Origin of the sequence: Enterococcus montenegrensis, from assembly GCF_029983095.1 — a bacterium.
In the GTDB taxonomy this organism is placed as follows: Bacteria; Bacillota; Bacilli; order Lactobacillales; family Enterococcaceae; genus Enterococcus_C; species Enterococcus_C montenegrensis.
In genome coordinates, this window is the sequence record NZ_CP120467.1 from 2,622,894 (window position 1) to 2,680,564 (window position 57,671).

The 57,671-nt window shown below is 37.2% G+C and carries 41 protein-coding genes and 1 pseudogene; 9 read left to right on the forward strand and 33 right to left on the reverse strand.

The window, feature by feature from the left end; translation table 11 throughout:
- Nucleotides 1-32: 32 nt before the first annotated feature.
- Nucleotides 33-2,036: a PTS system trehalose-specific EIIBC component gene (treP, locus tag P3T75_RS12645; protein WP_282461773.1), complete on the reverse strand. Its 2,004-nt coding sequence runs from the start codon at nt 2,034-2,036 to the stop codon at nt 33-35.
- A gap of 303 nt (nt 2,037-2,339) precedes the next feature.
- Here treP and P3T75_RS12650 point away from each other — a divergent pair, with 303 nt between their 5' ends.
- From P3T75_RS12650 to treR, 3 genes are all read left to right on the forward strand, one after another.
- Entirely contained in the window at nt 2,340-4,967 is a 2,628-nt protein-coding gene (locus P3T75_RS12650; protein WP_282461774.1) for a glycoside hydrolase family 65 protein, read from the forward strand.
- An 87-nt stretch (nt 4,968-5,054) separates the two neighbouring features.
- On the forward strand, nt 5,055-5,705 hold the full coding sequence (gene pgmB, locus P3T75_RS12655) for a beta-phosphoglucomutase (protein ID WP_230709608.1): 651 nt from the start codon (nt 5,055-5,057) through the stop codon (nt 5,703-5,705).
- A 126-nt stretch (nt 5,706-5,831) separates the two neighbouring features.
- Complete coding sequence (gene treR, locus P3T75_RS12660) at nt 5,832-6,548, forward strand: trehalose operon repressor (protein WP_206902632.1); 717 nt, start codon at nt 5,832-5,834, stop codon at nt 6,546-6,548.
- A gap of 96 nt (nt 6,549-6,644) precedes the next feature.
- On the opposite strand, the gene P3T75_RS12665 is transcribed toward treR, so the two are convergent.
- The 5 genes from P3T75_RS12665 to mprF form a co-directional block, all read right to left on the reverse strand.
- Nucleotides 6,645-7,592: a nucleoside hydrolase gene (locus tag P3T75_RS12665; RefSeq protein WP_282461775.1), complete on the reverse strand. Its 948-nt coding sequence runs from the start codon at nt 7,590-7,592 to the stop codon at nt 6,645-6,647.
- Between the two features lie 10 nt (nt 7,593-7,602).
- Nucleotides 7,603-8,085 (reverse strand): hypothetical protein, encoded by a 483-nt coding sequence (locus P3T75_RS12670; protein ID WP_282461776.1) that lies wholly within the window; start codon nt 8,083-8,085, stop codon nt 7,603-7,605.
- Complete coding sequence (locus P3T75_RS12675; RefSeq protein ID WP_282461777.1) at nt 8,078-8,896, reverse strand: DUF3100 domain-containing protein; 819 nt, start codon at nt 8,894-8,896, stop codon at nt 8,078-8,080. Before P3T75_RS12675 ends, P3T75_RS12670 begins: the two co-directional genes overlap by 8 nt.
- Before the next feature lie 15 nt (nt 8,897-8,911).
- The gene (locus P3T75_RS12680; RefSeq protein WP_282461778.1) at nt 8,912-9,331 is read right to left on the reverse strand and encodes a GNAT family N-acetyltransferase; all 420 of its coding nucleotides are present in this window, start codon (nt 9,329-9,331) and stop codon (nt 8,912-8,914) included.
- A gap of 232 nt (nt 9,332-9,563) precedes the next feature.
- Nucleotides 9,564-12,134 carry a bifunctional lysylphosphatidylglycerol flippase/synthetase MprF gene (mprF, locus tag P3T75_RS12685; RefSeq protein ID WP_282461779.1) on the reverse strand — a complete coding sequence of 857 codons (2,571 nt, stop codon included), beginning with the start codon at nt 12,132-12,134 and terminating at the stop codon, nt 9,564-9,566.
- A 296-nt stretch (nt 12,135-12,430) separates the two neighbouring features.
- Between mprF and P3T75_RS12690 the strand changes: the two genes are divergently transcribed.
- Nucleotides 12,431-13,720, forward strand: coding sequence for a CapA family protein (locus P3T75_RS12690; RefSeq protein WP_282461780.1), 1,290 nt, complete (start codon nt 12,431-12,433; stop codon nt 13,718-13,720).
- A gap of 601 nt (nt 13,721-14,321) precedes the next feature.
- On the opposite strand, the gene P3T75_RS12695 is transcribed toward P3T75_RS12690, so the two are convergent.
- The 6 genes from P3T75_RS12695 to P3T75_RS12720 all read right to left on the reverse strand — a co-directional run bounded on the left by P3T75_RS12695 (nt 14,322) and on the right by P3T75_RS12720 (nt 21,878).
- On the reverse strand, nt 14,322-16,583 hold the full coding sequence (locus P3T75_RS12695) for an L-type lectin-domain containing protein (protein ID WP_282461781.1): 2,262 nt from the start codon (nt 16,581-16,583) through the stop codon (nt 14,322-14,324).
- Nucleotides 16,584-16,679: 96 nt separating this feature from the next.
- On the reverse strand, nt 16,680-18,686 hold the full coding sequence (locus P3T75_RS12700) for a collagen-binding domain-containing protein (protein WP_282461782.1): 2,007 nt from the start codon (nt 18,684-18,686) through the stop codon (nt 16,680-16,682).
- A gap of 17 nt (nt 18,687-18,703) precedes the next feature.
- Nucleotides 18,704-19,003 (reverse strand): hypothetical protein, encoded by a 300-nt coding sequence (locus P3T75_RS12705; protein WP_282461783.1) that lies wholly within the window; start codon nt 19,001-19,003, stop codon nt 18,704-18,706.
- 46 nt (nt 19,004-19,049) lie between these two features.
- Entirely contained in the window at nt 19,050-20,084 is a 1,035-nt protein-coding gene (locus P3T75_RS12710; RefSeq protein ID WP_282461784.1) for a DUF916 and DUF3324 domain-containing protein, read from the reverse strand.
- 132 nt (nt 20,085-20,216) lie between these two features.
- Nucleotides 20,217-20,978, reverse strand: a complete 762-nt coding sequence (locus P3T75_RS12715) for a WxL domain-containing protein (protein WP_282461785.1) — start codon at nt 20,976-20,978, stop codon at nt 20,217-20,219.
- A 51-nt stretch (nt 20,979-21,029) separates the two neighbouring features.
- Nucleotides 21,030-21,878: a WxL protein host-binding domain-containing protein gene (locus tag P3T75_RS12720; RefSeq protein WP_282461786.1), complete on the reverse strand. Its 849-nt coding sequence runs from the start codon at nt 21,876-21,878 to the stop codon at nt 21,030-21,032.
- A 435-nt stretch (nt 21,879-22,313) separates the two neighbouring features.
- Here P3T75_RS12720 and P3T75_RS12725 point away from each other — a divergent pair, with 435 nt between their 5' ends.
- Both P3T75_RS12725 and P3T75_RS12730 read left to right on the forward strand, forming a co-directional pair.
- Nucleotides 22,314-23,222 (forward strand): DUF916 domain-containing protein, encoded by a 909-nt coding sequence (locus P3T75_RS12725; protein WP_282461787.1) that lies wholly within the window; start codon nt 22,314-22,316, stop codon nt 23,220-23,222.
- Nucleotides 23,215-24,681, forward strand: a complete 1,467-nt coding sequence (locus tag P3T75_RS12730) for a helix-turn-helix domain-containing protein (protein WP_282461788.1) — start codon at nt 23,215-23,217, stop codon at nt 24,679-24,681. The genes P3T75_RS12725 and P3T75_RS12730 overlap by 8 nt, the downstream gene beginning before the upstream one ends.
- A gap of 63 nt (nt 24,682-24,744) precedes the next feature.
- On the opposite strand, the gene P3T75_RS12735 is transcribed toward P3T75_RS12730, so the two are convergent.
- From P3T75_RS12735 to P3T75_RS12790, 13 genes and pseudogenes are all read right to left on the reverse strand, one after another.
- Nucleotides 24,745-25,761, reverse strand: coding sequence for a DUF916 and DUF3324 domain-containing protein (locus tag P3T75_RS12735; RefSeq protein WP_282461789.1), 1,017 nt, complete (start codon nt 25,759-25,761; stop codon nt 24,745-24,747).
- Between the two features lie 35 nt (nt 25,762-25,796).
- Nucleotides 25,797-26,426, reverse strand: coding sequence for a hypothetical protein (locus tag P3T75_RS12740; RefSeq protein ID WP_282461790.1), 630 nt, complete (start codon nt 26,424-26,426; stop codon nt 25,797-25,799).
- A gap of 20 nt (nt 26,427-26,446) precedes the next feature.
- Nucleotides 26,447-26,980 carry a WxL domain-containing protein gene (locus P3T75_RS12745; RefSeq protein ID WP_282461791.1) on the reverse strand — a complete coding sequence of 178 codons (534 nt, stop codon included), beginning with the start codon at nt 26,978-26,980 and terminating at the stop codon, nt 26,447-26,449.
- Between the two features lie 28 nt (nt 26,981-27,008).
- Nucleotides 27,009-27,398 (reverse strand): LPXTG cell wall anchor domain-containing protein, encoded by a 390-nt coding sequence (locus P3T75_RS12750; protein WP_282461792.1) that lies wholly within the window; start codon nt 27,396-27,398, stop codon nt 27,009-27,011.
- An 11-nt stretch (nt 27,399-27,409) separates the two neighbouring features.
- Complete coding sequence (locus P3T75_RS12755; protein ID WP_282461793.1) at nt 27,410-31,432, reverse strand: hypothetical protein; 4,023 nt, start codon at nt 31,430-31,432, stop codon at nt 27,410-27,412.
- Between the two features lie 187 nt (nt 31,433-31,619).
- Nucleotides 31,620-32,960, reverse strand: coding sequence for an FAD-dependent oxidoreductase (locus tag P3T75_RS12760; protein WP_282461794.1), 1,341 nt, complete (start codon nt 32,958-32,960; stop codon nt 31,620-31,622).
- Complete coding sequence (locus P3T75_RS12765) at nt 32,960-33,988, reverse strand: PRD domain-containing protein (RefSeq protein ID WP_282461795.1); 1,029 nt, start codon at nt 33,986-33,988, stop codon at nt 32,960-32,962. Before P3T75_RS12765 ends, P3T75_RS12760 begins: the two co-directional genes overlap by 1 nt.
- A 69-nt stretch (nt 33,989-34,057) precedes the next feature.
- Nucleotides 34,058-34,222: pseudogene (locus tag P3T75_RS13575) on the reverse strand (helix-turn-helix domain-containing protein); the annotation flags it as partial.
- Entirely contained in the window at nt 34,147-34,482 is a 336-nt protein-coding gene (locus P3T75_RS12770; protein ID WP_282461796.1) for a hypothetical protein, read from the reverse strand. The pseudogene P3T75_RS13575 and the gene P3T75_RS12770, both read right to left, overlap by 76 nt.
- A gap of 262 nt (nt 34,483-34,744) precedes the next feature.
- Complete coding sequence (rny, locus tag P3T75_RS12775; RefSeq protein WP_206902669.1) at nt 34,745-36,295, reverse strand: ribonuclease Y; 1,551 nt, start codon at nt 36,293-36,295, stop codon at nt 34,745-34,747.
- 481 nt (nt 36,296-36,776) lie between these two features.
- Entirely contained in the window at nt 36,777-38,111 is a 1,335-nt protein-coding gene (locus P3T75_RS12780) for a family 20 glycosylhydrolase (protein ID WP_282461797.1), read from the reverse strand.
- A 135-nt stretch (nt 38,112-38,246) separates the two neighbouring features.
- Nucleotides 38,247-40,916, reverse strand: a complete 2,670-nt coding sequence (locus P3T75_RS12785; protein WP_282461798.1) for an alpha-mannosidase — start codon at nt 40,914-40,916, stop codon at nt 38,247-38,249.
- Nucleotides 40,917-40,979: 63 nt separating this feature from the next.
- The gene (locus P3T75_RS12790) at nt 40,980-42,269 is read right to left on the reverse strand and encodes a glycoside hydrolase family 125 protein (protein WP_230709618.1); all 1,290 of its coding nucleotides are present in this window, start codon (nt 42,267-42,269) and stop codon (nt 40,980-40,982) included.
- Nucleotides 42,270-42,432: 163 nt separating this feature from the next.
- On the opposite strand from P3T75_RS12790, the gene P3T75_RS12795 reads away from it, so the two are divergent.
- The 3 genes from P3T75_RS12795 to P3T75_RS12805 all read left to right on the forward strand — a co-directional run bounded on the left by P3T75_RS12795 (nt 42,433) and on the right by P3T75_RS12805 (nt 47,089).
- Entirely contained in the window at nt 42,433-43,467 is a 1,035-nt protein-coding gene (locus P3T75_RS12795) for a GntR family transcriptional regulator (RefSeq protein ID WP_206902638.1), read from the forward strand.
- On the forward strand, nt 43,464-45,608 hold the full coding sequence (locus tag P3T75_RS12800) for a GH92 family glycosyl hydrolase (protein ID WP_407649808.1): 2,145 nt from the start codon (nt 43,464-43,466) through the stop codon (nt 45,606-45,608). Before P3T75_RS12795 ends, P3T75_RS12800 begins: the two co-directional genes overlap by 4 nt.
- A 599-nt stretch (nt 45,609-46,207) precedes the next feature.
- Nucleotides 46,208-47,089, forward strand: a complete 882-nt coding sequence (locus P3T75_RS12805; protein ID WP_282461799.1) for a helix-turn-helix domain-containing protein — start codon at nt 46,208-46,210, stop codon at nt 47,087-47,089.
- Between the two features lie 43 nt (nt 47,090-47,132).
- On the opposite strand, the gene P3T75_RS12810 is transcribed toward P3T75_RS12805, so the two are convergent.
- The 8 genes from P3T75_RS12810 to P3T75_RS12845 form a co-directional block, all read right to left on the reverse strand.
- A complete protein-coding gene (locus P3T75_RS12810) occupies nt 47,133-47,990 on the reverse strand; it encodes an ROK family protein (RefSeq protein WP_282461800.1) in 858 nt (285 codons plus the stop codon).
- 476 nt (nt 47,991-48,466) lie between these two features.
- Nucleotides 48,467-49,861, reverse strand: coding sequence for a glycoside hydrolase family 1 protein (locus P3T75_RS12815; RefSeq protein ID WP_282461801.1), 1,395 nt, complete (start codon nt 49,859-49,861; stop codon nt 48,467-48,469).
- 72 nt (nt 49,862-49,933) lie between these two features.
- Nucleotides 49,934-51,418, reverse strand: a complete 1,485-nt coding sequence (locus P3T75_RS12820; RefSeq protein WP_282461802.1) for a response regulator transcription factor — start codon at nt 51,416-51,418, stop codon at nt 49,934-49,936.
- Nucleotides 51,411-53,138 carry a sensor histidine kinase gene (locus P3T75_RS12825; RefSeq protein WP_282461803.1) on the reverse strand — a complete coding sequence of 576 codons (1,728 nt, stop codon included), beginning with the start codon at nt 53,136-53,138 and terminating at the stop codon, nt 51,411-51,413. The genes P3T75_RS12820 and P3T75_RS12825 overlap by 8 nt, the downstream gene beginning before the upstream one ends.
- Complete coding sequence (locus tag P3T75_RS12830; RefSeq protein WP_206902644.1) at nt 53,131-53,745, reverse strand: YesL family protein; 615 nt, start codon at nt 53,743-53,745, stop codon at nt 53,131-53,133. Before P3T75_RS12830 ends, P3T75_RS12825 begins: the two co-directional genes overlap by 8 nt.
- 203 nt (nt 53,746-53,948) lie before the next feature.
- Nucleotides 53,949-55,418, reverse strand: coding sequence for an ABC transporter substrate-binding protein (locus tag P3T75_RS12835; protein WP_206902645.1), 1,470 nt, complete (start codon nt 55,416-55,418; stop codon nt 53,949-53,951).
- Between the two features lie 18 nt (nt 55,419-55,436).
- Nucleotides 55,437-56,363 carry a carbohydrate ABC transporter permease gene (locus P3T75_RS12840; RefSeq protein ID WP_206902646.1) on the reverse strand — a complete coding sequence of 309 codons (927 nt, stop codon included), beginning with the start codon at nt 56,361-56,363 and terminating at the stop codon, nt 55,437-55,439.
- Between the two features lie 13 nt (nt 56,364-56,376).
- The gene (locus tag P3T75_RS12845; RefSeq protein WP_206902647.1) at nt 56,377-57,321 is read right to left on the reverse strand and encodes an ABC transporter permease; all 945 of its coding nucleotides are present in this window, start codon (nt 57,319-57,321) and stop codon (nt 56,377-56,379) included.
- Between the last annotated feature and the right edge of the window lie 350 nt (nt 57,322-57,671).

Genomic DNA, 57,671 nt, shown 5'->3' on the forward strand with positions numbered 1-57,671 from the left:
ACAGTGCGGGCTTATATTATTTACTAAATATCCTACTCCATTACCTCAACTTCACCAATTTTAGTTTGTTGGGCAATCTCACCGGTTTTATTTAAGGTGAAGCCGGCGATTTTTTCAGTGTTGGTAAAGGCAACGACGACGTCTGTTTTTTTACCTGCCGCTAATACTTCCTCTAAATTCATAAGTGATAATAATGTATCCGGCGTAACGGTATCGCCAACTTTAACTAACACCTCAAATGGTGCGCCTTTCAATTCCACAGTGTCTAAGCCCATGTGAACTAAAACTTCAGCACCTCCTGGCGTTTTAATGCCAATTGCGTGTTTTGTTTCAAAAATACTCATGACTTTACCATGCACTGGCGCATAAATTTCTTGTGCCTTAGGTTTAACGGCAAAACCGTCACCCATCATTTTTTGCGAAAAGACTGGATCTGATACCTGACCGATAGCGATAACTTCCCCTTCTACCGGAGCAAAAATATCTTCTTTTGTCACAACTCCCGGAGCGTTATCTGAAACACTGGCTCCTTCAGCTGGATGAGTCACGCTAACAGCTGCTCCGCCAGCAGTTGCCATAGCAAAGCCGCTTTCGTCTAATTGTGGTTCCAATTTATTCAAAACTTTAACCTTACGGAAGACAAAGGTCATTACAAAAGTAATTACCATTGTAACCAGCATGGAAATAAATACCATTGGATAATTTTCAATCTTAAAGGACAAGAAGCCTGGTAGACCGCCGACCCCAATTCCCAAAGCACGAGTATTGGTAATGGTAATCAACATGCCTCCAATTGCAGAACCCACCATGGCAGCTACAAATGGATAGACATACTTCAAGTTAATCCCAAACATTGCCGGTTCTGTTACCCCAAGGTAAGCAGAAATAGTTGCCGGGACAGAAATTTGTTCTTCTTTTTTGTTGCCGCGATGTTGGAAGTAAACAGCTAATACTGCTGTACCTTGCGCAATATTGGATAACATAATCATTGGCCATAAGTTTGTTGATCCAAAATCAGCTACTAATTGTGAATCGATGGCTAATGTGGTGTGGTGCAGCCCGGTAATAACCAACGGCGCATACAAACCACCAAAGACTAAACTGAACAACCAGCTGAAAGATGAAGATAGACCAGCGTTTACAACGTAAGAGATTCCTGAACCAATCTGCCAGCCAATTGGGCCTAAAATCATATGTGCAGCCAAAATTGTTGGTAATAATGAAAACAGCGGTACAAAAATCATCGAAACTGCTTCTGGAATGTGTTTTCTAAAGAAGCGTTCCAAGTAAACCAACATGAAACCAGCCAACATTGCTGGAATCACTTGCGCTTGATACCCGATTTTTTCAATGGTGAAAAAACCAAAATCCCACGTCCAATTTTTAGCGATATCAGCAGCACTCGTACCATTTACAGCATAAGCATTTAATAATTGCGGAGAAACTAATGTAATCCCTAAAACAATCCCTAAAATTTGTGTTGTTCCCATTTTACGCGTAATTGACCATGTGATACCCACAGGTAAGAAGTGGAAAATTGCTTCACAAGGCAGCCACAAGAAACCATTAACACCATTCCAAAAAACAGATGATTGTGTAATCGTTTGACCACCCAGCATCTCTAGGGGCACACCTTCTAAAAAGTTACGGAAACCTAGCATCAAACCACCAACGATAATGGCCGGTAATAATGGCGTAAATATTTCTGCCAAAACGCCAATTAAGCGTTGTGCAATGTTTTGATTTTGTTTAGCCGCAGCTTTACTAGCCTCTTTTGAAACGCCTTCAATTCCTGATACTGCTGAAAAATCATTGTAAAAATCTGGCACTTCATTGCCGATGATAACTTGAAATTGTCCAGCGTTTGTAAATGTGCCTTTGACACTCGACAAATCTTCAATGGCCGGTACATTTGCTTTACTATCATCATTTAAAACAAAGCGCATCCGTGTAACACAGTGGGTAACTGCAGCGATATTTTCTTTACCGCCTAATTCTTTCAACAATTGCTCAGCATCTTGTTGGAATTTTCCCATTGTTAAAACCCCTTTCATTTTTAAAACTTGTATATATAAGTTCATCAACTAAAGCAATCATACCTTGCATACCATTTTTTTGCAAGCGTTTTATTAACAAAAAACGTAATTTTCTCATTTTAAAAAATTACTTACCTTATATAAAGCGTGAAATTATCACACTTTAAAATAGCAATTTTTTCAATTTCAAATTCCACTGTTATTATCATTATATTTTAAATTTACTTTTAACAGTTGAAATCGTTATCAACTTGTCTTATAATTAAGCTACATGTATAGACAAGTATCAGAGAGGAGCATTTTATGAAGCTGGCAGAAATAAATACACACAAAAAGAATTGGCAAGTGACTTTACCAACAGAAACACTGACTGTAACAGGAACTGTCAACGAAAAAGCGCAGCAATTAGTCGCTATCCTGACTGACACAGCAATAAATGGTGGAATGATCACAGGAGATGAGGTCATACTAGATCAACCTGATGGCATTTTCGAACTAAGTCAGTGGTTAACAGAAAAACTAAATTTACCTTTTGTTTTAGCAACAGATAATTTTACTAAAGCTGCCGAAGACTTAAAATGGCAAGTGACTTATCACGGCTATCGTCCAGGAAAAGACGAATATTCGGTTGAATCACTTTTAACGGTCGGCAATGGATTTATGGGATTGCGGGGAACCATGCCGGAAATGGAAATTAGCGATGACCACTACCCTGCTACTTATTTAGCCAGCCTATATAACACTGCAGCTTCGATCGTGGCAGATCAGACAATTTATAACGAAGATTTTGTAAATGCACCCAACTTGCAGAAAATTTACTTGATTGTTGACGATGAAAAAATTGCTTTTGAAAAAGATCAAATCAAAAAATTAACGCGAACATTGCATATGAAAACCGGTCTATTTACCGCTAATGCCATCGTGACCACAAAGTCTGGTAAAGATATTGCCATCAAAGTCAAAAAAATCGCCAACATGGAACATACAGCGCAATACAGCATCCATTATGCTTTTATGCCGCTAAACTTTTCTGGTACTGTCACGGTCGTAACAGAAGCAGATGGCGACGTCTATAACTACAATGTCGCCCGTTACCGCAGTTTAACCAAAGACCATTTGGATATTACGGGACTTCACGCAACAGGCAAAAAAGCCCTCTTAGTGGCTAAAACAAAAGCTTCTGAGATTACAGTCACCAAGTATTCTGAACTTTTCAGTGATACCCTTGATTTAACGCAATTGGAAAATACGCAGACAGATAAAGTGATCCGTCAAAAAATTACCTTTTCTGCTGCCAAAAATACTTGGTACAGCTTAGACAAAACCGTAAGTGTGGCCCAACGCCGTAAAGAAGAGTCCCCTTTTGAAATTGATCTGAATACAATTACGCTACCTGATTTTAAAACCAGTGCAGCGCAATCAGCTATCGCTTGGCAAATTTTGTGGGACAAAGCAGCCATTACAGTCAGCGGGGATTTAATGAGCCAAAAATTATTAAATCTCCACACGTATCACCTGCTCTGTTCCGCGTCACCTAATGGAAATAAAGGCTTAGATGCTTCAATTACCGCACGGGGATTACACGGAGAAGCTTATCGCGGTCATATTTTTTGGGATGAATTATTTATTTTACCGTTTTATATTATTCATTTTCCAAAAACAGCGCGAGAAATTCTGTTATACCGTTACCGTCGGTTAAAAGCAGCTAAAATCGATGCCAAAAAAGCGGGCTATAAAGGGGCCATGTTCCCATGGCAGTCTGGTTTAGAGGGTACTGAACAATCACAAGAACTACACTTGAATCCGATCAGCGGCAAATGGAAAGAAGATCACAGTCGCCTGCAACGTCACGTTTCTTTAGCTATTGCTTATAATATTTGGCAGTACTTTAATAACGCTCAAGACGAAGATTTTATGAAGCAATACGGTTTAGAATTGATGCTAGAAATTGCTCACTTCTGGGAAAGTGCTGCAATTTGGGATGAAAAACTAGAACGCTACTCCATTGATCATGTCATGGGACCTGACGAGTTTCACGAAAGCTATCCCAATTCTGAAAAAGGCGGTCTAAAAAACAACGCCTATACGAATATGATGGTCGTTTGGCTGTTTGAAGAAATTGCACGACTACAAGAAGTTTTGCCAACCGACTTTGCGGCAACTGTCGAAAAATCCGGCATCTCGGCTGAAACATTGCACCGAATGAAAGATATTAAAAATAAATTGGCCTTGGAAATTAACGAAGACGGGATTATTGCCCAATTTGAAGGCTACTTTAATTTAAAGGATTTAGATTGGGATTATTACCAAGAAAAATATGGCAATGTTTACCGCATGGATCGCATTTTAAACGCAGAAGGCCATTCTGCTGACGAATACAAAGTGGCTAAGCAAGCTGACAGTTTGATGATTTTCTATAACTTTCCGCAACAAAAAGTGGATGAAATCTTACAAGACTTAAACTATGACTTGCCAGCTGATTACGTAACGAAGAATCTGGCTTATTATTTAGCACGAACTTCCCATGGTTCCACTTTATCTCGTGTCGTGCACGCACAGCTTGCGGCAATGGTTGATGACCAAGATTTGGCTTGGCAACTGTATAAAGAGGCACTTTATTCTGATTATCGCGATATTCAAGGTGGTACAACTGCCGAAGGAATTCACGCAGGTGTGATGGCGGCCACACTTTATATTCCATTAACTACTTTTGCTGGTTTGGATATTCGTCAAGAAGTCTTGAACTTAACACCAAACTTGCCAAAAGCTTGGGAATCCCTTTCCTATAAATTAAAAATTCGCGGTGTCCACTTTGCTATTGCCTTAACCCACAGAAAAATTATTATTACAGCTGACGAGACAATTACAATTAAAGTTTGCGGCAAACCTGTTACACTAGAGGCAGGCGTGAAAACAGCGGTTTCATATTAAATAATCGTAGCTGTAGGTCATAAAACTAAAAACGGGATTTAGCCTGCAGCTTTTTACAAACAAAAAAAGGAAATGAGGAAAGTTTTTATGAAAAAAGGTTTTATCTTTGATTTGGATGGCGTTATTACAGACACAGCAAAATATCACTTTATTGCTTGGCGCGATTTAGGTGCTGAAATTGGAGTGGGCGTTGATTTAAAATTCAATGAACAGTTAAAAGGAATCAGCCGGATGGACTCTTTGGACCGCATTTTGGCCCATGGTGGCAAAGAAAACGACTTTACAATGGATCAAAAAGAAGCATTAGCCGCTAAGAAAAATACTCATTATGTTGAACTATTGCAATCTTTAACGCCACAAGACCTATTACCAGGTGTCAAAGAATTTTTAGACGCTGCCAATGCCAAACAAATTCCCTGTGCCATTGCTTCTGCTTCCAAGAACGCACCTTTTATTTTAGAAAAATTAGGAGTGAAAGATCAATTTGCCGGTATCGTTGATCCAGCAACTTTACACAAAGGTAAACCTGATCCAGAAATTTTCATTAAAGCAGCTGAACTTTTAAATATTAAACCAGAAGAAGCAGTCGGCTTTGAAGATGCTCAAGCTGGTATTGACGGAATTAAAGCTTGTGGTATGTACGCCGTGGGTGTTTTATCCGGTGAACCTTTACACGGCGCTGACTTGACTTGCCATGAATTAACCGAACTTAACATCGATGAGCTCTTACAAAAATAATGGGTGCCTATCAGCGCTGATAATTTTAGCACTTCATGAAAATATACGCCAAATCAGATAGATTTTGCGAAAGTAAGTTGCTTTTTACACAAATGCTTTTTACAATGAGGACTGGGAGGGGACGTAATGAATAAATTTCGGGAGATTTTTTTAGACTTGGAACAAAAGATTCTAAATGGTGAATATCCCCCACAATCATTGTTACCAAGTGAAAATCAACTGATTAAGGTATACAATGTCTCACGGGAAACTGTCCGCAAAGCACTAAATTTATTAAAAGATGCTGGTTATATTCAAAAAAAACAAGGAAAAGGTTCAATCGTCTTAGACATTAACCGCTTTGACTTTCCTATTTCTGGTCTAACCAGTTTTAAAGAGCTACAAGAAGCGCAACACATTCCAAATGAAACCAAAGTTGTGGAACTAAAAAAAGTTGCCGTCTCTCCTAGCCTTAGTCAAAAAACTGACTGGCCGGTCGCAAGCGAAGCTTGGAAGCTCGTGCGACAAAGAAAAATCGACGGTGAAGTTGCGATTTTGGATCGAGACTATTTAGCCATGACTATTATTCCAGAACTACCAGTTAAAAAAGCCGAAGACTCGCTTTATGGTTATTTAGAAAATGACTTGGGGCTTGTAATCGCCTATGCACAAAAGGAGATTACCGTAGAACCTGTCGACAAAGAAATCCGCGAACTGATGGAATTATCCATGGAAGAACAGCATGCGGTCTTTGTTCGCAGCTTAGTATTTTTGGAAGATACCCGTTGCTTTGAGTACACTGAATCCATCCACAAACTAGATAAATTTCGCTTCTTGGAATTCGCCCGGCGCCGAAAAGCTTAGTGAAATTAAAGAATCGCAATAACTTCTAATAGCTGAGTTATTGCGATTCTTTCTTTATAATCTATGAAGAAGTTCCCCTATCTTTTTTTCTAATATCTAACTACTTAATACTTCTGTTAATTTCCGCGAAATCTTACTTTCATAATATTTTACATCCAAATCAAGTACTACTGAACAATTCCGTTGCTTATTGAATTCCATTCTTTCACAATCCATGACTATCCGTCCCAGTTGATCCTCTTCTAGTAGTACTTTAAGTTTCAGTGGCACCTTATATATTCTAGAATTATCTAAAGCGATTGCTACTGCTAAAGGATCATGCAAGGCACATCCAGCCGCTTCACTGTTAACAAATTCGTGTGCAGAAATATAATAATCAACAAGGTGGTAAAATAACTGTTGATTGCGAGTTCCAAATTTCCAATCAGAGACATCATCTCGGGTTAGGAGGGTCCGTAATGAAACATCTAATCCAACTAATAGGAGTGGAATATTACTATCCAAGATTTTTTTCGCAGCATGAGCATCATGAAAAAAATTTGCCTCAGCCACCCTACTTACATTTCCTTGAACAACTAAAGCTCCACCCATTATCACTAATTCCTTAATCCCCTCAATCGCAACAGAATCTATGTCTAATGCTTTGGATATGTTCGTTAGTGGACCAGTTGCAATAACTGTCAAATTATCGCCATACTTTCGTGCTGAATTAATAATAAACTCTGCCGCCGATTGCGTATTATCTTGTCGAACTATCTCACCTAAAGAAATATCTGCTACACCATTGCTACCATGAAAAATTTTACTGCCCCTTTTTTGTATATAGTGATCTTCAGCAATCGCACAATCACTACCTTTAAATACTGGAATCGAACTTAGCTCCAACATTTCTAATATATTTACGGTATTCATTGTTGCAGACTCTAAACTTGTATTACCAAAAACAGTAGTTATACCCAGGATGTCTTTTTTCACTTCGCTAATTAAGTAGGCCAATGCCAATGCATCATCAATTCCTGTATCAATATCTAAAATATACTTCATAAGCTCCACCTTATCCCACTATCATTAATCCCAGCTGAGCCAATATTACTCGACCAACATAGCTACCTATAAATACAAAACTTGCTACAATAATATATTTCCAAGAATTTTTACCTAAATCTCCCAGACTATTAGCAACAGAAATACCAGCAAATGCTAAGACTGGTGTAGTAATTGCAAGAAAATCCACTTTTCCAATTATTTCAATAAAAAAATCAGAACCCAGACAAAACACCAACGAAATAATTGATACCCATCCTAACACTGGAAATTCTGCTAATATTTTTATTTTAGTCTTCTTCATCGCCTGGGCAAAAATCATTCCTAAAAAAGCAAACGACACTAGGACCAATACGCCAATAATAGTATCTAAATTTACTGGTAAAGATTCTGGATTCTTCATAAACTTTATTTGCTGTGTAAAGAGTATTAATCCCGCTCCTAAAAGGAGGATCTTTAGATTGCTTAGTTGTGATTTACATATCTCATTCATTGTTGACACCTCCAAGAGGAATATTTATCGCGTTTTCCTTAGTTAATAAATTGAATATAACGTTCATTAATGGAATTGATAAAAATACCATTATATATGTGCCCATAAAACTTGTAATTAGTTGACTAGCAGCTGCATAAGAAAAAATGGTTTCAGCGTGATTTGGATATAACGGTATTAGAGAACTTGATGCAGCAGTCATCATACTTGCTGAACCTAATCCCGTTCCAATCGCTAATGCACGGTAATCAAAGCCAAGAATATTAATAACCGGTGGAATAAAACTAAAAATAATTGAACCAAACAGCGTGCCAACTAAATAAATGGATAAAACACCTCGACCTTCGGGGCTGTTCAAACTAAACTTTTCTGAAATATAAGCTAATTCCCCTTCGCGACCAATTCCCAGTGTTGCACCGATTGATTCTCTTTTTAGTCCCAACAATAACGCAATTGGTAATCCTAATAGAACCGTTCCGATATTTCCTATTGCCTGAAGAATAAAGACCCAGCCCAACTGGAAAATTTCATTTAATTTTGGCGCAACATCTGCACCATAGCGTGCCATCAACGGTAGCATAATGAAAATCATATTAGTTCCAGCAAATTCTATATTTCCTGTTGTATAAATTTTTTGCAAAAGACCTCGACGAAGCAATTTTGTTCCTAAAATCATCGTTAACAAAACAGCAAATGCTAGTGGCAATATGCTGACATGAAATGATCCTACCGCGAAACTTTTCACTCCTATGAATTCAGCAACGACAATAATACAAAGAACGTAAATTAGAAAACTTATTTTTTCTTTCATCAAATATCCTCCCCATCACTGATATATTTCCATTAAAACATGCTCTTTTCCATAGTATTGCAATACATTTCCAATCTCTTGAAATCCTAGATTTTCATAAAAAATTTTTTTATCTAATTGACTGCACAAAATAACTTTGTTGATTCCCTTTAAATGAAAATACTTCATACTAAATTTTATTAGTTCTTTCCCAAATCCTTTTTTTCTAAAATTAGGTGAAATGCACACGCGCTCTATTTGCATCGTTTTAGAATTTATTTTCTTTCCACGACAGCATCCTATCAAAACATTCTCAAGCAATACTATAAAATGAATGGCGACAGAATCTTGTCGGTCACATACGTCAAAATCTTTTAGACCTTGTTCATTTAAGAATATCTGATTTCTTATTTTAACTATTTCATCCCAATATTCAGTAGTTTGGTCATATTTCAATACTAAATATTCTATTATTCTTCCTCCTTATCAATAGATAATTTAATACACTAAATTCTCAAGAATATTAAAGCGTTTTCACCGGTTGCTTTTATACTAGCTATATTTCGAATTAAAGTAAATATTACATTTATAGTATTCGAACCTATTTCTTTCCAATTTTAGAAGTCTTAAAAGCAAAATAATAAAAAAAAAACGCTAAATGTTGATTTATCAACATTTAGCGTTTTTCCTACTCTTCTAAAATTACTTCTTCTACCAGTGTTGACCCTTTGTTTTTGCCGCGACCAATTAGTCGCAGGAGTTGGGCTGAAGCCAAATAAAAACTGCTCCCTTTCAGATAAGCAAAATAACAGCCTTCCCAGCGGGTCACGTATTTTTGTTTGCCACTGAAATTATCTTGGAAGTTATAAATTGCATTGCCATAATTGTAAATGATGTTCATAATCCGTTCTTCAAAAAAAGCAAACGGACCTTCTCCCACCTTAGCCAGTGGCGCCATGCCCAAATCGACTTTTTTAAAGCCTGCTTTTTCCCAACTATCTAACATCCCTAAGACTAAAAAATTAGCTAATTCTTTGGGAGCATCTGATTTAATCCGTAATAAGTCATAAGAAACCCACTCAGTCGAAATAGCCTGCTCTGTGATAAAGCCCACCAGTTGATTTTCATTGTTGCGCACAACTGCAACGGGACTGTTTAGAATGTAGCTTTCATCAAAACGACCATTGCCAAAGTATTTTTCTCCTTTACCATCTAACCAGTCTTGCGAAACAGCAGCTAATTGTGATAAAATCTCAGCCGGCAGTGTTTCATATTTTTTAAACGTATAACCTTGCACACTTAATTTGCGATAAACTTCTTGTTGCAAATAATCTTCTTGGTGGTCTAGATAGACGGTACCGGTCTCACCAATTTTGGCAAATTGAAAACCCAGATCGTGTAACTGGACGACATATTTTTCACTGATTTTGTAAAACGCCAGTTGATAGCCCAGTTTATCGGCTGCTTTCATAAAAGAAAGCGTTGCTGTCTGCCAGAGTGTTTCATCTCCTATTGGATTTCCTAAAACAAAACAGCGATTGCTTTTTATCTGATAGCCAAAAACAACACGATCTTGACCGTTGACTTGATAGTAATAATAACGATAACCTGCTAATTCTAGGCGGTGACTAGATTTGGTCCCACCGTAGCGGGTCAGTAGTTTTTCAAAACGACTCCGGTCAAAATTCTCACCCAAATGCGCAGGACCACGACTTAAATACTGTTGCAAAGACAACAACGTCAAAGCGCCAACCGCTAAGCCGACCATGCCAGAGATCCATACATCATCAGAAGGAAATAAAACAAACTGTCCACCCATTAAGTTGGTATTCCACCACTGGCCGCTGTGGAACCCGGCAATTGCGTAAGCAATTAATAACGTTCCAAATAAAGCGACATCAAAAATAATCGCACCCCAAGAATAGACAAATTTTTCCCGGTAAAATTCTTTACGAGATAACCATACTGCCAGTAAAATCAAACAATAAACAATGATTAGGCGTAGTGACTGGGTCCGAGATATCGTATTTACAATCCCAAAAACTAAGACAAATAAAGTTGGAACATAGGCTTTTTTCACTTTGCCATATAGACCACGAGCGAGCCCTAATAAAACAAAACCAATTAGTAAATTCAAGGTTTGGTCTAAAAAGTTAAATGAAAATGGCAATAAAAACTCAAAAATTTGGCTAAGATTTGATAAATTGGTCACCGTCGAAAGCAGTACCATCATAATACCGGCAAAATATACTGCCACTACGACAATTAAATGAGCAATTCGCTGTAAAATAAGGCGTGGTAAGTTATCAAAAAAGCGATTGAATTTCACCCCTGTTTGGGAAATAAATAAAATCAGACCACTTAAAAAGGGAATCAAATAATAAAAAAGACGGTAATACAATAACCAGACTACCGTTTGATTTTGAGATAAGCCCACTTGCCCCATTCCTAGAATCATCAAGACATCAAAGGTTCCCATGCCTCCTGGAACCATCGTCAGCATCCCGATTAATGTAGCAATTAAAAACATCGGATAAACTTGTTCAAAGGAAACCTGCAACTGCATAAGATAACCTATTCCTAAAAAGACCGCCAAAGCTCCTCCCCACTGACAAAAAGAAGTGATTGCCAGTTGAATCACCCGATTAGGAAAAAGATCTGCAAACAGTTTTTTACGTCGCAAATACGTTAATGTGAATAGTGCCGGTGCATATAAACTGCCGCCTACCAGCCAAATCCAATAATGACGGAAGTGACTAGCATTGTGGAGGAGGAAAATGTCGATTAATAACCATAACGCCCAAAGGGATAAACCGCTAAACATAAAGAAGGCGACTTTTGAAACAGTTGCTAAAACTTTTTTACGATCAAAACCTTTCCCGTAAAAATTACTCCGCAGACTGGCCCCTACAATCCCCCCAAAACCTGCTAAATTATTGATAGTATTGGTGGTCCACGCTGCAATAAACCAACTGCCGCGAGGCATCTTGGCTCTGCCTGATTTTTCTAATACAGAAATTGTTACCCAGTCATAACCAAGCATCGGCAAAACGCCGATAAATCCCATCAATGCCATTAAAATCAGTGTACTAGTATCTTGCTTGCCCATTGTTTGGGCCACTTGTGCCCAACTCATGCCGTGGGCAATATTGGCCACTTGATTGGCAACGAAAATTAAAATCGAGCCAAAGAAAATCAGGCGCAACAAGAGACTGTGGTTTTTTATTACACCCACGAATCCCTTTAGTTTCTCTTTCATGAAGTTTTCTCCTATCTCAAGTGCTAAACACACTTTTATTGCTATCATTTGCTTGTTGTCACTAAAATGAACGCTGTTTTATTCCCAATGTTTTCAACTTCTGATTTTAACTTATGTAGTTAGTTTTATGGTAGCCTAAATGGCGTTTTTTTACCAACTATGTTACTACATTTAGAAAATAAGAATACTTGCGGCAAAAAAGGCGCGAATTCCCGCGAAATCGACTATCTTTTCTTTTCGTAAGCAAGTAAACTATTAGAGAAACGTCATACAAATTTTATTTTCAGGAGGGCATTATGACCAAGTCTCGCTTAGAAAAAATGAAAGAAAAACAAGCCGCACAAAAACGTCACCTTATCTTAGTGATGAGTCTGCTTTTTCTCGCACTTGTTGGCTGCATCTTTTTAAAAGCGTTTACAGGAAAATCCGCAGCCAAAAATAGCCAGGAAACAGCACAAGTAAAACAAGCTGTACATAGTAAACAAAAGACTCCAAAGCAAAACACAACAAAACCTGATACTACAATCAAAAAAGCTGTGATTACAGCCAGTGGTGATATGTTATACCATGATATCTTGTACCGCAGTGCTTATGATGGCAATAAGTATGATCTGGCTAATGATTACGCGCAAATTTCACCATTACTGAAAAAAGCAGATCTTTCTTTGGGAGATTTCGAAGGGACAATCAATCCAAAGCGCGAACTAACTGGCTATCCCATTTTCAATGCACCACAAGCAGTAGCCGACAGCATAAAAAAAGCGGGCTTTGATGTTGTCGACTTGGCCCACAATCATATCTTAGACACTGGCTTAGAAGGCTTACATTCAACTGTTGCTGCCTTTCAAAAAAATGGGATGGAAACAATCGGAGTAAAAACCAAGACAACCAAAGATATTCTAGTCAAAGAAATAAACGGCATTAAAATTGCTTTATTGGCTTATGCCTATGGCTTTAATGGCATCGAAGCCAGTTTAACCAAAGAAGAATATGACAGTCATTTAAAAGATTTAAATATGGAGAAAGTCGCGGCTGATTTGAAAAAAGCAGAAAAAATTGCCGATATTACGATCGTCATGCCCCAAGACGGCGTGGAATACGCTTTAGAACCAAATGAAGAACAACGAACAAAATACCGCCAAATGGTCGATTTAGGGGCAGATATTATCTTTGGCGGGCATCCCCACGTTGCAGAACCGACAGAGACAATAAAAAAAGATGGCGATAAAAAGTTCATTATTTATTCCATGGGTAACTTGATTTCAGACCAACGCTACGAATCCTTACAAAATTACTGGACCGAACGAGGCGTAGTCATGGAAGTCGCTATCAAAAAAGAAAAAGATAAAACTGTCATTGAAAAAGTCACAGCTCACCCAACTTGGGTAGACAAAGAACCCATTGCCGGCCGTACCTATCAGCATCCCGAGTACGGTACCGTCCAATCCCAAGACTACCAAGTCTTTTTAGCCGAAAATTATCTGCCCGGAGGCAAATACGCCCATACCGTCTCCCAAACAAAACGCCAACGAATCGAAACCGCCTACCACGAAATGAATGAACTATTAAAAATCAACTGGGAATAATAAAAGCTAGACAAACTTGGGGAGCTTTTGAGTAATAAGACGGGATCTTGATAAATTGCTCCTCAAATTTCTCAAGATTTTGCCTTATTACCATAAAGCTAGTTTGAATAGCTAGACAACTATAAAAGCTAGACAAACTTGGGTAGCCGGCAAAAAATAAGAGCAGGATTTTTGAAAATTGTTCCTCAAATTTTTGAAAATTTTGCCTTATTTCTTAGAAGGCTAGTTTGAATAGCTGGACAATAATAAAAGCTAGACAAATTTGGGCAGCTTTTGAGTAATAAGACGGGATCTTGATAAATTGCTCTTCAAATTTCTCAAGATTTTGCCTTATTGCCGATAAAGCTAGTTTGGGTAGCTAGACAACTATAAAAGCTAGACAAACTTGGGCAGCCGGCAAAAAATAAGAGCAGGATTTTTGAAAATTGTTCCTCAAATTTTTGAAAATTTTGCCTTATTTCTTAGCAGGCTAGTTTGAGTAGCTAGACAAAAAAGGTAAAGAAGATTCTATCGCTAAAAAAACATCTTCTCTAATCAATAGCACTTGTTTATCTCAAAGGTATCTGAGATAAACAAAATGATTAGTGAAGATGTTTTTTAATTATTGTGCAACATCAGAAAGAGTCCAAATTAGAGTGCCTTGATAAGTTCCCGCACGAATTAATTCTCCTTCTCCTAAATACAACGTCGTATCTGGAGAAACGGTGTATTCTATTTTTCCAGTTGCAGTTTGATCGCTTTCCGCAATTAGAATTGATTTTTCAGCATTGGCTAACTTTAACGCAGCTGGAGGTATATATACGTCCTTCATGTAACTTTGGTTTAATAGAAAACGTGCATCTTCTGTTGTATTCATTTTAATTTTTAAGACAATTGGAATATTTGTAGCTAATTGGTAAGATTCTAACGGTTTAACAGCATTACCATTACTATCTTTCACTAAATGAAAATTATCCATGGCTAATTTTAACTGCCAAGATCGCTTAGGATTTGTTCTCTCAATAGTAACCTTGGGCTGATTCGTCGTTAATGGTAATGGCAATAAATCATTTCCTTTTGCAATTTGTGCCACTGTTGCTTCCTTATTTGAAAAATTCAAATCTGGAACAGTAACTAAAGCCAATTTATCTTCCAAAATCGTAAAAGTCAGAACTACTTCATCGGCATAATTTTTCCCGTTCTTTGCTGTAAGAGTAATTGAATACGCTCCAGGAGAAAGTTTTTTTGTATCCTCTTTTGTCAATAACTCTTCAACTGGAATTCCTTTTCTTACATCAGATAAGTTATGAACCGAAGAATCATTAATATACTGCCCACTTTTCATCAACTCTTTCGCACTATTCTTTAACTCATAGTTTAAAGTAAGTGTCGTAGAATTATCATCTTGCAAAGTTGCTGGAAATTTTAACTCCTCGCCAGGAAAGATAGGTTTTAGGTCTTTTGAAGTAACACCAATGATAGGTTTGCTACTGTTTTTTATCGTATAAACGGGTTTATCATCTTCTACGATGGTCACGCCTTTAGCTGTATTCCCATCGACAGTCGAATTTTCTTGTACTGACACATCACTACTAACAACACCAACAGTAAGCGGTGTGATAACACGTATTTCATCAAATATTGGCGCGTTTTTTACTAGGTCGCCGCTATCTTTCAAGTTAAGTGAAAGTTGATTTCCTTTTGTGTCAATCGAAACTTTTTTGTCGTTTCCGACCTTAGTACCATTAAGATAGTATTGAACTGTTGCTTCTGAACCAGTTAAGTTTAAGTTAGAATTCTTTGTTTGTGTGAGTAGTAATTGACGCCAATCGAATTTACTATTTGCCCCATCATACTTGATACTCGTAGTATAGTTTACTTGATTACCAGAATATGTGACCCCTGATTTTGTGATATCTACACCTCTTGTAACATCCACAACGGACTCCGTTATATTGGCTGAAACTAGGCCAGGTATGTTCTCAAAAGTCATAACATTGCGGGCACTAGAACCTCCCGTAGAACCGGTAAAACCCCAATGAACCTTCGAGTTAGAACCAGTTAAGCCAAATCTTTTAACATAGTCATCTATAAAGATAGTTTTTTTCACAACGTCTGTAGTCATAGGTTGAACAGAATCACCAGCTGCGACACGATCATTGAATGTATATGTGAGGTTACCACTTTTACTACCATTACTTGGTTGCCAAGAAAGACTAAAATGGTGCCATTTTCCATCGGCTACATTTCCCATACTTAAACTCACCGCATCATTATGAACTAATGCTACTTTATTCTGAGGAAGTAAAATATATGAGGCTGGATTACTTGGATAATTCCACGCTACATGAGGAACTCCCGGGGTATTCTTATCAAGAGTATCTCCATTAGAATATGTATCCAACTCAATGGCAAGACTATTTGGAATGGCACCTTTAGCTGCATCTGCAGTTGAAGTAACATTCTGGTCAAATCCCCAAACACCTAATCGTGATCCCCCATAATTCTTTTGATCCATAAATGCACTACTCCCCGCAGAAGCATTGTGCATTACAAAAGCCATCCCATCAGCTGGATTTGTCTTTTTGGAAATATTAAGCCACATCGATGAGGTAAACGGTTTGCTTAAATCTAATCGGTATTCCGGATTAGACCAAATTGCTCCTTTTTGATTTCCTTTGTCTGCCGTTATCATAATTGCAGAATCCAATTGATCATTGGGTGAATACAATACTTGACTGTCTAAGCCACTTACCTTGGTAAACACACCTTCCATCGGCGTATAAAGATCAACTCCTCCGTTAGTAGGTAAGCTCAGCGTAGGATTTAATGTATTTACCGCAATCGAACCTGAACTAGCAGCTTCAACGTATCTATTACCCAATACCAAAGATGCACTAATTAAACTTAAAATCACTATCCGCCAATACTTTTTCATTGCTATTCACCTCACAGGTTACAAAAAACCACTAGCTACTAACTAATTAACGGTATCTGACAATTTCCAATTTAAAGTACCTTGATAAGTTCCAACTTTTGTCGGATTTGTATCTATTTCAAGAAATGATTTTTTACTATCAACATCAACATTATATGTCTTAGTGCCAGAGCCAGAAAGAGTTGAACTTGGTTCTGTTGAATTTGGGTCTGCTGTTCTTAACTTGCCTCCCTCTGACAAACTTAAATTAAGCCTTCCACCTATGCTATCGCTATTACTATTGCTTAACTTGAAATTATTATCTTCCAAACTTAAGGTCAAATTCCACTTACCATCAGCTCGCGTATCCGTAATTTGGATAATTCCTTCATTGGTACCATTTGACGCTGCTGGGCTGTCGGACACTTGGAATCCTTCTAAACCTAGTTGTATTGTGCCAGAGCCTAGTTTAATTGTCCCAAAGTTAAGATTTGGAATTTTTGAAAGAGTTAGAGCTCCCATTATTTGTTTTTGTATCACTAGTCTTGTCACAGCGGCAATTGCATTATTATTATCATAGGTGTAGCGAATATAGTACACTGCATCAGGCTCTTTTGTGTCAATTTCTGACTTCGTAATTGGAAGATTATCTTTATCAAAATAAGTTACTTGTATCTTACTTAATTCTTTAGAAAAAGAACTTTGTTCGTTCGGATTGTTCGTATCTCGTTGATAAGTTATACCATTATGCGTTGTAATAGCTTCTATAAATTGTTTTTCATTCGATAAAAATTTATTAATATCCGAATTCAAAGGGACATCAACACTACTTTGCGCTTTGATACGTGCTTTTTCGATGGAACTTGCATCACCAAAACCAAATTTCAAAAAAATTCCTCCATCTAAAGACTGGTTGGTGGTGATACTTGCTTTTGGGGCGATAATTTTTCCCTTAAAGGCCACATTATTAGTAATTGTTTCAGCAGTTGGAAAGTTCCAGATTACATTTGCCCCATTCAGGTTATAGCCACCTTGAATATCTACCGTACCGTTTGTATCATGTACATTCACAATAACTGTATCATCTGATGAAAAACCATTGAAATCTATGTTAGTAAGTTTGTTATTTGATACCTTCATATCATATACATAGGTTTTAGGTTGATCAGCTAGCTCATATTTTGAATTTTTTACAACCGTAGTTCCAGAATAGTCTTGCTGTATTCCCAATCCATCTAAATAAGTTGACTGATTTAATATTGCTTGTAAGAAGTCAGGTATAGTCAATTCTTTTTCTCGTAACTTATCGCTAAAGCTTTTCACTTTAGAATCTGTCTCTGAACCTAAACCCGTGATAGCACCTGTTCCTGTTGGACGCGGACGATCATACGTTACTTGGTTTTGCAATGAATAATCAGAGTACACACCTTTATCTTTACTAACACCATCAAAACTTAATGTATTATTTTCAACATATAATGGACCATTAATAATAGCACCATAATCAGATTTACTTGACTCTTTAATTGAAACGCCGGTGTTTTTTACGTTTAAACCTCCACTTATAATCGCAACGGAGCCAGTAAATGGATAATTGACAATTTGTGCCCCATCAAGTGAAAAAATATCATACGTATTTAGCCAATCTTGAATCTCAGCTACATTTTGGAATTGATTTTCACTAAATCGTTTTGTTCGATCGAGAAAGTCTGTACTTAAATCCTGTGTAGCTGCTTTTGTGAGTGCCTTTTTGACACTGGCTGTCTTTTTTTCTGTTTTAACAGAATTATCAGTTGAACTTGCTGAAGATTCTATTGAAGATGATTCTGTCTTTTCTTCTGTAGAGCTTACGGACTCACTTTGTTTGACGGCGTCTTTTATCGTGCTGTCTGTTGTTTTAGTCGTGTTTGCTTGTGGCGAAATTTCACTAACTGCTGTATTTGAAGTGGTCGTATCAGGTGCTGATTCCAACACACTACTATTGGTGGACTCGGTCACTTCAGCAAATACAGTTAGTGGACTACCGATTAATAAACTGGCAATTAGAATGCCAGAGACTATTTTTTTCAAAAGTATTCCCTCCAACTTTATGCGTACTCATCTGTCTGCTCTTTTTGGCGCTTTTTGAAAAGCAACAAGAGCAAGATGGTAAACACAACCACTTCAATTCCAATCACAATGAGAGAAAATAGCTCTTGTGATCCGAATTGTGGAATCAACCCTTGGCGGTCATGGGGGGCAATCCCAATTAAATAGTTCTCATGACCATCTGGGACTACAATCGGTGCTGTCGGCCGATAGCCATTATCGACAATCGTTACTTGCGCCGTACTTGTTTCACTGGCGACAACAGGAAAAGATAGTACCAGATTAAAGGTTACAATCAAAAGTGATGAAAAAAGCACGAGACCTATTTTTAAAATTGAAAATTTTCTATTCTGTTTTAGTATCATCCTCATCTTCTTTCCTTTTTTTCCGACCCAAAATAAAGGCCAAAATTACGAGTATTAGAAGTAAGAGTACCGCAATCAAAATATAGAGCCATAGATAGTTTTTCTCTGGTAGTCCGACAGCTTCTTCATTAATTTTTTGCAAGCCTTTATCAGCAATCGTAAAATCTTGTTCAAACTTCCATTCTTTCTTGCCAGAAGTTGCAACTAAACTTAAATGGTAATCGCCAGCTTCAATCGGTTGATTTTTCCAATCAATTGCAAAATCATAATTGGAATTTGGTGACATTTCTTGTTTATCCTTTTTCGTAGCTTTATAAACTTTGTCGCTACCTTTTTGATAAACCTTAGCATCAACGGTCATCTCGCCAAAAGCTTGGGGCTTAATATTTTGCAAATTAGCAAAGACAGCAGTTCTGCTATTATCCAATCCCGGCTTAATTGCATTTAATTTCAATTCAGGTTCAATTGTCTTTTTCAAATCTTCCCGCAACGCCACACCTAAAACCAAGGCATAACGATTATCAATTTGAATATTGCCACTGCTTTGTGTTTTATTCTCATCATCACGCAAAGCATAAAATCCACCCAATATCATGCCGTCAAAGGCTTGTTTAGGAGTAGTCATGGTAAAGGTCACATCTTTAACCTCTTTTGCTTTTAACGTGATATCTTGCGGTTTTGAAAAAAGCTCTGGAATTGTATATTTGGCACTATCGTCTTTAGGATACTTATATTGCGAGTATTCAATCACACCATTACGGTTCGTAAAAGCCGGATTAGGTGAGACATTCAACTTAATCGCCTTATCTTCTAAATTTGTAAATTTAATCGTTAAATTTTGTTTTGTATCAGGCTTCACATGAAGATCAAAATATGTGCTCGTTCCCACTTGATTATCAGGGATTGCAGCTTCCATCGTAAAACCCGCCCCACCTTCTGCATAAACTGAAGACGGTAGAATAGTTACTGCTAGTATTGCCAGCAGTCCTAACAGTAGAAATTTACTTTTTTTCATTGTCAACATCCTTTGTAATCTGTCAGGGACACCCTGCGTTTTCATTTTATGATAAAAGGTACATTTTTACAAAAACCCGAACGCCGAGACGTTCGGGTTTTTATATATTTTACTAAAATCTAAAATTTTAGATTATTCGTTACTATTAGCAGGAGCAGGAGCAATAGTATTTCCTAATGTCCATGTAATATCAGCTTGGTATGTGGCAGCTTTGATTTTTGGATCTTGAGGGATTGTTAGGGTAGAAGATGTATCAGCAATAAAGTTATTTTCGCCGCCACCTTCACTTTTATCTCCATTAGCTTTTAAAACACCATCAGCGGAACCTTGTTTCAAATCAACAACAGCTGGCGTAACAGAATTTGTCTTCGTAGCATCACTTGGACTTGACTTAACAACTAAGTGAAGAACAACACCATTTAGGCTGTCATTTAGTCTGCCTAAATTATCGCTAGTATCATCTGAATTACTACCTTTAATTTTTGCTTCAAAATTTCCCAATTTCGCAGTTAAATTCCATCCAGAATTAACGCCACGAAAATCAGATACTTTTAGTTTAAGATCTGAATTCCCATCGTTAGCAGTCACATCCTTGGAAGTAACGTTGTTGCCACCACTTGTTACTTCTCCGTTAACTAATGGTAATGTAACCCCTTCTGTAGCAATTTTTTTAACGTTTGTTGTCCCAAAATTCAAATCTGGAACTTCATCTAGCGTTAATTTACCAGTATCACCAGCTTCAACTTTAAACTCAGCTGTTGATTTACCACTTGCAGACCCATCAGTAGCGTCAGCTGGCAAAGTTGTTGCGTCAGCAAATACAACGCCACTACCACCAGCAAGAGCTAATAATGCCATACTTGATACAGTTAAACCTTTAAGAATATTTTTCAATTTTATTTCCCCCTTATTTTAAGCGACTAACAACAATTTATGAAAAGAGCGTTAACCGTCGCTCGTTTTCCTTTTTTTAGCTTGGCGTATTGCCAAGAAGATAACACCAATTAAAAGCAATCCCAATAGAGCAATAATCAACAGCAACAAAAGATGATTATCACGATAAGCAACTTTTGCTGCGTCATTTACTTTTTTTGCATCAGCTTTGGTAATTGTGAAGTGCTGATCTAACTTTATTTGCTGCTGGCTACTTTTAATTGTGCCTGTGAGATGATAGCTTCCAGCAGAGATAGCCATCCCTTGTAATGAGATACCTTTTTCAAAAGTACTAAAAGGTGCTAACAGCACTTGAGCTTGCTGAGCCTGCCAAGTCTTCTTGATAAGACCAAAGAAGCTTTCTTGGGTAAGCTTAAGATCAAAGGTCAAATTCTCCTCCAAAACACCGACATCATTCACAAAACGTACACCAACAGCTGGCATACCAGTAATGTTTTTTGCGACAAGTTGATTGACAGAAACATTAGCATGATTGATCTTTTCCTTGCTGCCCAAAACGGTTACAGGCAACAACGCTGCTTCTTGATTATCTTCTGTTAGGCGAATTCCCCCTAGAAGATGACCAGAAAATTGTGTAGGTATTTTGATTTGTGTCGCTATTTCTAGTGTTTGACCGGCAGCAATGGTGATACTTTGTTTTTGAACTACAGCTGCGAATTTAAAAGGTGCTGTTTTAACAGGGAGTGTTTTGTCCTGATATACAAGCTTTCCCTCAGAGTCTGTCACCGGATCGACACCGGTTAAGATCAATGCTTTCTTATTACCGGAAAAATTAGTGACAGAAAGTTTTAACTGATGCACGTTACTATCTGCAGGGATCTCTAATTTTTGACTAACCACGCGACGTGAATCTAACGACAATGGCGTAAGTGTTACATCTCCACTAGCAGCGGCTGCTTGCAAGTTAAAACTAAAAAAAAAACGGAATCAATAGTAATACTGCTATGTAAAGTTTCTTTTTCAGCATCCTACCTCCCCCTTATTAAAATTCTCAGCAACCACAATTATATTTATTTTTTTTTACAATTCAAATTAACTTCTTCCTTATTTTTATTGAAATAGCTTGTAAATACATGTAGGATAACGGCTGTGCAATTTTCTTCAAATAATCCTAGTTTTTATGCACATAAAAAATATACGCAAAAAAAATTATTGTTATACTGAAGATAGTATTTTTTTACTATAAAAACATTATTCTAGTGTGATAATGTCCGAGTGGAGTTGGCTATTATTTTGAAAAAGCGGTTTTTTTCAGTTATTTTTATCCTTTTGAGCGTGGGGGGAGCTTTTTTTCTCTTTTCAAATTATGCTTTGGCAGCTGGTGCGGATTACAGTGTGACTCCGATACTCCCTTCAAATCAGATCGGTAAGGTGAGCTACTTTGATATTCTTGTTTCCCCGCAAAAAGTCTACCAACTGGATCTGTATTTTGAAAATTTGACTACAACAAAAAAAAACTTGGCAGTAGCAGTCAATCCTGCTCATACGAATCAAAACGGGGCTTTAGAATATACTGACAAAAGTCATAAACTTCTTAATAACTTAAATGTAGCGGAATTAATCAACGGGCCGAAAACTGTAACACTTTCTCCTAATGAAGCGAAAGTTGTTTCCTATCAACTACATATGCCACCAAAAAAATTTAACGGTATCCTAATCGGAGCCTTTCAAATTCAAAGTGTTGACAATTTTGAAGAAGATAATAAATCTGGATTAAACAATAAGTTTGCCTATGAAATAGGTTTAGCTGTTCGAGAAGAAAAGCAAGAACCCAAAGCAGAAGTTTCTTTTGATAATTTACGCATCAAAAATCACCAGCTCGTCATTGACATCACCAATAATTCAGACGGTCGCTTATCTCAAGCGGACTTTACTGGCTCTTTAACAGGCAATATGGAAGATAAATTTTCTAACCATAAATTAAGTATCGTGGCTCGTGACAAGGCAACCTTAACATTACCTTTTTCAAAGAATTTAAAAGCCGGCACCTATCAGCTTAATTTGAAAATTCCTTCTATTAATTACAGCTTCAAAAAAGACTTTAAGCTTCAAGGACAAACCAAACTCTCCGTCAGTGAGACTACTCGTCCTTGGATCTTTGTCGTAATTGCTTTTGCTTTATTGGTTATTATAGGAGCTGGACTTTATTTACGTCGTAAAAGGAGGGCTAAGGAGAATGTTTGAAGAATTACTATTTGAAACAGGCACACAAATCAAGCTAGAGATTTTCCGTAGCCTAAGCAAACGCGCTCCTGGTCAATATACGTATCAAGAAATTAGTGAAGCGACGCAACTGACTTATAGTCAGTTAACAAAAGGATTATTGGAAATTGAGGAAGAATTGACACAAGCTAACTATTTAACCCAACCGCTGATCCGCCCTAATATCGGCGTCGTTACCACTGAAATGACTATTTCTACAGATCAATATTTGGAGTTTCTTTTAAAAGAAAGTCTGCCCTATCATTTTTTGCTGGCCACTTTGTTAGAACCTGAACTCGGGTTAGAAAATTTTTGTCAACGCCATTTTATAAGCCGCTCTACTTTATCACGTAAAATGCGCAAAATGACTATTTTTTTGAAGGAGTACGGCATTCAAATTAGTTATCATGATTTTGCTTTAACTGGCCGCGAAGACAAGATCCGCCTATTTTATTACTACCTTATTTATCTGTGCCACCACAATCTCAGCTGGCCTTTTACAATTTCGCAAGTGGAAGCTGCACTACAAGTTGAAAAGTTTGCTAAATTTTTTCCACAAAACGGTCGCTATGTCAGCCGTTTGATGCTTACCATCTTTGGTGGGGTCTGTATAACGCGCATCCAACAGCACAAGTTAATGCCTGCTGATGCTCGGGTAGATTTTATTTTTGAGGCAAATCCTCATTATGACTTAAATAAACTTAACAATGAATATGGCTTAAAAAAATATCAATCCCAAGCTGAGGCACGCTTTATTTATTTTATTTGTAATTTTTTCCCATTTTATGAGATGCCAGAAGACCCTGCCATCACAGCTAGCTTGAAGACCTTTCAAACTGTGGCAAATCCGGTGGGGAAATTTGGCGATCGAATCGTTTGTTTTGTTGCTGAAACACTGCAATTAGACTTATCAAGGGAACTGACGAATCTATTACGCGCTAATTTATATAATAGTTTACTAGCCTTCTATATTTTTTCTGGTCCTTTTCCAAATCTAATTAGTTTTTTAATCCCAAAAGGAAATCATAAATTAATCGAAAATGAATTTCAAAATGATATTTACCTTTTTTTATTGAAATTAACGAATGAACCTGAATTCCAAGTATTTCAAAAGTCAGCCCTGCCCTTAGCAAAAATGATTCGGGAAAGCCTACTTCCATTAATATTGCGTTCTAACACTCATACCCGTCTCCGGGTTGCGATTGCGTCTGAGCCAAACTATTTATTAACATTTAATTTATTGAATTTTTTAAAGGAATTAAGCTTTGTTGATGTGGCTTATTTTCAAGAAGGGAAAAGCTATGATTTGATCATATCTACATTAGCTACCTTACCAACTGATAAGCCTATTTATTATTGGCAGCATGGATTCGGTACCCGAAACCTTAATAATCTTTATCAGAGATTATTACAGCAATTTATGCAGAAAAACGGCATCTGAATTTTATCAAAAAAATAAAGTGACGGCTCGGGGGATGAGTCGTCACTTTATTTTGGGGAAATTTTACTGTCTTTTATTTTTTCGTTTGAACACCATTATTAAGATTAAAAATAGAAGTAACGCAGCCAAAACACCAATTACAGCATATACCCATAACGGTAACTTAGTGTTATTTACCTGATCAATTGTAACCTTGTTGATTTCACTAGCTTCTTGTCTAGTAATTGTAAAATCCTCATCAAAGTTCCAAACGTTTTTTAAAGCATCTGATACAGTTAAATGTAATGTGTACACGCCTGCTTCCAATGGTTTTCCATCCCAATCAATAGCGAAATCATATATTGAATTGGGAGCGAGTGACATATCGGTGTTATAGTCTATTTTTTTTATAGTCTTATTGTCGTCTTTTGATACTACTGTCCCTTCGTATTTCAAGTGTCCCATTGCTTCTGCTACCGGATTTTTTAACTTGGCAACTATACTAGTCTTTTCAAAAGACACAGCTGGTTTGACGGATACTAGTTCTAAATTTCTTTTTACTATCGAATCAGATTCAGTCAAATTAAGACCTATAACATAGCTATACTGATTCTTAATAGTTTCTTTTTTATTAGCACCTAATTTTGTAACTTGAATACCACCCAGCACTTGTCCGTTAAATTTTTTTACCGGAATACTTAATGTGAGGGTAACAATTTCTGCTTTACGTGGCGCAACTTGTATCTTGGTGGGATAATCCACAATATCTTTTAATTTAAATGGAACCGACTTATCTAAAGAAACATCTTTTAATGCATAATCGATAAACCCATTTTTATTCGTATATGCTTGATTTACGCTTACTTCGTATTGACCCTCGGATTCTGAAGTATTATTTACCACTATTTGAATTTTTTGCGTTGTTCCAGGCTTTACTCGTAAATCAAAGTAACTTTGCGTTTTATCTACTTGATTTGCCGGAATAACTGCTTGAATATCAAAACCAACGTTATTATCAGCAGCAGCCCATGCGGTCTGTACAAACGATATTCCGATTACAATAGTCAATATAGTACTTAGCAAATAGACAATACGTTTCATGTGTTTATCCCCCAACTTAGATTACTAGTTTTGTTTTAACTTGGTGTTACTGTATTAAATAATTGATAACTGATGGTGCCATTGATTGTATCTCCCGCTTTTAGTATCCCGTTAGGGTCGTTAAAGATAATCGAGATACTGTTAACGGACTTAGTTTTTGTTCCCGCAACACCGTCAGTTTCCGTAGAATCAAAGACAATACCTTTTGAACCGGTTGCTGCGATTTCCGTATTATTCACTTGAAAATTGCTGACAGTAAAGTCATCACTCCCTAAAGTTAGTTTATTTCCAACCACACTAGCTTTTACTTGCCAATTTCTATTTGTACGATCATTAAAGACAACAATATTCTTATCTGATCCATTTCCATTCCCGATTGTTCCAGAAGATATCGTATACTGGTTGTTTGAAACTGAAGAAGTAAATTTGTAAGCTGTCGGAACTTTATTCAACACCAAATGTGATTGACTTGGGTCAACTGGGTTGGTAGGATCTTCTGGTAATAGTGGATCTGTGTTTGGATTTTTAGGATCTGTCGCATCTGTGATTTTAACCTCAGTCGGAGTCTGATCTTCACCATTTACAGCTGCATGCACTGGAAGTGCTAGTGTGAGAGCGGAAAGCAACGTTACTGCACTTAATGTAATTACTTTGATTTTTTTCATTATTAATTCCTCCGTAAATATTAATTTTGTTGTGGTACGTTTTGTAAGGTAATTATTTGGACTGCTTCATATTTACCAGCATTTATGTCGGCTGGAATGGTTAAATAAATATCTTGTTTAGGTATTACAAATTCATATATCGAATCTTCGCTCGTGTTACTTTGAAATTCAAACAACTCATATTTGTCTGTACCTGTCTTTATTTTCAAATTACGAATTTTTACTCTACCTTTAGTAGTTTTCGCCAACAAATATCCACTTCTAAAATGCAGTGTGGCATAAAAGCTACTCGAGTCCGACCCATAAAAATCACTTAATTGATAATACACTTGCCAAGGCGTTTTTTTAGTAACTCTTTTATCAATAATCTGAATAGTTAAATCTTGTGTAGCTTGGTAGCTACTTTGTTTTGATGAAACGCGATGCGTGCCAAAATTTAACGTTTGAACTTTTCCTAACATTAATTCATTGTCTTTAATTTCAACTTCGATAGTTGTATTGTTATTTGTAAATTCATTGGCATAGACCAACTGAACATGAAATACACAACCCATAAAAAGAAATATTGTCAAAATGATAATCTTATTTTTCATCTTTTATTCCCTTCCTTCTTTTAAAAAAAATAAAGAAAGAAATAAGCGAAAATAACGTACCCACAAAAGAGATCAAGAAACTCCGTATTTCATTTGTTTGTGGATAATAAGCTAAGTTTGTGACATTTCTGCCCTTCTTTTTTTCATTTGCATGCTGTTGTGTTCTCGGAGCACCTCTTTCGCTTAAATTTTTATCTAATGTTCTCTTTTTGGTCTCTTTATAAAGTGGATCCACCTGTTCTTTAGTATCTGTTAGTACAATGTCTACCTTTTTTTGATCAGCTTGCCCACTACTTTCTTGCGCATAGCTTTTTGTCTCTGTAACTACCAACAGTATCAATGTCCACATCAAAGCAATAACCGCAAGCATTTTTTTCATTTTTATCACCTCTATTTCGCAACGTACGTGTTAACTAGGCTCCATTTAACTGTTGGTGACGTTCCTTCTTGACTAGTATAATCTCCTAGTGAGATACCTGTTTCACTGGTTAATAAAATCCCTTCATTTTCATCAAAAGATTTAACTGTTGTAACTGTGTAACCATTAGTCATTTGTTGGTTATTATTTTCTCCTTTCATAATTAGCGTATTTGTATCTGATAGTTTTTTATCATTAAATATTAGCTCCATCTTATTGACTTTAGTAGCAGTCGCATATAGATCCCATCGATTTTGCTTTTCTGGCAACCTTTTATCCGTAACTTTAATTTCTAAAACATTTCCTTTATCTCGATAAAAAATTGTTCCTGGTAGCGAAATAATACGATTTGTCCATTTCAATGTATCCGAACCATCTTTAGTTGTAATATTGAAGTCTAAAGTTTCTTTTACATAGGTGACATTGAGTACCAAAGGTTCTACTGACACCAATACCTCATTACCATTTATTACTACATATGCTTCAATGTTTAATTCGTTTACACCCTCTTCAATTAACGGGCCGTTAGCCCCAGTCAACGGTATAGTGGCTTCTGTATATCCGGCTTGCACATTAAAGGCTACTTTTTCATCTTTCTTAGGGTTTCGAATATAGAATTTGATCTTATTTATCTCGCCCTGATTTTCAACCTTGCTATAAAAATCTAATTTGGGTAACAAGTCTAGAGAAATTACTGTCTTATTTAAAGTTTTAAGTGTTAAGTCTGGACTAAACCCCATTTGAACCGTTGTTGACGAAACTAGCTCTGCTTTTTTCTCTATACTCGTAGCTTTGGTCCCATATTCATTTTCATAAGTGGCACTAGCAAAAATTTGTTTTTTTGATCCATCTGTCCCTACTTGCTCTTTGGTTAAATACAAAGAAAAACTTCCAGTACCATCCGTTTTAACTTCTGCAATTGTTGGTCCTTTGGCACTTAGTTTAAAGTCAACGTTTGTTCTTTCATTTGTAGAAACATCACCCGATACAATATAACCTTGTTTGTCATTGCCCACTAAATTCAAATTATTAATTACTGGAGTAATAATTTTTGAGTAATAAATTGTTGGTTGTTCTCGCAATACTTTAATTAATTTGTAGTTGTCGGCTTCATCTTGGATTCCTTCATAGGGGTTATATTCACCTCTAGAATTATCCATAATTACCTTACTATCTAGCGTTGTTCTAAATTTTTTATCACTATTTTTTGTAGCCAACTCCCAGCCAGGAATCAAAGGATAATCAATAGTGAACTCTTTGTCATCTATATTCGCGAACCGTGTCCAAGGTACTGGGGAAGGAAAAATACCAGCCGGATTTTCAATGGTATCAATAATTTTTTTTGATTCATAATCTATTTTAAATTCATTTTCTTGTCCTTTAATGCCAGCAACATTAAAGAAAATCGCAACGGTTTTATCTTTTACACTTTTTTTCAACCCATCTAAGTATGCAAGTCCACTCAATTGGATTTCTTTACCATCAATTGTTCCTTTTAAAAATTCAAGGGTGTTCTGGTTATTTGAAATTCTTCCCGTTTTATCAGATGTTTGTTTATAGTCAAAGCCGTTTACTCTATAGTTATTGACACTATCAATCCCCATTGGTCCAGCAATTGCAAAAACGGGACTTATCATTTTTTTGCTTTGTTCAACAAAAGAAATTTTCCCGGCTTCAAAAGATTCATTAGCATTTTCAACTTCATTGTTGTACCCATACATATAGGCATTTTTGACTACATCTACTAATGTATTTCTTAAAGAAGTTAAATCATTAGTTGTAAATTGCTGTGTATTTGTTGACCAATTATAGAGTGTCCCTTTATCAAATTCTTGTTTATCAGTGACAACTAAAACTTTTTCATCTGGTGTTTTTGTTAGCTCAGAAACATTGCCATCTAGCTGTTGATGAGATTTTAAATCGGCAGCAATCATCCCTTCTTTCATATATGGTAGTCCAGCTTTAAAGAGCCAAACTCTAACCGTTTGATAATCTACAACTTCTATTTTTTCTCCCGAAGATGGCACAATAAAATAAAACTTTTGTGATTCATCCAATTTTTCGGGATTTTGAGCTGGATTTTCTTTGTAATCTTGAATCGCTTTTTCAAGCGCATCATATTCAGCTTGGTAAATGCCATAGAAAACTTCGCGTGCAGCTTGACCGCCTTCAGACATAATACGATTTTTCCCATTTGCCTCTGCTTTAAACTCAGAAATAGTAGTATTCAAGTAATTAAAAAACTCTGCTGCTGTCATTTTTTTATTTTGAATTACACTTTGAATCGCAATACTTTTCAAATTTTTAATATACTTATTTGTTAGATCGAACCCTACATCTTTAGCTAAAAATAATGTTTCTCCTTTTTTGTAAGATCCATTTAAATTTTTTCCTCCATTAACTATTTTCGTACCTGAAAGAAGATTTCGGATACTGTCCGCTTCTCCCGTTAGAGCAGCATTTATCAGCGCACTTTTAATTGGATCTCGAATACCAATATAAACAGAATTGGCTACTGTACTATTGATGGCATCAGAAAATCCCAAATATCCTAAAATATCAGAAAGCGATCTACCACCGATTACCATTGCACCAGCAAGTGTATTATTATCTTCTAGAAAAACACCGCCTTCTCCTCCGATAGCTCTGGGATCTTCTAAAACTTGCTTGATTAATTTGTTCTGAACAGTCGGAATAATTAAGCCCACCATAACTAATAAGCTTCTTACAGTTCTATTAACAGCGTCTTTTGTTGCATCGCTAACACCATTACTTGGAGTATATATAAAAACACTAGTTCCATTTTGATCAAGAGGTGCTTGTGTGTAATTACTCCAAAGTTCTTGGAGTGCGGTTAATAAGTTGACTAAATTCCCACCAAAGCCTGAACTATCAGCACTTGGCGGACGATATGCAGCGTTATTTGCAACTGCGTCTTGGTCAATTTTTGCTTGTGCAGTAATATGTTTCAAAAATGTATTTAGCTCGTTCTTAAAATCAGTCATTGCTGCCAAATAGCCTTTTTGAAAATCTTCACCCCAAACATTACCTATATTTTGATAATTTGGATTCAAATTAATTCCAGTATGAAAAAAAACGTACTTTTGAGCTGATTTATCTAAATAAACATTATCAGTTCCCCACATACTTGGGTTTTGAACCCGACTATATGCGTTTTTCATTACCTCGATTAAGTCTTGAACATCAGAGACTTTTTCAATCTTTTCCCTATCCATCAACTTAGCAACTAAAGCCAAGTTTCCAGTGTAGATTGTTTGAAACAGAATACTTATATTTTTATCTGCCTGTAAACTCATATCATCATTAAAAAATTGATACCCTACTTTATAGGCAGTAGATTTATTACCCTCATCTGCTAATTTTGCGGTAATTTCAATTGGAATATCTATATCTAATTCATTTAGAACTTTTTTGGCATACTGAGGGGTATCGCCACTAGGTAAATTGATTGTTAGTTTTCCTTCGTGATAGATAATTTCTGCTTTTGGTAATAACGACTGCAATTTTTTTAAAATTTTTGGTGGCAAGCCCTCACTAGTTTCCTCTTTGAACTCATGTTTAGGTTTATTATTACTTTCATTTATCTCAGTTACTTTTTGAGCTTGTGTTTTCTGATTATTTTTATTTGTTGTAGTTGGTTGCGAAGCTTTAGTTGTATCAGGACTTACTGCTACACTCTCATCACTTTCAATTGCGTTCTTAGATTCTTGACTTTCAGAAAATGAACTTCTCGCAGTCGTCTCCTTTGTTTGTAAACGATAGTTGTCTTCTTCTGTCTTTTCACTAGGACTTTCTTGTGCATAGCTTATATTCGTAGCTGTTGTCAAAAAGAAGGGAGAAAGAATTACAGCACTGCCAAAGATAATAAAGATTTTTTTCATATAAACTTTAGCTTTTTTTCTCATGACAATTCCCCTTTTCATCATTGGTCTACACGCATATAATAAAGCCTTACCATTTTTAATTCCTGTCAAAAATCCACGCCGTCCAGAACATTTGTCAAAGTTTTCATTTTTATTCTAAAATATGAGTAAAAAAACCATTATATTTATTTTTCGAACTAATAATTTACATTTCCCAGCAATCCCTTTAAAAAAAATAAAATTGGTATATACAAAAAGAGCTTTTATGTAATCACATAAAAGCTCTTTTTGTAAAGATTTATTCATTATTATTTACTAAGGCTTGTAAAGCTAGCTGTTGTATATAATGTAACGGATTAGAAAATAAAGGATTAAAAAAAGCTTCCATTTGACTTAAAGTAAGAGCAGTTTCATTTTTTTGAATAGCGTTAGCAAGCAAATTGATTAATTCTAAGCGAGGAAATTTACTTACATATTGTGCACCAATCAATTTTAAGCCTTTTTTTTCAAAAATAAGTTTTAGCACTGGATTTTTCGAAAACTCATTTTCTAATCCGTAGTCTTTAAAATTATCCGCTACTGCAATCACCTCTTTACCATAGTAAGGAGCCTCCTCTTGTGTTAAGCCGGTTCGTGCAAGATAGTAAGACCCTAAACGCGTTACACTAGTTTTTTGCGTTGACTGTAATTTTATCTTATTTCTATACACAATATTTTCTGCTGCTACGATTCCAGTACGAATAGCATTATTTACCAACGGCATATAAATTGAAATTTCTGTACCTTGTAATGGCACACTAATCAAATCTCCAACGGCATAAATATTTTGATACTTGGTTTGCAAAAATTCATTAACTACGACTGTTCCATCAAGATTAAACTCAAGAAAATCTTCGACCAGTGTTGTATTTGGACGTGCATTAACTGCCACAACTACAGCATCATTGTGAATTTTCCCCTCTGAAAGAAGTGTCTGTGTAACTTTTCCATTCTCACCTTCAAAGGCTAACGCAGATGTATTCATATGTAATTTAATATCTTTTGGCAACTGATTTATTACCTCATGAACCATCTCTTTATCAAAATAGCGAAATAGTATACTATCCATTTGTTCCACTAAGTGAATCTTTTTGTTTTTACCACTTAACGCATAAGCTAACTCCATTCCGATGTAACCCGTACCGATGATAGTTATTTCCTTACTTTTAGCAAAAACTTTGAGTGCTTCTTTTGATTCTTGAACATTTTTATAAGTTAGTATATTTTCTAGCTCACTGCCTGAAATATCCAAATAGAATTGACTCGATCCCATCGCTAGAACTAAAAAATCATAATTAAAATTCTCATTTGTTTTCCCGCTATACGTATAGAAAATCTGTTTTTCTTTAGGAAGAATACTAGTAACCTCAGCTTGGCGAATTAATACAATTCCATGATTTAATAAATCACGAGGTGTAACAGAATGACTTTGAGTTAAATCGTCAATCTTTTTTGTTAAAACAAAATTAATTCCACTGGAAATAAAGCCAATATCTTGTGTCTTTTCCAAAATAATAACATCCATTGTCGGACAAAGTTGCTTTAACGTTAATGCAGTTTGAATACCACTGTGAGAAGCCCCAATAATTACTGTACGCATCACACTTTAACTCCTTGCTTTTCTATTTTTTCTAAATGTAAATCTTTTATGATTCTTCGAAGATAGCGCATCTCTTGTGGTGTCAATACTTCTGAAAAAACATATGTGGAAGTTCCATATTTTTCTTTATTGACATCTGAATTGCTTAACACTAAATCATAGTTTCCATCTTCCATATATGGTTCACATACGACCAAAGGTGCTTGCTTTACTAAATCCATCGTAACTTCATAACTTAATTCTTTCAGTAAGTCATCACCATAATAGTCAAAACCAATTAGAAAACGAGGAGTACCTACCTTATCAACATAAGACAGTACACATAATAGTCTAAAAATTAACGCTTCATTTTTTACAACTTTACTTTGCTTCATAATAGTGCGGGGACGCTTTTGTATATCTTGATAAATCGTCTGTAAAATATAATATAATTTATCAACATAGACATCAAAAGGCAAGGAAACTAGCTCTTGTCCTATATCTTGCAACTTTTCGTTATCGAAATAAACTGAAAAACCGGTAAAAAATAGTTCAGTATAAATAATATTTATAAATGAATATCGTATTTTTACTTGTGATTCCTCTGTCAAACTATTTCGGTCAAAAATAGCATAAAGATAACTTTCAAGCTTTGTTATAGTAGGTTCGATTTTGGGACTAATATCTAAGAAAACATCATTGAAAAACGGTGCTTTTAGCGGTGTGATAAATTGACTAATTAAAAACAGATACACAAATAAAACTTCTTCATTTTGAAATGGTAATGCCAGTCGCGACAGAAAGCGGAAGAAAATATTTTTTGTTTGTTGGTAACTTTCCTTTTCACGTACAACAATTAAATAATAATCTACAACGCGACTTGGCTGCTTCTCGGCATGATTAATTCTTTTTATTGTAATCTTTAACCACAAGAATAATTTTTGATAGTCAAAAAAACTGAAAGTCATCTTCGATTGATTTTCTATGATTGCTATCAAATTTTTAATTGTCAAATCATCATTTTCTTCCACAATGTAAGTTAATGGCATAAAATACCAAAAAAGGTTAAAGAAAAAATAACGAATTTGCAGTTCATCACCCTTTAAAGTGCCATTTATTATTTTCAAATCGAATTCTGCTAAGACATTGTTGATTTCCCTTATTCGTCTATAATATGTAGACTCGCTTAAATATAAGTCTTCTATTATTAAAAAATATCTAGTTTTCCATCTTGATATAAATGTGTGAGTATTTTGTAATTGACCGCCTCTTTTAAATAGCAATAGTATAAATCGCTTACATTAAAAGATAAAGGTAACAGTAGGGCAATAAGATCATCTTCTGTCTTGTTCAGAGATACATCGGGAAATGTCGCCTTCAAGCGAGCTATTAGACTTTCTATTCTCTCAGAAAATCTTCCTCGAGATAAATTGAGTCTTTTTCTAATTTCAGTTGCTTGATGTTTCATATTTTTTTTCATCAACTCGTTGAATATTTTAAGTTCCACTTGATCATTTTTATCTAATAACGAATAGATATCCATATTAATCCTCCGAAAAATCTGACTATTATATGTTAAATATAGCATATCAATCCATTCATTCGTATTAATATACTAATTCAATTATATAAGTAAGTATGCTAACTAAAGTATACACTTTAGAAATTGTCTTTCAGACTTTTCTCAAAAGATTTACCCAGTCCATAAAAATATCAAAAAAATAAAAAGCATTGAGAGTTTCTCGCTCCCACCTAACTCAAAAACACCCCGCTGACTAAATTCAGCGGGGTGTTCGATTTCAAAATTATTTGGCGTAGTCTGTGGCGCGGGTTTCCCGAATCACAGTTACTTTGATATGGCCTGGATAGTCCAGTTCGTCTTCAATTTTTTTGCGGATGTCTCGCACTAAGCGAACCGCTTCTAAGTCTGAGATTTCTTCTGGTTTAACCATTACCCGTACTTCGCGACCAGCTTGGACAGCGAAGCTTGATTCTACACCAGAAAAACTATTGGAGATATTCTCTAAGTTTTCCAACCGTTTGATGTAGTTCTCTAATGATTCACTGCGGGCACCTGGGCGAGCAGCAGATAGTGCATCTGCGGCCGCAACTAAGACGGAGATAACTGACGTTGCTTCTGTATCGCCATGGTGTGATGCAATGGCGTTAATCACAACTGGGTTTTCTTTGTACTTAGCGGCTAATTCCGCACCGATTTCCACGTGAGAGCCTTCGATTTCATGATCTAGCGCTTTACCGATATCGTGAAGGAGACCTGCTCGTTTAGCAAGTTGTACATCTTCACCTAGTTCAGCGGCTAAGATACCAGATAATTTGGCAACTTCAATGGAGTGGTTCAAGACATTTTGACCATAACTTGTACGGAAATGTAAGCGTCCTAAGATCTTAATTAAATCAGGATGCAAGGTGTGGGCGCCAACTTCAAATGCGGCTTCTTCCCCGTATTCACGGATGCGTTCATCCATTTCTTTACGAGATTTCTCCACCATTTCTTCAATACGAGCTGGATGGATACGACCATCTTGGATTAGTTTTTCCAATGTCATGCGGGCAATTTCCCGTCTGATTGGATCAAACCCTGACAATACCACTGCTTCTGGTGTGTCATCGATAATCAAATCAATCCCTGTCAAAGTCTCTAAGGTACGAATGTTGCGGCCTTCACGACCGATGATTCGTCCTTTCATTTCATCGTTTGGCAATGAAACAACAGAGACTGTCATCTCGGAAACTTGATCTGCAGCACAGCGTTGGATGGCTAGGGACAATAAGTTCTTGGCTTTTCTGTCCGCTTCTTCCTTGGCTCTTTGCTCAGACTCTTTCACCATTAAGGTCAGTTCATGATTCAACTCTTCTTCTGTTGATTTCATGATGATCTCTTTGGCTTCATCACGGGACAAAGCAGCGATTTTTTCAAGCTCTTGCTGTTGTCCTTCGATTAATTTTTCGACTTCATTTTCTCGCTCGTCAATTAATTGCTGTTTCGCACTAAGTTTTGTTTCTTTTTCTTCCAGTGAGTTTTCGCGTTTTTCAATTGAGTCGTCTTTGCGATCAAGCAGCTGCTCTCTTTGGAGCAAGCGATTTTCTTGGGTTTTTAATTCAAGTTTGCTTTCCTTCAACTCACTTTCAATTTCTGCACGATACTTCTGATTTTCTTCCTTAGCTTCTAACAAGGCTTCTTTTTTTAGAGTTTCCGCTTCTTTTTGCGCACTGGTCAAAATCCCTTGAGCAGAACTTTGCGCCCCTGCGATCTCTTTTTCGTGACGAGATTTAGCAACGAATAGCCCTAATAAAACACCGACAATTAAACCGATGATAGCGAGGAGAATATACATTAAAGTCAATAGATCCACCTCCGTACTATCTTATTCAATTATTGTTCGTAGTTTTTTGATAAACTTTAATCTGAAATTATCAATATGCCTACATGCATATGTGTTTTAGACACAACTTTATTCTAATGTTTGTCGTAAGGGCTGTCAACTTATAAAAGTTAAAAGTACTTCTTATAAAGGAGCGTTATTTTTCTTCTAATTTTATTGAAAAAATTGCAGGGAAGTAACAAATTTATTTCGTTTTTTTATTTGTAAAACTCACCTGGGCAAAGCGGATAAAAATGAGGGGTCTTCACCAAAATAAGCGTAAAATTTTCAGAAACTATCAAGAGTTGACTGTAACTTTTGGAAAAATTTTAGCCTATTTAATTGTGCTTTTTTATCGCTAGTATAAAAAGTCCTGCCAACCAATAGGTTACCCGCATTTTTAATAGGTTGTGTTTGTATCCTAGGTGCCATAGTTTCAAGATACCCGCGCTTTTTATTTTTGCCAGTGCTCAAAAAGTGTGTGATAGTGCGCTTTAATCCGAGTTAGCTGACTGACTTTTTCATTTAAGGCTGCTTGTAAGTAAAAGACGGCATCAATTACCTCAGCTACCGTCTGAGCATTGGGATCATCGGCCCAAATCGCCAAGGCGACAGCGGGTGTTTGGGCTAAATATTTTGCGGCAACAAGTTGATCGTTGGCAAATAAGTCCAATGTAAAGCCTTGTTGAATTTTTTCATAGGTCGGATAGCTGTATCCTGCCATCTCCCCTAAAACATAATAAAAATAATTATCATTATGGTTCACAACTTGATATCCCGCTTCAAAAAATGTCTCCACTGGCGCCATATTTTTATTCCAACGGGTCCAATAGGAAATCTGACAATTTTTAGAAAGGGTCAATTGTTCTTGCCGATTCAAGCGATAAAAACCATCATTCCAAACGCGAACGACAAAGCCTAAGTCACTGATTTTTGCGACTAAATTATTCACATAGTCAGTAAAGATCTCAATTCCGCTCGCCTTTGGACCAAACTTTTCTAAAGCAGCTTTTTGCAAGGTCGGATATACTTCCACTTGGTCAAAATCAATGAATTCATCCGCGCCAATATGAAAATAATGGCTTTGTTTAAAAAGTGTCGCGTATTCTTGATAAATTTCAAAGACGAAATCTACCGCAGCCGGATTTAAAATATCGAGCGCCCGCACATCCGCCACTAGTTTTCCTGCTACGGATTTTTTTAACCGCCAATCCGGATAAGTTTCTAACACCTGCTCTAAGTGTCCAGGACTGTCAATATCTGGAATTACTTCAATATAAAAGTTTTGACAATACGCAATCAGCTCTTTTACTTCTGCTTGGGTTAAGTGTTGTTTTGAAACAATTTCCGGATGTTTTTTTGACTCGATCCGAAAGCCTTCATTTTCTGAAAAGTGCAATTGTAAGTGCGTAAAATTAAACAAGGCCATGCTGCGTACCAGACGCTTTAATTCTTTTAAGGGATAGAACTTGCGGCCAATATCAATCATTAAACAGCGTTCTTTCATTTGTGGTAACTGTATACGCCACTCTTCGTTAAAAAGTTCATGTAAAACCAACTGAACTGCGCCATAAAACAGTCCCGCCTCGTTTTTTGCTAAAAGTTGGGAATGTTCATTTTCCTCATAAGTAAACTCCTGCATTAAAGAAGGCACTAGTACCAGTTCAATTTTACGTGTAGTTTCTGATGAAAATTCATAGCCGCATGCTTTGAATAATTGCGCCACTTGTTCTGCGACTTGTGCTGCTTTAGGTGTGGCTGTTTGAAAGCCAATTAAAATTTCGGTCATTTTATTAACTCCTTTTTTTCAAAACAAAATACCCGTAGCTTAAGCTGACGTATTCCAACTGCCGACAAGGCTGTATTTGGGATTAGGCATGCTAAGCTCGGGTATCTTTATTTACTTGCCGTAAAGTCTACTTTTTTAAAATTCTACTGTGCGAATTTCGTAAGGTTGTAATGTATCTTCATAGTCTTTTAAAGGTTCTTCTAATAGATTTAAGGTCTTAATTGGCGCCTGATCATCTTTTTTTAGTACCAAAGCATCTTTGTCGCCACTTAAGTTATACCCTCTTAGAATTAACGCCTGGTCGTCTTTACGACGTTTTAAGGCAGTTGGTTCAAATTTTTCACCCGTAATTTTTACAAAAACATCTTGTGGGGCCAGTTTGCCGGGGTGGATATCTGTTTGTTTCACGCTCAGTGGGACTTGCGCGCTATGAGCTCGTTTGTAGCTGTCAAAACGCGTTTCTTTTTCACCGTGAAGTTCAACGCCGTAATTAAACGTATGCTCGCCCAGACACTGTGCTTCTGGTGTTGGGAAATATCCCCAGTCCCCTAATTCGCCGACACAACGTAATAGAGTTAACGCAATGGTATCATTGACGATTTCATATTCGTTTAAACCATAGTTAGATACCGTTAAGCCAAAGTCATCCGCATGCAAATTGACAAATGCGTGTTGATGTTGCGGATTCGTTGGATTTTCCCAGTGTTTGGAAACTTGGTTTGGTCGAACCACGGTTTCATAAATACTGTCTGCTTCATGCGTGGCCACGTCTAAAGTTGTTGGGAACAACGCCCGTAAGCGATGGTCTTTGGCTTGGTTATTGACTGTTGTCGCAAATTCCACCATTTTACTATTTTTATTTAAAGTGATTTCCGTTACGATCGGATAAGCAATTGTTTCTTTACTGCGACTTGCGTCACGGAAGCGGAAGTCCACGACTTTCTTTTGTTCCAAATCCAGTAGATCTTCAGCGGACTTCGGAATTTCCATTTCATGAGTTAAGCGTACTTTAGCCACTAAGCCATTGTCTTCTAACACTTCAACTTGATGGGGGAAGAACGCTGATAAGATCGCGTGATCACCTTTAGGTTGTTTAAAGATATATTCATTGGCAATATCTCCCACATCTTCAAAAACAAGTAATTTGTTTAATGTTTTCCCGGTTTCCTTGTTGGTGACACTTAAGCTACCATCTGATGTTATTTCAGCTTTAATAAAATTATTTTCCAAAATGCGGCCATGCTTAGCGACTAAAGAATTCGAAAGCTCTTTTGCCTCTCCTACCACTAAAGCAAAGCTATCCCAGGCATAACCTGCCATTGCGGCAACGTCGATTGTTACGGTTACGTATTTTTCCATGTAAGGAATACGGAAACGATCCTTTGGTAAGTCGTAATCAAAACGAATTTGTTCTTCACTAATTACTGCTGGCACCACTTTGCCATTTTGATCGATAACATAATAACTTTGCGCATCCTCTGCAGCTAGCTTGTCATAGCCCTCAGAAGGATAAAGCTCTGCAAAAGTTACCCGTTTTACTTCAATATCAACTTGGGCGACACCACTTTTTTTAGTGCCGGCCGTATTGAAGATGACAAATGGAAAACTATCTGCTGGAAATTTTGACGTGTCAATGGCTGCTGTTAGCTGCGCGCACGCTTCATCAGCCAAGTACTTGCCGACTTCATTGGCTTTTTCAAAACGCGGCATCATTTCCCGATGGACTTCATCGACAGAACAGCCGCAAATGCTGTCATGGGGATGATTTTGCATCAATGTTTTCCAAGCGTAATCCAATTCATCAAAAGGATATTCGCCAGAAACTTCATACGCCATCGCCGCCAGTGGTTCGGTTATATTTTCTAATTGGCGACTAACGCGCGTATTCCATTGTTTTAAATATACGCGCGCCGAAGCTGTATTAGCTAAGGTAAACCAGCCGTCTGTTTCTTGTGAGGTCAATTCGCCATTTACATCACCTAAATCTGCTGGCAAGTCATTTTGAACCGCTGCTAAATAATCGGTAAAGTTAGAATGAACAAACTCATAATCGGGGTATAGTTCGTTGGCTAATTTGATTGCTTTGGCGACATCTTTTTGAACAGGTTGATGGTCAACGCCGTTCATCATTAACAGATGATTGGTAGAGGCAAATTTTTCAGCATCCGCTAATTTTTGATCCCAAAAAGCGCGGGCCGCTTTTTCTTCAGCGGGAATTTCATTGCCGTTTGAATACCAGTTAGCAAATAATAACCCAAAAATATCCGTACCATCTGGACCAATCCAATTCATTTCAGAATATTGCGAAGTGTAATTGTCATCGGCTAAAACTTGATTGTCAAAGCCGATTGGTTTCACACCGCGACCAAAAGCCGCTGCTTGTAAATTGGCTTGCTTCATCATTTGTGGGGTTTGTCCCATATTGCCAAAAGTATCTGGGAAATAACCCAACATAACCGGTGTGCCCCATTTTTTACTGTCTTCCATGCCAATCAGCATATTGCGCACATTTGACTCTGAACTAGTTAAAAAGTCATCTTGTAAAATATAAAAAGGTCCAATTCGTAGTTTGCCAGCGTCAATCGCCTTTTGAATGGCTTCACGTTTTTCTGGACGAACTTGAAGATAGTCATCTAAAATAATCGTTTGGCCGTCCAAGTGGAAGCTGTTAAAATCTGGATCTTTTTCAAACAATTCCAATAAGTCATCCATCAAAGTAACAAGGCGCATATGGTGTTGTTCATAGGCCATGTACCATTCGCGATCCCAATGACTGTGGGAAATAATATATACTTTTTTCTTCATGTTTGTCGTCTCCTAAATAAATCTTGTGGCAACCGCTACATTATAACTTGCCCCAAGCTGTTATTATTTTTTCACTTGAATATCAAAGTAGTCCATAACCAACTCACAAAACATCATGTTAGCCCAAGAAAACCACTCTCTTGTATATTGGTTGGGATCATCCACATCAAACCCTTCGTGCATTAAATGCGTTCCCGCATCTGTTGCCACCAATTGATTTAAAATGCGCTCTTTTTCTTTTTTATCAGCCGTTGTCATCCCTTCCATTGCCATCGCAATCGGCCAAACATAATTTTCTGGTGTGTGGGAAGAGCCGATACCTTTAGCAAATTTACCTTCGTAAAAATAAGGATTTTCTTTGCTTAATAAGGTTTTGCGGGTTGCCAAATATTGGGTGTCATCCATCTTGCCATAGCCTAGATAAGGCGCTGAAATTAAGTTAGGCACATTGCTGTCATCTTGAATTGTCCCATTGCCTTTGCCGTCAACTTCATAGGCAAAAATCGTTTCTCCTGCCTTATTAGTTGTACGCCCGTGTTCTTTAATACCTGCTTCGATTTCAACTTTCAATCGGTGAGCGCTTGCTACAATCTCTTCATCTTTTAAAACGTTACTAAAAATCTCTTCTAAATAACCTAAAATAACGACGGCAAACATGTTGGACGGTACCAAGTAGCCATATTTACATGCATCGTCACTTGGGCGAAAACCAGACCAGGTCATCCCAGTTGGCACAACTTCTGCCCCTTTACCCTCACGGACTAACGTATCTTCCAAGCGATCGGTATCCCGGACAAAAGTATAAGGTGATGCGCTGTGGTTTTGCTCAGTAGTAAAGACGGTCAAAATCTTTTTAACCCCTGTAATGAAATCTTCGTTAAATTGATCAGCTCGCCCAGTGTTTTTATAAAGTAAGTAAGCCAATTGGACTGGATAGCATAAGGAATCGATTTCATATTTTCGCTCCCAAATCCACGGGTTCATTTCTGTGTGATCACTTTGATGACCGGCACCATTTGCTTCTTCGTTAAAAGCATTGGCATAAGGATCGATATTAATATAGTAAAATTGTTTTTTGACTAAGCCAGAAATCATCGCCGCTAAATCTTCGTCTTCTTTGGCAACGACAAGATACGGGCGTACTTGGGCGGTTGAATCCCGCAACCACATGGCTGGAATATCACCTGTTAATAGAAAAGTCGTGCCGTCTTCGTGACGTTTTACTGTTGTTAATAAAGTATTGGCAAAAGCTGCGTTAAAGTTTTCTGCCCAGTCGGCATGTTCACTCCCGCATTTTGCTGTAATATCATCCATAAATTGTTGTACTGATTTTGGTATATCTTTATAAGTCATTTCCCTCGTCGCCTCCGCTAAATGATATATCTTTAATTCTTGTTTGATTATATAGCACTTTAACTTCGATGTCTACGCTTTCAAAAAAGTTTTTTTATTTATTTACAGCAGCAAAATATGTGATAAACTACTGTATATGATATACCAATTGAAGGAGAAAAAAATGGAACCTTTATATTTAAAAATATTACGGGACTTACAAGCCGATATTACCAGTGGCTTATTAGCTGCCGGCGATCAATTACCCACTGAAAAAGAACTTTCTGAAAAATACAGCGTTAGCCGCATCACTTCAAAGCGGGCACTAAATGAATTGGAACAAAAAGGCTTGATTGAACGTACTCGCGGCAAGGGTAGTTTTGTAACGGGTAAATTAAAAACTACGGCTGCGACAAATCGCGTATTGATTTTATTGCCTTTTACCGACGATGTCGCCATTGGAAACTTATCTGGCAGTGTTTTACCTGTGATGCAACATGCACAGCATGAATTGATGATTGCCACTTATGACTTTTTAAATACTCACACTCCCCAAGATATTAAAGCCGAGTTTGATGGGTTGATTTATTACACCGAAGATGAAAATCAACATTTGGATCTATTGTTTGAATTATCTTTTGCGGACTTTCCCATCGTACTTTTAGATAAAGAGGTGCCTGATCTAAGTTTGCCTTCTTTTTTATCTGATAACTTAGCCGGGGGCAAAAAAGCCTGTGATTATCTTGTCAAAGCCGGGCACAAACGCATTGCGTATTTATTTGGCGACCGTCATCATCCCCAATCGACGCGCCAACGTTATTTAGGCTATATCCAAAGTTTGATGGAACATCAAATTGATTTTCATACTTCTTTTGAAGAAGATACAACCAGCGAAGACCACTTATTACGCTACGTGAAGCAAAATCAAATTACTGCTTTTGTTTGCGAAAATGATATCACCGCCATTCAAGCCATGCGAACATTGCGCCAGGCTGGTCTAGCCATCCCACAAGATATTTCCGTTGTGGGCTTTGATAATATTCAAGCAGCAGCACTCGTTGATCCACCCCTCACCACCATTTCGCAAAACTTTAAAGCCATCGGTGAAACTGCCGGTGAAGCTTTATTAAGTTGGATAAAAACTGGTCAAAAACCAAACAGTCAAAAAATTCCCGTCACTTTATTTGTGCGGGAATCAACAAAGGAGATTAAATCATGATTGAAACAATCGACACACGCCACGGTACTGCAAATCAACACAGCTTTTCAAATGGAAACTGCCTGCCTTACACCGGCGTACCTTTTGGGATGAACTATTTTGCAGCCCAAACAAATGACGCCCATGGCAGCTGGTGGTTCCACCCTGAAGATCACACCTTCCAAGGTTATCGCATCACACATCAACCAAGTCCGTGGATGGGAGATTTCTCCCACGTTCTTTTTACGCCAATTAGTGGTGAATTATCTGATATTTCGTTATTCCATGCGCAAAGCTCTTATCGGCCTAAAGAAGCTATTTTCCGCCCTTATGAACTTTCAATTCGGCAATTACGTTACAACATCTCCTCCACTGTAATTCCCAGCATGTATGGCGGTATTCTGGCAGTAAACTATGAAAAAGACCAAAATGGCTTAATGTTAACATTGCCTGGCGCAAAAGAGATCACCCAGATTAGCGACCATGAATTACACGTCAGTGTCGTGAATTTTTCTGGTGCAGAAGACGATGACTTCACGTTTTATCTGTCTTTGCATTTTGAAAACCCAATTCACAATTTGAAACAAGTAGATGGGGAAAAAACTTTTGTATTGTTAGATTTTGGTAACGTGAAAAAGCAAACGCTTCATTTAGGCACCTCATTTATCAGCTTTTCCCAAGCCAACTTAAATCGCACCCGGGAACAAGCTATGAGCGTAGCTGATTTTCGTAGCGCCAGTCAAAGTGCTTGGGAAGACTATTTTGACCGCGTTCAAGTAGAACATACAAATTCTGAACATACGAAAACTTTTTATCACAATTTGTATCGTATTTTCTTATTCCCGCAAACTTTTTATGAACTAAATGAAAATGGCGAAAAAATTCATTACGATACGTATAATAAAGCCGTAAAACCAGGAATTTTATACACCAACAACGGTTTTTGGGACACATATAAAACGGTCTATCCATTTTATTCTCTTGTTGCCAAGGAAAAATACGAAGAGATGCTGGAAGGCTTTTTAACGAGTTATGAAGAAACCGGCTTTTTACCAAAATGGTTATCACCAGACGAGCGGGGCTTAATGCCGGGCACCTTAATTGACGCTGTCGTAGCCGATGCTGCTGTCAAAGGTATCCGCAAAGATTTAATGCCCCGTCTTTTAGAAGCTATGAAAAAAGGCGCTACTGTTCAAAGTGACAAATCAAATTATGGCCGCCAAGGAACATTAGACTATCTCAAATACGGCTATGTCCCAAGCAACTATCACGAATCCGTCAACCATACATTAGACTATGCCTATAGCGATTTTTGTATCAGCCAAGTGGCCAAAACTCTAGGCGATGACAAAACAGCGACGTACTATAGCCAGCAAGCGTTAAATTACCAAAATATTTTTGATGAAAAAACTGGCTTTATGCGGGCAAAAGATACTAACGGTGATTTTTGCGCAGATTTTTCTTCGATTCGTTGGGGCAAAGATTATGCCGAAGGGAGCACCTGGCAAAGTAGTTTTGCTGTCTACCAAGATTTCCAAGGATTGATTAACCAAATGGGTGGCAGAAAAGCCTTTATGGAAAAATTAATTGAACTTTGCAACCAAGCACCCGATTTTGATGTCAAAGGCTATGGTTTTGAAATTCATGAGATGAGTGAAATGGCCGCCATTGAGTTTGGCCAATTGGCGATTTCCAATCAACCTAGTTTCCATTATCCGTACCTCTTTAGCTATCTTGGCAAACCAGAAATGGCGCAGCCGTTAATTAAGAGCTTGCTGACAGAATGCTTTACTGCAGCTGTTGATGGTTACCCTGGTGACGAGGATAACGGCAGCATGGCGGGTTGGTATATCTTTAACTCCTTAGGCTTTTATCCTGTTAGTCCGGGAACTGGCGAATACGTCATTGGTATGCCACTGGTGAAAAAAGCTACTTTGAAATTATCCAGTGGGAACACCCTGACAATTAATGCTACACCAAATCATCCGCAACAGCTATTTGTCCAAGAGACAACACGAAATCAAAATCTACAAGAAAAATTATTCTTCACCCATGAGGAATTAGCAGCCGGCGGAAATATCGACTTTAAGCTGGGAATTGTTCCAAATCCAAAAGAACATACCCCAGACAAACTGCCTTTTTCCTTAAGTGCTGCTAAATAGTTTAGCTTTTCTATTATTGGTAATAAGAGGTTGGCATTAAAATAAGATCACCTGCTACTTTATTTCCAACTTAAAAAATCGCAAAAAGCCGTCTTTTGAAATTGCACCAAAACTAGTGTATTTCAAAATTGGACGGCTTTTTGCGACCTGTTGTAAGCAGATGCTGACATAAGATTAAAGTTGCTTGTTTTTATAAATATAGACAATACTCCAAAATAAAGGGAGCTATTATTGAACTCTTTTTTCATATAGAGAAAAGACAAATGCGCAAGACGCTATGGACAAAACGGCGAACTATTTTGCAACCTTATGTATGAAATTTTGACTTTTACTTCAATCCGTCAGCACAAATGACACGCTAAAATAAAAGTCCGTTTATTTTTATTTCCGCTAAAAAAATGAATCAGCTTTATTTGCATTCCCCTTTTGCATTGCTGATTTAAAACCCTACTTTTTCATTTTTAATTAGAACACTTCGACTTCCCATGGTGAATTAGGATACATCGCGGTCACTCCTCTTTTAAGCTACAATTCATTTCGCTTTTTCTTACTGCTCTAGTATAATCACTTTTTTCGGGCTATAATATCTTTGTACAAAAATGCGTCACAGAAGAGCAGATATGGACCAAGCACACTTAATCAAAAAATTACGCACCGAAAGAGGCTATACGCAAAAGCAACTTTGCGAAGGAATTAGTTCCCGCACGACGCTTTCTTCCTTTGAAAATCGCGGAACTGAGCTTTCAAGCGGCATTTTGTTTCAATATTTAGACCGGATGAATTTGCGAGTCGAGGAATACCAGCTGCTTTTAGAGGACCAGGAAATTTCTGCTAAAAGGCGATTGGCCGATCAATTTGTCAAAGAATACTATACCGGCGCTTTCACTCCCAGCTTACAAGCAGAGATTTGGCAAGCTTATTTAGAAAGTCACGATTTCTATTTTTATATTTTGTGGTTTGAAACAAAAACGATTTTAGCTTATAAAAATAATCACTTTGACGCTAAAAAATATGAAGCAGAAATTACTAAAATTTGTGACTATTTATTTAAAGTGGAAGTTTGGCAACACTTTGAGCTGACGACGTTTATGAATTTAATGTTCGCTTTTTCAGATGAAATGATTTTAGCTCTTTTTGACAGCTCCAAAGAAACCTTGACTAAAAATGCCACCAACCCTTACTACACTTCCCTGATGACGACTTTTTTTATTAATGGCATTATCCTTGGTTTCCAACGAAAAAATGATCACATTTTAGTACAATTTTTATCCGGCTTACAGGCTGTCGCAAAAAAACCAAAATACATGTACGCCAAAATGATGGCCACTTATTTTGAAAAACTACTGCAAGCCCGCAATGCAAAAAAAGCGGCAACAGTCGATTTTACTGAATTTTACGCTGGACTAAACGTATTTGGTATGAGTGAAAAAGCCCAAGAATTACAAGAATTTTATGAAGAAATCATCGGAGAAAACAGCTAAAAAAAAGGCCAATCAAGTCATTAAATGTACTTGATTGGACTTTTTAGCCTTGTAAAACTTCAAAATTGGCAGCTGCACCAATTAAATTGGCATCATTTTTAAATTTGCAAGCAACAACTTCTGGCATGATACTTTCAACGCCTTCTGCTTTTAGTAAATCAAAAATACGCCCTTTAATATTTTCAATCACGTCTGATCTAACCGAGATACCGCCGCCAATGATAATAATTTCCGGATCAATAGAAACTTGCATGTCATATAAAGAAAGAGCCAATGCATCATACATTTGGGCTAGATAGTTTTGCGCCATTTCATCCCCATTATCTGCTAATTCAAACAACATGCGACCATCTACTTGACGACCTATCGCTTCAGAAAATTCCCGCGCTTTGTTTACCGCCGTACCAATCGGACTTAAAATACTTTTACCAAAAGGTTTCATTAAGCCAAATTCGCCACCAAACAAATGACTGCCCTTATAAATTTTTCGATTGATAAAAATTGAACCACCAATCCCGGTTCCAATCACGACAAATACTGCATTTTGCGCCTTTGTCCCAGCTCCTAATTCAATTTCACTAATACCAGCACAATTGGCATCATTTTCAATTGTCACGGGCACACCAAACGCTGCTTCCAATTGATCAAAAATCGGTCGATTGTGTAAATATTCCACTGCGCTAATACCGTCAATTCGGCGTTTTGCTACATTCACAGCCCCTGGCGAACTAATTGCTACCCCGTCAATTGCCCCAATTGTTGCAATAACTTCTTTCATTTCTGCTACCATTTCAGAAAACGTAGCCGGCGTTTTAAAACTTCCTTGATTGAATAACGCCTTTTCTTTCCACGTTCCATACTTCACAGCAGAACCACCAATATCAAAAACCGCAAGTACCATAATAATATCCTTACCTCCTATTTAAGATGTTTTAGCAGCTCGTTTAGAAAATGAGCAACAAGGCAAACAAACGTGAATGATGCTTTTTGTCATTTGCGATTGTTTTCTTGTTGTCGATTTTTCTAGCTGCTAAAACTCGTTTTGTTAGATGTTTAAAACAACCGGTTTGCTAGCGAGCGGTAAGGCAAAATAGATGCAATGATGTTCTTTATCATTGAAACTATTTTTCTTACTGCCGAGCTGGCAGGTTGTTTAAAACTCGTTTCGATAGATGTTTAAAATGATTGGGCTGATAGTGAGCAATAAGATAATGAGGCTGAGTGACGCATTTTGTCACTTAAGACACTTTTCTTATTGCCGAACTATCAAATCATTTAAAACTCGTTTTTTAGATGTTTTAGCGGCTCGTTTAGAAAATGAGCAACAAGGCAAAAGCTCCGCTTTGCTTCGCATACAGTTCAACTAAATAGATACCATTAAGTTGAACTTGCATCTGTGTAACCATTATTTTGACTGACTTCTTTAAACCACAGGCCGCTTTTTTTCAAGCTGCGTTTGTAGTGATCTTCTAAATCAACGCGGTAAAAACCGTAGCGGTTGCGATAGCCGTTTAGCCATGACCAGCAGTCGATAAATGTCCAGGTATGGTAGCCAAAGCAGTTGCTACCTGCTTCAATGCCTTTGTGCAAATAATTTAAATGTTCCACCATAAATTCAATGCGGTAGTCATCTTGGATCATGCCCTTTTCATCCATGAAACGTTCTTCGTCGGCGACACCCATTCCATTTTCAGAGACAAACCACGTCAAATTGTTGTATTCGTTTTTCATCATCATAGCCACGTCATACAAAGCTTCTGGGTAAATTTCCCAACCGCGATACGGATTAATTCGTTTTTCTGGCCAGTCGTAAGGTTCGTATAAATCTTCTGGCATTTTAGCTGGCACGGCAGGATTTTCCGGTGCTTTCACGCGATGAGGATGGTAATAATTCAGCCCGATAAAATCAACCGTATTTTGCAGCAGTTCTTTATCATGTTCTTTGGTTTTTGGTGTCAATTGATTTTCAGCCAATAAATCAATCAGCTCTTGCGGAACTTTACCATGAACTGCTGGATCTAAGAAACTTTTCGTGTTTAATAAATCAGAAGCCACACCTGCTTTTTGATCTGCATAATCTGTGCTGCGGGTATAAGTTGGCGTAATGTTTAAAATAATCCCAATTTTTCCGGTTGGCAAAACTGCTCGAAATTCTTTTACTGCGGCCGCGTGAGCCAAAAGCGTATGATACCCGACTTGAACAGCTTTTTTGAAATCAACGATTGCCGGATAGTGGTAGCCGTATAAATACCCCATCTCCACATGGACGATCGGTTCGTTGAAGGTTGTCCAATCTGTCACCAAATCACCAAATAATTCAAAGGCAGTTTTAGCATAAAAGGCAAAAGCAGCCACAGATTCGCGCGCTTCCCAGCCGCCTTTTTCCATTAACCACATTGGCATATCAAAGTGGAACAAATTGATAATGGGTGCCACCCCATTTTCTTTGATTTTTTTGAAATAGTCCCGGTAAAATGCAACTGCTTCTTCGTTCACAGTTTTCCCATCAGGCAATAAGCGGGCCCAAGCGATCGATGTCCGGTAAGAATTCAACCCGATTTCTTGCATCCGTTTACAATCTTCAGCATACATTTCATATAGATTAGAAGTATTTTTTGGGCCTTGGGCATTATTAAATTTTTCTGGTGAAGTTTCATACCAATAATCCCACGTTGTTTTTGATTTTCCATTTTCTAAACTATGGCCTTCTGTCTGGGGTGCACTAGTCGCCGCCCCCCATAAGAAACCTTTTGGAAATTGTTTTGTTGTCATATTCTTTTCCCCCTTATTTTGCTTGGTGCAAGCAGCAAATGAAACAATTTCTTTCATCTGCTGCGACTTTACTTAACTTTGTAAATCAGAATAATCACCGTGATAGGCTTCCCGAAATTCTTTTGGTGTAATCCCATTTAACTTTTTAAACATTTTTGAAAAATAGTTGGTATTGTTATAGCCAATCTCATCGGCGATCTCATTAATATTTAGATTACTATGCAGCAGTAATTGTTGCGCGCGTTTAATGCGAATTTGATTTAAGTATTGGGAAAAACTATTGTGCATTTCTTTTTTAAATACTTGACCGAGATACACTGCGTTTAAATGCAGTTCGTCGGCGACTAATTTTAAAGTTAAATCTTGCCGATAATTATTTTGTACAATCTCAATTACTCTTTGTGTCATTTCGGAAAATTGTTTTTCCAGCGGTTGGCGATCTGCCATTTGTAAAACGTCTTCTAACAACGCTTTCAGCTGGTAGACAGTATGGCTATGACGGATTTTTTCAATTGTGGCTTCATAAATATCTTTGGTTGCGGTTGGATATTGCCGGGAAATATCGGTAAAGAGTAAAAAAGCAATGTAACGCGCGTTTTCTGGCTGCAATTGGCGTGCCACTGCATCGTCAAAAATAGCATCCAATTCCTGTTGAATGGTTTTTTGATCGCCAATCATTAATGATTTATTGAAAGCTAAAAAGGAAAATTCCCCTTCCCCTAATTCATCTGCCAAATCCACCGGCGATGTGGGCAACAAATCCGGATAAAAATTATTTAACTCTTCCATCTGCAAGACTTTTTCATAGCTTTCGTATAAATTTTCCCATTCTTTGATGGTTTCGCCAACAAATATTTTCAATAAGCCGGGATACTGTCTTTTTAAATAGGCCAAAAAAGGCAATACTTTCTCAGATGACCCGGTGAAAATCAACGTAATCTGCTGATGTTGTTGCGGTCCGCCAGCAATCAACAAGGGCTGTCCACTTTTTTTGGCTTCTTTTGCAATTTCTAACAAAATAGCGGAATCACTTAAAATTTTGATCACCGTAAACGGGCCAGCTGGATTTGTCTGAAAGTGGTCCATTAATTCAAAAAAGTCCGATTCATTTAACTCATCGTTTAACCAGCGGCTCAAGCTATTTTCCAACACCAGCTGCTCTTGTTCTTGGCGATGTGCGGCTTCATCTAATTCTTCTTTGATTTTTTTGACTATGGCTAATAGTTCCTCTTGGTCCACCGGCTTTACCAAATAATCTTTGACCCCCAGCCGAATACCTTCTTTAACATATTCAAATTCTTGATAACCTGATAAAAAAATTGCTGCAAACTTATCCCCACGTTTATAAGCAGCATCAATCATCGCAATACCGGTCATTTCCGGCATGGTAATGTCGCTTATGACCAAATCTACCGACTCGTTTTTCAAATAAGCCAGTGCCTCTAAGCCGGTCCGGGCAGTTTTTGCGACTTCAAAACCCAAATCACCCCAAGGCAAAATTTGTTTTAAGCCTTCTAAAATCATATATTCATCATCAACTAACATTACTTTATACAAAATTATGCCCTCCTTTGATTTTAATCGTCAGAGTGGTGCCTTTACCCAATTGGGAAGCTACTGTCATACTAAAGCCTACGCCAAACGTATTTTGCAGGCGTGCATAGACATTATGCAGACCAATTGAGTTTTGCGCTTCATTTTCTGTTTGTTTCAACTTGTCTCTAACTTCTGATAAGCGCTCTGGGGTCATCCCTTTGCCATTATCAATAACAGAAATCACGATAGCATCCGCGTCAAAATTGGCCTTCACGCTAATCGCGTTGTCATTTCTCGTATAATCAATTCCGTGGACAAAATAATTTTCAATTAGCGGTTGAATTGTGAATTTAGGAATAATCAAATTTTCCAACTCCGGTGTAATGACAAAATTATAGGCCACGCGATCTGGGTAACGCATTTGGTACAAATAAACATATTTCTCACAAAAAGAAAGTTCTTTTTTTAGCGTCGTTGTTTTTTCTTGGGTCGTGTTATTGCGCAAAAGTGCAGAAAAAGCATAGACGACATCCGCCAATTCCTTTTGCTGCTTACTTAAAGCGTACATGCGAATATATTCCAGCGTATTGTACAAAAAGTGAGGATTAATTTGTGACTGTAAGGCCTGCATATGGGCATCTCTTTGCTTGATTTCCAGCTCGTAATTATCGCGGATATATTGATCCAGACTTGCGATCATAAAGTTGATGGCTTCAGATAAGTCGTACAATTCATCTTGGACTTTATTGACGTCAATGCGCTCTTGCAAGTTTCCTTCTGCTACGCTATGGGTGATGCCCACAATGGTTTCAATTTGTTGAAAATAACGTTTAAAGGTTCGATTCAAGGTGATTAACAAAATCGCCGCCAACCCACTGCCTACCAAAATAGCAATTGCAAAGGTTCGGAGATTTTTTTGCCACAAAACCTGTTTGCTGGCTAATAAAACATACGAAAGATCCCGACTCGTTTTCTTTTGTAGGACATAGTATTTATCTGTGATTTTTTTAGGCAATGGTTGTTTATTTTCAATAGCATACACCAACTTTTGATACGCTTTATTGCTAAGCTGGTTGTGGGTCGTAAACATCGGATTATTCGCATTATCAAAGATATAGGCATCCATGCCATCTTCCACCATCGAATTTTCCAACATTCCCAGCACTGCCGCCCGAGAAAAGACCGCTGAAATCTCGCCAACCATTTGAGAACCATATTGATCTACAATCGGACGCGTAATCACAAAGCCGCTTTTCGCAGGCATCTTGCCCTGTAGCTTGCGACCATTATGATTGTAACTATCCGCCATTAAATAGTCTTTTGAACCATCTAAGGTGACATAAAGTTGATCCAAGTCGTTAAAGGCATTAAAAAAACCATTGATGGTCTCTGAAATACGTGTATCCCGCTGATACGCTTGCCAGGAATCTTGCGTGTATTCAAAATAATCTGCCGCAGATAAATTCAAATACTGCCGCACATTATCAATGGCCGCATTGGAACCAGCTAATTCCATATAAATAAAACTCAGCGTATCATTGTTGTCTTCCACTGAATTCATAATTCGATTTTCCAATCCCGCTAAATCACTCGTCATTTTGCGGTAATTGCTATCGGCCGTATAAACGCACAAAGCAGCCACCGTCAGCAGGATAACTCCCACCAACAGAAGGCTGTAAATTTGCATCAAGCGATTCATTAAATAGTTTCTTTTGTAAAAGCGTGCTAAAAATTTAGCCATGTCTCGCCAGCTTTCCTGCCACCATAAAGCGATTATCCTTGGTAGCAAAACCGCTCCAGACGGCAATTAACGAAAACGTAGCAAAAAGGAATAACCCTTTGAAAAACCAGGTCAAAACAAAGATCGAAACTAAGCCAAAGAGTACTTTCAAAAAAGCGCCAAAGTTTAAAAAGACACTGATAAAGGCTAATTTAAACAAATTGAAATGGGAAATCTCATACTTGGTTTCATATTGGGTCACATAAAGGTATAACACGGCAATTAACAACAACACAAAGGCTAAGATAAAATCAATAACCAGCCATAACAAGCCTTGAATTTGCGCTGACAAATACAAATTGTACCCTAAGAAAAAGCTGATGCCTGCAAAAATCAAAAAATGAACATTGCTGCGTTTAAAATTGGCTTTCCAATGGGTCATAAAGCGTTTGAAGGTGACTTGTTGATAATCAATACCGTGTTCCATCAATAAATCCGTCATGGTTTGAAAAGCTGGGCCTGCACCAAAAATCACGCCACCCATCAAGGTAAACAACACAAAATATAAGTTTAATTTAATAATCATCCAGACTACATAAAATAGTCGCTGAATCCCACTACTTACCATCTAAAAAACTCCTTTATAAAATACTGTGAAAAATCTGTCGACTTAAAAGTTCAGTTATTTTGATACTTACAGCTGAAAAAACAATTCCTTCTTCTCTCAGCTTTAACCACCAAATTTTACCACATTTCCCTTAAGAGAAAAGCCAGTGGTAGCAAATAATTACCACCACTGACGATTTCTAAAGGAGAATACGTTTCAATTAATTATTTATTGTCTTTGACAAATTGATCCAATTGTTTTTGCATATCTTTTTGGGCATCGTCCCAACCAGCTTTTTTAAGTTCTGAAACTAATTCTGGAACTGTTTTTTCAGGATCGATTGAACCAGTATTTAAGTTGGCTTTGTAACGATTCATTACATTCATGATGCTAGATAATTGTGTTTTGAAATTATCTGTTTTGGCATTGAAACCTAAAATTGGAGAAGTTTGTGCTTTTTCAATGCTTTCATCTCTTTGTTTGATTTGATCGTCGGTAATTGTATCTTGAGTGTATAAGATCATGTTGTTACCAGTGTTCCAAGCCGCCATGTGTTCATTTGGTTTGTAACCATCTAGTAATTTCAATTTATCGTCGCCAACTTTTTCCCAAGCTTTGCCTTCAACACCATAAACTAAACCATTTAATAATTCAGGATCCGTGTTTAACAAGTTCAAGAATTCAACAGCTTTTTCTTTATTTTTTGAAGTATTTGAAACAACAAAGTTTGCCATTTGTGCTTGGCTAGTTGTTTTCAATTGGCTTGTTAACGGACGAGAAGTTAAATCTTGTTGGGCTGCATTACGTAAAATTGTATCGCCGTAATCCATTGGCCCTTGTGTTTCTTCACGCATGAACCAAGTGTTTCCTTCTAATGGGAAACCAGTTGTGTTGGTTGCAGCATCCGTTGGAATCAAACCTTCTTTGTACCATTCATGCAATGTTTTTAAGTTGTTTTGGAATTCTTTATCTTCGTATTGGTTGATGATTTTTGGTGCGCCATCTGTATCTAAACGAACTGCAAAAGGATAATCTTTTCCTAATGGGAAGTCTAGATTAGAAGAAGCATTAAAACTTTGACCAATTGCAAAAGCAGCAATATTTGGTTCTTTTTCATGGAATTGTTTTAAAACTTCGGTCGCTGATTGATAAGAACCGTCAACTTTTGAAATATCCAAGTTGTATTTTTTCACGTATTGATCGTTGAAAGTTAATACTTGTTGTGCCCAAGCATTCCCGTAAACTGGGATAGCGTATAATTTACCATCAACTTCATTTCCCTTTTTGTACATTTCAGGCAGTTGATCCATGTAATCTTTGGCATATTTTTGTGATAATTCAGTCAAGTCAGCAAAAGCACCTTTTTGTGCGTTTGCCACATATTGGTAAGCAAAGGCAATATCATAGCTTTCACCAGAGTTGATGATGGTTGGCATTTTCTTATCCCAGTCACCCCAACCGATATATTGTAAATCAATGGTTACACCAATTTTTTCTTTAATGCGTTTGTTGGCGATTTTCATTAATTCATCGTAATTTTCAGGTTTGTCCCCTACTTGATACATTAATAATGTTTTTGAGTCGCCGCTTGCTTCTGAGTCTTTTGAAGCTTCTTTTTGGTTGCCACAAGCTGCTAACCCTGCTGTCATTAATGCCAATGCACTAACACCTAGCACTTTTTTCCACGTTTTCATTACTTCTCCTCCACTCTTTTATTCTTTCACTCCGCCGATTGTCAATCCGCCGACAAAATATTTTTGGAAAAACGGATATGTCAATGCGATCGGTAATGTTGAAACCACAACGATTGCCATGCGGGCTGATTCAGACGGTAACGCAGCAAGTCCACCTTGGATTTGCGCACCCATCCCAGCATTTTTGGCTAGAAAATCCAAGTTGCTTTGGATTTTCATCAATAAATATTGCAATGGTACCAAGTTGTCATTTTGAATATAAAGCAATGCATTAAACCAGTCGTTCCAATAACCTAATGCGGCAAACAAACTGATCGTGGCAATCCCTGGTACTGCTAAAGGTAAAACAATTTTCGTAAAAATCCGTAGTTCTGTAGCACCGTCAATCCGAGCCGACTCAATAATACTATCTGGTACTGTTTTAATAAAGAAGGTTCGCATCACTAAAATATTAAACGGCCCCAATGCCATTGGCAAAATCAACGCCCAAATTGTATCTTTCAAATAAAGCATATTGCTGACGATTAAATAAGTTGCTACCATCCCTGGGGTAAATAACATTGTAACTAAGGCAAAAAGAGTAAAGAAGCGACGGAATGGGAAGTTAGAACGAGAAATTACATACGCATAAAGCGATGTCATCGTCGCATTCACCACAGTTCCTAACACCGTTACAAAAATCGTTACGCCAAAAGCACGGAAGATTTTTCCACTCATTTTACCGGCAAAGATATAAGAATAAGCAGCCGTTGAAAATTCTTTGGGCCAAAAACGATAACCCAACTCCGCTAATGAATGTTCCTCTGTCAAAGAAATCATCACCACAAAGATAAATGGTAGTACACACGAAATCGCAAATAATGCAATGACGATATTGAAGATAATGTTAACAGTGGGACTAAAGGAACGAATTTCCACTTTTGAGACTTTTTCTTTTTTACGCATGTGTCGCTCCTCCTTAGAATAATGCTGAATCTGGTTCGATCCGACGAACCACGAAGTTTGTTCCTAATAATAAAATCGCCCCAACAACGGATTGGTATAAACTAGCAGCAGAAGACATCCCGATATCACCAGTTGCCGTTAAGCCGTTATAAATATACGTATCTAAAACAGACGTCACTTGATACAAGGCCCCATTATTACGTGGCAAGTTGTAGAACATCCCAAAGTCTGCTCTAAAAATCCCCCCGATGTTTAAAATCAATAAGACCATCATCATTGGCACGATTTGCGGAATCGTGACGTTTTTAATTTGTTGCCATTTTGAAGCACCGTCTACCATTGCCGCTTCATAATATGTTGGGTCAATCCCCATGACAGAAGCATAATAGATGATACTGTTGTAACCTAAGCTCTTCCAAACGTTCATCACAACAAAAATCAGCGGCCACCAAGTTGGATCGGTATACCAGTTAATCGGATTTTTACCGTTATTGGTTAACCATAAGTTGAAGATCCCTTTGTCTGGGCTTAAGAAGGCATATACAAAGTAACCGATTACAACCCAAGATAAAAAGTAAGGTAAAAGTGACATCGTATGATAAACTTTCACCAATTTTTTGTTGCGTAATTCACTCATAATAATTGCAAAAGCAATCGCAAAGAATAAGTTAAAGGCTAAGAAAACGACATTATAGGCAATTGTATTGCGGGTAATTAACCAAGCATCCTTTGAAGCAAATAAGAATTTGAAATTATCAAAGCCTACCCACTTACTCGTCATCAAGCTATCAATAAAACCATTTGGCGAAATGTGGAAATCTTTAAAAGCCACCACATTGGCAAATACTGGTATATAAAAGAAGAAGATAAACCAGACAAATCCTGGTAACGCCATTAAAATCAAAGCTTTATAGCGCCACACATTTTGCCAAAAGCTCGCTTTTTTCTTTTTCTTCATCTTTAAACCTCCTTATATTTTTCTGCATCACGGCCTTTTTAATCTTACGGGCCTTCCTGACGTAGTAATAATACCGCTTTCAAAACAAAGAGGTAAGGAACAAACTTTAGATAAAATGCAACAAATTTTAGAAATGGTATATCTTTTTTCATATTTTGTTCACATTTAAAATATGCTAGGAACCTTAACTGCAGACCTGTTTTTATTTTAAGATAACAAAACTTATCCTTAAATTTACTTTGTCTACTATTAAAGATATATTCTTTTGAACCGCACTTACAGCTAAGAGATAACAATTATTATTTCCAGTATTTTTACCGCTGGTGTATAATAACAGCTGTTTTAGAAAT

Bases quoted from the DNA above. Each gene is read 5' to 3' on its own strand.
- rny (WP_206902669.1), bottom strand. From the start codon at position 36,295: ATGTATATTCTCCTCGCTATCATCGGTTTAATTGTCGGTGTTTTATTA.
- P3T75_RS12690 (WP_282461780.1), top strand. From the start codon at position 12,431: ATGACCAAGTCTCGCTTAGAAAAAATGAAAGAAAAACAAGCCGCACAA.
- P3T75_RS12650 (WP_282461774.1), top strand. From the start codon at position 2,340: ATGAAGCTGGCAGAAATAAATACACACAAAAAGAATTGGCAAGTGACT.
- P3T75_RS12795 (WP_206902638.1), top strand. From the start codon at position 42,433: ATGGAACCTTTATATTTAAAAATATTACGGGACTTACAAGCCGATATT.
- P3T75_RS12670 (WP_282461776.1), bottom strand. From the start codon at position 8,085: ATGAATGAGATATGTAAATCACAACTAAGCAATCTAAAGATCCTCCTT.
- P3T75_RS12760 (WP_282461794.1), bottom strand. From the start codon at position 32,960: ATGCGTACAGTAATTATTGGGGCTTCTCACAGTGGTATTCAAACTGCA.
- P3T75_RS12805 (WP_282461799.1), top strand. From the start codon at position 46,208: ATGCGTCACAGAAGAGCAGATATGGACCAAGCACACTTAATCAAAAAA.
- P3T75_RS12815 (WP_282461801.1), bottom strand. From the start codon at position 49,861: ATGACAACAAAACAATTTCCAAAAGGTTTCTTATGGGGGGCGGCGACT.
- P3T75_RS12785 (WP_282461798.1), bottom strand. From the start codon at position 40,916: ATGAAGAAAAAAGTATATATTATTTCCCACAGTCATTGGGATCGCGAA.
- P3T75_RS12830 (WP_206902644.1), bottom strand. From the start codon at position 53,745: ATGGTAAGTAGTGGGATTCAGCGACTATTTTATGTAGTCTGGATGATT.
- P3T75_RS12740 (WP_282461790.1), bottom strand. From the start codon at position 26,426: ATGAAAAAAATCAAAGTAATTACATTAAGTGCAGTAACGTTGCTTTCC.
- P3T75_RS12745 (WP_282461791.1), bottom strand. From the start codon at position 26,980: ATGGGTTGTGTATTTCATGTTCAGTTGGTCTATGCCAATGAATTTACA.
- P3T75_RS12800 (WP_407649808.1), top strand. From the start codon at position 43,464: ATGATTGAAACAATCGACACACGCCACGGTACTGCAAATCAACACAGC.
- P3T75_RS12810 (WP_282461800.1), bottom strand. From the start codon at position 47,990: ATGGTACTTGCGGTTTTTGATATTGGTGGTTCTGCTGTGAAGTATGGA.
- treP (WP_282461773.1), bottom strand. From the start codon at position 2,036: ATGGGAAAATTCCAACAAGATGCTGAGCAATTGTTGAAAGAATTAGGC.
- P3T75_RS12710 (WP_282461784.1), bottom strand. From the start codon at position 20,084: ATGAAAAAAAGTAAATTTCTACTGTTAGGACTGCTGGCAATACTAGCA.
- P3T75_RS12790 (WP_230709618.1), bottom strand. From the start codon at position 42,269: ATGACTTATAAAGATATACCAAAATCAGTACAACAATTTATGGATGAT.
- treR (WP_206902632.1), top strand. From the start codon at position 5,832: ATGAATAAATTTCGGGAGATTTTTTTAGACTTGGAACAAAAGATTCTA.
- P3T75_RS12765 (WP_282461795.1), bottom strand. From the start codon at position 33,988: ATGCCATTAACTTACATTGTGGAAGAAAATGATGATTTGACAATTAAA.
- P3T75_RS12735 (WP_282461789.1), bottom strand. From the start codon at position 25,761: ATGAAACGTATTGTCTATTTGCTAAGTACTATATTGACTATTGTAATC.
- P3T75_RS12675 (WP_282461777.1), bottom strand. From the start codon at position 8,896: ATGAAAGAAAAAATAAGTTTTCTAATTTACGTTCTTTGTATTATTGTC.
- P3T75_RS12770 (WP_282461796.1), bottom strand. From the start codon at position 34,482: ATGGATATCTATTCGTTATTAGATAAAAATGATCAAGTGGAACTTAAA.
- P3T75_RS12780 (WP_282461797.1), bottom strand. From the start codon at position 38,111: ATGACCGAAATTTTAATTGGCTTTCAAACAGCCACACCTAAAGCAGCA.
- P3T75_RS12825 (WP_282461803.1), bottom strand. From the start codon at position 53,138: ATGGCTAAATTTTTAGCACGCTTTTACAAAAGAAACTATTTAATGAAT.
- P3T75_RS12730 (WP_282461788.1), top strand. From the start codon at position 23,215: ATGTTTGAAGAATTACTATTTGAAACAGGCACACAAATCAAGCTAGAG.
- P3T75_RS12840 (WP_206902646.1), bottom strand. From the start codon at position 56,363: ATGCGTAAAAAAGAAAAAGTCTCAAAAGTGGAAATTCGTTCCTTTAGT.
- P3T75_RS12750 (WP_282461792.1), bottom strand. From the start codon at position 27,398: ATGAAAAAAATGCTTGCGGTTATTGCTTTGATGTGGACATTGATACTG.
- P3T75_RS12845 (WP_206902647.1), bottom strand. From the start codon at position 57,321: ATGAAGAAAAAGAAAAAAGCGAGCTTTTGGCAAAATGTGTGGCGCTAT.
- P3T75_RS12835 (WP_206902645.1), bottom strand. From the start codon at position 55,418: ATGAAAACGTGGAAAAAAGTGCTAGGTGTTAGTGCATTGGCATTAATG.
- mprF (WP_282461779.1), bottom strand. From the start codon at position 12,134: ATGAAAGAGAAACTAAAGGGATTCGTGGGTGTAATAAAAAACCACAGT.
- P3T75_RS12665 (WP_282461775.1), bottom strand. From the start codon at position 7,592: ATGAAGTATATTTTAGATATTGATACAGGAATTGATGATGCATTGGCA.
- pgmB (WP_230709608.1), top strand. From the start codon at position 5,055: ATGAAAAAAGGTTTTATCTTTGATTTGGATGGCGTTATTACAGACACA.